Origin of the sequence: Blastococcus sp. URHD0036 (assembly GCF_000701365.1) — a bacterium.
In the GTDB taxonomy this organism is placed as follows: Bacteria; Actinomycetota; Actinomycetes; order Mycobacteriales; family Geodermatophilaceae; genus Trujillonella.
In genome coordinates this window covers 56681-113157 of record NZ_JNIK01000005.1, presented here as the reverse complement: position 1 = coordinate 113157, position 56477 = coordinate 56681, and the positions used below count along the sequence as shown (strand labels likewise).

The 56477-nt window shown below is 74.7% G+C and carries 59 protein-coding genes (2 of these 59 running past the window's edge); 12 read left to right on the top strand and 47 right to left on the bottom strand.

What is annotated here, in order from left to right; all coding sequences use genetic code 11:
• The 5 genes in view from carB to pyrR are tightly spaced (each overlapping or abutting the next) and all read right to left on the bottom strand, a layout consistent with a single transcriptional unit that may run on beyond the window.
• Positions 1-704, bottom strand: partial view of a carbamoyl-phosphate synthase large subunit gene (gene carB / locus N555_RS0105310; RefSeq protein WP_029430458.1) — the 5' portion only. Its footprint begins 2590 nt before the window's first position; the window shows 704 of its 3294 coding nt (coding positions 1-704); its start codon is at positions 702-704; its stop codon lies beyond the left edge, outside the window.
• Positions 704-1867, bottom strand: coding sequence for a glutamine-hydrolyzing carbamoyl-phosphate synthase small subunit (carA, locus tag N555_RS0105305; protein ID WP_034508907.1), 1164 nt, complete (start codon positions 1865-1867; stop codon positions 704-706). The genes carB and carA overlap by 1 nt, the downstream gene beginning before the upstream one ends.
• Positions 1864-3153, bottom strand: a complete 1290-nt coding sequence (locus tag N555_RS0105300; protein ID WP_029430456.1) for a dihydroorotase — start codon at positions 3151-3153, stop codon at positions 1864-1866. The genes carA and N555_RS0105300 overlap by 4 nt, the downstream gene beginning before the upstream one ends.
• Entirely contained in the window at positions 3150-4070 is a 921-nt protein-coding gene (locus N555_RS0105295; RefSeq protein ID WP_029430455.1) for an aspartate carbamoyltransferase catalytic subunit, read from the bottom strand. Before N555_RS0105295 ends, N555_RS0105300 begins: the two co-directional genes overlap by 4 nt.
• A complete protein-coding gene (gene pyrR / locus N555_RS0105290) occupies positions 4067-4666 on the bottom strand; it encodes a bifunctional pyr operon transcriptional regulator/uracil phosphoribosyltransferase PyrR (RefSeq protein ID WP_029430454.1) in 600 nt (199 codons plus the stop codon). Before pyrR ends, N555_RS0105295 begins: the two co-directional genes overlap by 4 nt.
• Before the next feature lie 281 nt (positions 4667-4947).
• Here pyrR and N555_RS0105285 point away from each other — a divergent pair, with 281 nt between their 5' ends.
• The 4 genes from N555_RS0105285 (at position 4948) to N555_RS27800 (ending at position 7882) form a co-directional block, all read left to right on the top strand.
• Entirely contained in the window at positions 4948-5493 is a 546-nt protein-coding gene (locus N555_RS0105285; RefSeq protein WP_081866003.1) for a transcriptional regulator BldD, read from the top strand.
• A gap of 132 nt (positions 5494-5625) precedes the next feature.
• Positions 5626-6600, top strand: coding sequence for an ABC transporter ATP-binding protein (locus tag N555_RS0105280; RefSeq protein ID WP_051683769.1), 975 nt, complete (start codon positions 5626-5628; stop codon positions 6598-6600).
• Positions 6597-7631, top strand: a complete 1035-nt coding sequence (locus tag N555_RS0105275) for an ABC transporter permease subunit (protein ID WP_029430451.1) — start codon at positions 6597-6599, stop codon at positions 7629-7631. The genes N555_RS0105280 and N555_RS0105275 overlap by 4 nt, the downstream gene beginning before the upstream one ends.
• Before the next feature lie 98 nt (positions 7632-7729).
• On the top strand, positions 7730-7882 hold the full coding sequence (locus tag N555_RS27800; RefSeq protein ID WP_156036201.1) for a hypothetical protein: 153 nt from the start codon (positions 7730-7732) through the stop codon (positions 7880-7882).
• A 37-nt stretch (positions 7883-7919) separates the two neighbouring features.
• On the opposite strand, the gene nusB is transcribed toward N555_RS27800, so the two are convergent.
• From nusB to N555_RS0105195, 15 genes are all read right to left on the bottom strand, one after another.
• Positions 7920-8324 carry a transcription antitermination factor NusB gene (nusB, locus tag N555_RS0105265; RefSeq protein ID WP_029430450.1) on the bottom strand — a complete coding sequence of 135 codons (405 nt, stop codon included), beginning with the start codon at positions 8322-8324 and terminating at the stop codon, positions 7920-7922.
• Positions 8325-8350: 26 nt separating this feature from the next.
• Positions 8351-8911, bottom strand: a complete 561-nt coding sequence (efp, locus tag N555_RS0105260; protein ID WP_029430449.1) for an elongation factor P — start codon at positions 8909-8911, stop codon at positions 8351-8353.
• Complete coding sequence (locus N555_RS0105255) at positions 8912-10018, bottom strand: M24 family metallopeptidase (protein WP_029430448.1); 1107 nt, start codon at positions 10016-10018, stop codon at positions 8912-8914.
• The gene (gene aroQ / locus N555_RS0105250) at positions 10015-10449 is read right to left on the bottom strand and encodes a type II 3-dehydroquinate dehydratase (protein WP_029430447.1); all 435 of its coding nucleotides are present in this window, start codon (positions 10447-10449) and stop codon (positions 10015-10017) included. The genes N555_RS0105255 and aroQ overlap by 4 nt, the downstream gene beginning before the upstream one ends.
• Positions 10446-11504, bottom strand: coding sequence for a 3-dehydroquinate synthase (gene aroB / locus N555_RS0105245; protein WP_029430446.1), 1059 nt, complete (start codon positions 11502-11504; stop codon positions 10446-10448). The genes aroQ and aroB overlap by 4 nt, the downstream gene beginning before the upstream one ends.
• Entirely contained in the window at positions 11501-12037 is a 537-nt protein-coding gene (locus N555_RS0105240) for a shikimate kinase (protein ID WP_231502600.1), read from the bottom strand. Before N555_RS0105240 ends, aroB begins: the two co-directional genes overlap by 4 nt.
• Before the next feature lie 8 nt (positions 12038-12045).
• Positions 12046-13224 carry a chorismate synthase gene (gene aroC / locus N555_RS0105235; protein WP_029430444.1) on the bottom strand — a complete coding sequence of 393 codons (1179 nt, stop codon included), beginning with the start codon at positions 13222-13224 and terminating at the stop codon, positions 12046-12048.
• A 36-nt stretch (positions 13225-13260) separates the two neighbouring features.
• Positions 13261-13926, bottom strand: a complete 666-nt coding sequence (locus N555_RS0105230; protein WP_029430443.1) for a prepilin peptidase — start codon at positions 13924-13926, stop codon at positions 13261-13263.
• A gap of 20 nt (positions 13927-13946) precedes the next feature.
• On the bottom strand, positions 13947-14756 hold the full coding sequence (locus tag N555_RS0105225) for a shikimate dehydrogenase (RefSeq protein WP_029430442.1): 810 nt from the start codon (positions 14754-14756) through the stop codon (positions 13947-13949).
• Positions 14756-16435 carry an endolytic transglycosylase MltG gene (gene mltG / locus N555_RS0105220; protein ID WP_029430441.1) on the bottom strand — a complete coding sequence of 560 codons (1680 nt, stop codon included), beginning with the start codon at positions 16433-16435 and terminating at the stop codon, positions 14756-14758. Before mltG ends, N555_RS0105225 begins: the two co-directional genes overlap by 1 nt.
• On the bottom strand, positions 16432-17094 hold the full coding sequence (gene ruvX, locus N555_RS0105215) for a Holliday junction resolvase RuvX (protein WP_156036199.1): 663 nt from the start codon (positions 17092-17094) through the stop codon (positions 16432-16434). Before ruvX ends, mltG begins: the two co-directional genes overlap by 4 nt.
• Positions 17095-17100: 6 nt before the next feature.
• Positions 17101-19785: an alanine--tRNA ligase gene (alaS, locus tag N555_RS0105210; RefSeq protein WP_029430439.1), complete on the bottom strand. Its 2685-nt coding sequence runs from the start codon at positions 19783-19785 to the stop codon at positions 17101-17103.
• 71 nt (positions 19786-19856) lie between these two features.
• Positions 19857-20144 (bottom strand): hypothetical protein, encoded by a 288-nt coding sequence (locus N555_RS0105205; RefSeq protein WP_029430438.1) that lies wholly within the window; start codon positions 20142-20144, stop codon positions 19857-19859.
• The gene (locus N555_RS0105200) at positions 20144-20569 is read right to left on the bottom strand and encodes a DUF948 domain-containing protein (protein WP_029430437.1); all 426 of its coding nucleotides are present in this window, start codon (positions 20567-20569) and stop codon (positions 20144-20146) included. The genes N555_RS0105205 and N555_RS0105200 overlap by 1 nt, the downstream gene beginning before the upstream one ends.
• A gap of 112 nt (positions 20570-20681) precedes the next feature.
• Positions 20682-22016, bottom strand: coding sequence for a replication-associated recombination protein A (locus N555_RS0105195; RefSeq protein WP_029430436.1), 1335 nt, complete (start codon positions 22014-22016; stop codon positions 20682-20684).
• Between the two features lie 36 nt (positions 22017-22052).
• On the opposite strand from N555_RS0105195, the gene N555_RS0105190 reads away from it, so the two are divergent.
• Together N555_RS0105190 and N555_RS0105185 are read left to right on the top strand one after the other, a co-directional pair.
• Positions 22053-22907, top strand: a complete 855-nt coding sequence (locus N555_RS0105190) for an aldo/keto reductase (RefSeq protein ID WP_029430435.1) — start codon at positions 22053-22055, stop codon at positions 22905-22907.
• A gap of 116 nt (positions 22908-23023) precedes the next feature.
• Complete coding sequence (locus tag N555_RS0105185) at positions 23024-24526, top strand: MFS transporter (protein ID WP_051683768.1); 1503 nt, start codon at positions 23024-23026, stop codon at positions 24524-24526.
• Here the strand turns inward: N555_RS0105185 and N555_RS0105180 are convergent.
• Positions 24486-25433, bottom strand: coding sequence for a hypothetical protein (locus N555_RS0105180; RefSeq protein ID WP_029430433.1), 948 nt, complete (start codon positions 25431-25433; stop codon positions 24486-24488). The two genes, N555_RS0105185 and N555_RS0105180, sit on opposite strands and share 41 nt — an antisense overlap.
• Positions 25430-26521: a pyridoxal-phosphate-dependent aminotransferase family protein gene (locus N555_RS0105175; protein ID WP_029430432.1), complete on the bottom strand. Its 1092-nt coding sequence runs from the start codon at positions 26519-26521 to the stop codon at positions 25430-25432. Before N555_RS0105175 ends, N555_RS0105180 begins: the two co-directional genes overlap by 4 nt.
• A 142-nt stretch (positions 26522-26663) precedes the next feature.
• Here N555_RS0105175 and N555_RS0105170 point away from each other — a divergent pair, with 142 nt between their 5' ends.
• From N555_RS0105170 to N555_RS0105160, 3 genes are read left to right on the top strand one after another with little or no spacing between them, the layout of a single operon-like run.
• On the top strand, positions 26664-27182 hold the full coding sequence (locus tag N555_RS0105170; protein ID WP_029430431.1) for a hemophore-related protein: 519 nt from the start codon (positions 26664-26666) through the stop codon (positions 27180-27182).
• A gap of 19 nt (positions 27183-27201) precedes the next feature.
• A complete protein-coding gene (locus tag N555_RS0105165) occupies positions 27202-27897 on the top strand; it encodes a response regulator transcription factor (RefSeq protein ID WP_029430430.1) in 696 nt (231 codons plus the stop codon).
• Positions 27890-29284 (top strand): sensor histidine kinase, encoded by a 1395-nt coding sequence (locus N555_RS0105160; RefSeq protein ID WP_029430429.1) that lies wholly within the window; start codon positions 27890-27892, stop codon positions 29282-29284. Before N555_RS0105165 ends, N555_RS0105160 begins: the two co-directional genes overlap by 8 nt.
• A gap of 47 nt (positions 29285-29331) precedes the next feature.
• On the opposite strand, the gene aspS is transcribed toward N555_RS0105160, so the two are convergent.
• Genes aspS through N555_RS0105140 form a run of 4 tightly spaced genes read right to left on the bottom strand, consistent with a single transcriptional unit; the run spans position 29332 to position 34082 of the window.
• Positions 29332-31110: an aspartate--tRNA ligase gene (gene aspS, locus N555_RS0105155; RefSeq protein ID WP_029430428.1), complete on the bottom strand. Its 1779-nt coding sequence runs from the start codon at positions 31108-31110 to the stop codon at positions 29332-29334.
• A 31-nt stretch (positions 31111-31141) separates the two neighbouring features.
• Positions 31142-32122 carry an aldo/keto reductase gene (locus N555_RS0105150; RefSeq protein WP_029430427.1) on the bottom strand — a complete coding sequence of 327 codons (981 nt, stop codon included), beginning with the start codon at positions 32120-32122 and terminating at the stop codon, positions 31142-31144.
• Between the two features lie 2 nt (positions 32123-32124).
• Positions 32125-33393: a histidine--tRNA ligase gene (gene hisS / locus N555_RS0105145; protein ID WP_029430426.1), complete on the bottom strand. Its 1269-nt coding sequence runs from the start codon at positions 33391-33393 to the stop codon at positions 32125-32127.
• Positions 33390-34082 carry an MBL fold metallo-hydrolase gene (locus N555_RS0105140; protein ID WP_029430425.1) on the bottom strand — a complete coding sequence of 231 codons (693 nt, stop codon included), beginning with the start codon at positions 34080-34082 and terminating at the stop codon, positions 33390-33392. The genes hisS and N555_RS0105140 overlap by 4 nt, the downstream gene beginning before the upstream one ends.
• 225 nt (positions 34083-34307) lie before the next feature.
• On the opposite strand from N555_RS0105140, the gene N555_RS0105135 reads away from it, so the two are divergent.
• Positions 34308-35147, top strand: a complete 840-nt coding sequence (locus tag N555_RS0105135) for a peptidylprolyl isomerase (protein WP_029430424.1) — start codon at positions 34308-34310, stop codon at positions 35145-35147.
• Positions 35144-35716, top strand: coding sequence for a DUF3105 domain-containing protein (locus tag N555_RS25620; RefSeq protein ID WP_051683767.1), 573 nt, complete (start codon positions 35144-35146; stop codon positions 35714-35716). The genes N555_RS0105135 and N555_RS25620 overlap by 4 nt, the downstream gene beginning before the upstream one ends.
• 78 nt (positions 35717-35794) lie before the next feature.
• On the opposite strand, the gene N555_RS0105125 is transcribed toward N555_RS25620, so the two are convergent.
• From N555_RS0105125 to N555_RS0105025, 21 genes are all read right to left on the bottom strand, one after another.
• On the bottom strand, positions 35795-38257 hold the full coding sequence (locus N555_RS0105125; RefSeq protein WP_304412904.1) for a RelA/SpoT family protein: 2463 nt from the start codon (positions 38255-38257) through the stop codon (positions 35795-35797).
• A gap of 113 nt (positions 38258-38370) precedes the next feature.
• The gene (locus tag N555_RS0105120; RefSeq protein WP_029430421.1) at positions 38371-38967 is read right to left on the bottom strand and encodes an adenine phosphoribosyltransferase; all 597 of its coding nucleotides are present in this window, start codon (positions 38965-38967) and stop codon (positions 38371-38373) included.
• Positions 38964-40379, bottom strand: coding sequence for a protein translocase subunit SecF (gene secF, locus N555_RS0105115; protein ID WP_051683766.1), 1416 nt, complete (start codon positions 40377-40379; stop codon positions 38964-38966). Before secF ends, N555_RS0105120 begins: the two co-directional genes overlap by 4 nt.
• The gene (gene secD / locus N555_RS0105110) at positions 40376-42055 is read right to left on the bottom strand and encodes a protein translocase subunit SecD (RefSeq protein ID WP_034508900.1); all 1680 of its coding nucleotides are present in this window, start codon (positions 42053-42055) and stop codon (positions 40376-40378) included. The genes secF and secD overlap by 4 nt, the downstream gene beginning before the upstream one ends.
• A gap of 12 nt (positions 42056-42067) precedes the next feature.
• On the bottom strand, positions 42068-42427 hold the full coding sequence (gene yajC, locus N555_RS0105105) for a preprotein translocase subunit YajC (protein ID WP_029430418.1): 360 nt from the start codon (positions 42425-42427) through the stop codon (positions 42068-42070).
• Positions 42428-42588: 161 nt separating this feature from the next.
• The gene (ruvB, locus tag N555_RS0105100; protein ID WP_029430417.1) at positions 42589-43713 is read right to left on the bottom strand and encodes a Holliday junction branch migration DNA helicase RuvB; all 1125 of its coding nucleotides are present in this window, start codon (positions 43711-43713) and stop codon (positions 42589-42591) included.
• Between the two features lie 79 nt (positions 43714-43792).
• Positions 43793-44431, bottom strand: coding sequence for a Holliday junction branch migration protein RuvA (ruvA, locus tag N555_RS0105095; RefSeq protein ID WP_029430416.1), 639 nt, complete (start codon positions 44429-44431; stop codon positions 43793-43795).
• 5 nt (positions 44432-44436) lie between these two features.
• Complete coding sequence (gene ruvC / locus N555_RS0105090; RefSeq protein ID WP_029430415.1) at positions 44437-44997, bottom strand: crossover junction endodeoxyribonuclease RuvC; 561 nt, start codon at positions 44995-44997, stop codon at positions 44437-44439.
• Positions 44998-45160: 163 nt separating this feature from the next.
• Positions 45161-45913, bottom strand: a complete 753-nt coding sequence (locus N555_RS0105085) for a YebC/PmpR family DNA-binding transcriptional regulator (RefSeq protein ID WP_029430414.1) — start codon at positions 45911-45913, stop codon at positions 45161-45163.
• Positions 45910-46551 carry a pyridoxal 5'-phosphate synthase glutaminase subunit PdxT gene (gene pdxT / locus N555_RS0105080; protein WP_034508895.1) on the bottom strand — a complete coding sequence of 214 codons (642 nt, stop codon included), beginning with the start codon at positions 46549-46551 and terminating at the stop codon, positions 45910-45912. The genes N555_RS0105085 and pdxT overlap by 4 nt, the downstream gene beginning before the upstream one ends.
• Entirely contained in the window at positions 46548-47456 is a 909-nt protein-coding gene (gene pdxS / locus N555_RS0105075; protein WP_029430413.1) for a pyridoxal 5'-phosphate synthase lyase subunit PdxS, read from the bottom strand. The genes pdxT and pdxS overlap by 4 nt, the downstream gene beginning before the upstream one ends.
• Positions 47457-47514: 58 nt before the next feature.
• Entirely contained in the window at positions 47515-48054 is a 540-nt protein-coding gene (locus N555_RS0105070) for a LemA family protein (protein ID WP_051683764.1), read from the bottom strand.
• Positions 48055-48065: 11 nt separating this feature from the next.
• Positions 48066-49280, bottom strand: a complete 1215-nt coding sequence (locus tag N555_RS0105065; protein WP_029430411.1) for a glycosyltransferase family 4 protein — start codon at positions 49278-49280, stop codon at positions 48066-48068.
• A gap of 13 nt (positions 49281-49293) precedes the next feature.
• Positions 49294-50211, bottom strand: a complete 918-nt coding sequence (locus N555_RS0105060) for a phosphatidylinositol mannoside acyltransferase (RefSeq protein WP_029430410.1) — start codon at positions 50209-50211, stop codon at positions 49294-49296.
• On the bottom strand, positions 50208-50843 hold the full coding sequence (gene pgsA / locus N555_RS0105055; RefSeq protein ID WP_029430409.1) for a phosphatidylinositol phosphate synthase: 636 nt from the start codon (positions 50841-50843) through the stop codon (positions 50208-50210). Before pgsA ends, N555_RS0105060 begins: the two co-directional genes overlap by 4 nt.
• Position 50844: 1 nt before the next feature.
• The gene (locus N555_RS0105050; protein ID WP_051683763.1) at positions 50845-51408 is read right to left on the bottom strand and encodes an HIT family protein; all 564 of its coding nucleotides are present in this window, start codon (positions 51406-51408) and stop codon (positions 50845-50847) included.
• Entirely contained in the window at positions 51405-53444 is a 2040-nt protein-coding gene (thrS, locus tag N555_RS0105045; RefSeq protein ID WP_029430407.1) for a threonine--tRNA ligase, read from the bottom strand. Before thrS ends, N555_RS0105050 begins: the two co-directional genes overlap by 4 nt.
• Before the next feature lie 97 nt (positions 53445-53541).
• The gene (locus tag N555_RS0105040; protein WP_029430406.1) at positions 53542-54654 is read right to left on the bottom strand and encodes a CapA family protein; all 1113 of its coding nucleotides are present in this window, start codon (positions 54652-54654) and stop codon (positions 53542-53544) included.
• A 9-nt stretch (positions 54655-54663) separates the two neighbouring features.
• A complete protein-coding gene (locus tag N555_RS0105035; RefSeq protein WP_231502597.1) occupies positions 54664-55239 on the bottom strand; it encodes an MOSC N-terminal beta barrel domain-containing protein in 576 nt (191 codons plus the stop codon).
• 10 nt (positions 55240-55249) lie between these two features.
• Positions 55250-55639: an HNH endonuclease gene (locus tag N555_RS0105030; RefSeq protein WP_029430404.1), complete on the bottom strand. Its 390-nt coding sequence runs from the start codon at positions 55637-55639 to the stop codon at positions 55250-55252.
• Between the two features lie 39 nt (positions 55640-55678).
• Positions 55679-56098 carry an acyl-CoA thioesterase domain-containing protein gene (locus N555_RS0105025; RefSeq protein ID WP_029430403.1) on the bottom strand — a complete coding sequence of 140 codons (420 nt, stop codon included), beginning with the start codon at positions 56096-56098 and terminating at the stop codon, positions 55679-55681.
• Positions 56099-56208: 110 nt separating this feature from the next.
• Between N555_RS0105025 and N555_RS0105020 the strand changes: the two genes are divergently transcribed.
• On the top strand, positions 56209-56477 hold the beginning of the coding sequence (locus N555_RS0105020) for a dihydrofolate reductase family protein (RefSeq protein WP_029430402.1). The gene runs 283 nt beyond the window's last position; only the first 269 of its 552 coding nucleotides appear in the window; it begins with the start codon at positions 56209-56211; its stop codon lies off the right edge, out of view.

The following is a 56477-nucleotide window of genomic DNA, read 5'->3' as shown; positions in this document are numbered from 1 at the left end:
TCGATCGAGCAGATGACCACCACGTTGTCGCTGCGGTCGCGCATCAGCTCGAGCTCGTACTCCTTCCAGCCCAGCACCGACTCCTCGATGAGGACGGTGTGCACCGGGGAGTCCGCCAGGCCGTGCCCGGCCATGCGGCGCAGCTGCGCCTCGTCGGTGGCGAAGCCCGAGCCCAGGCCGCCCATCGTGAAGGACGGCCGGATGACGACGGGGTAGCCGACCTCCTCGGCGGTGGCGATCGCCTCCTCGACGGTCGAGCAGACCGTGGAGCGAGGGGCGTCGGCGCCGATCGACCGCACGATGTCCTTGAACATCTGCCGGTCCTCGCCGCGGTTGATCGCGTCGACGTCGGCGCCGATCAGCTGGACGCCGTACTTCTCCAGGACGCCGTTCTCGAACAGGCCGATCGCGATGTTGAGCGCCGTCTGCCCGCCGAGGGTGGCCAGCAGCGCGTCGGGACGCTCCTTGGCGATGACCTTCTCGACGAACTCCGGCGTCAGGGGCTCGATGTAGGTGGCGTCGGCGACCTCGGGGTCGGTCATGATCGTCGCCGGGTTGCTGTTCACCAGGCTGACCCGCAGGCCCTCCGCGCGCAGCACGCGGCAGGCCTGGGTGCCGGAGTAGTCGAACTCGGCGGCCTGGCCGATGAGGATCGGCCCGGAGCCGATCACCATGACGTGCTGGATGTCGGTGCGCTTCGGCATCAGTTCTGCTCTCCCGTGCTGTGCTCCACGACAGGAGCCGGGGTCACGGCGGTCCCGCCGTTCCGGGTGGTCTCCATCAGGTCCACGAACCGCTGGAACAGCGGCGCCGCGTCGTGCGGGCCGGCCGCGGACTCCGGGTGGAACTGGACGCTGAACGCCGGCGCCTCGGTGAGCCGCAGGCCCTCGACCACGTCGTCGTTCAGGCCGACGTGGCTGACCTCCACCGGGCCGTAGGGCGTGTCGGTGGGCCGGTCGAGCGGGGCGTCGACGGCGAAGCCGTGGTTGTGGCTGGTCACCCGCACCGTGCCGCTGACCCGGTCGAGCACCGGCTGGTTGAGCCCGCGGTGGCCGAAGCGCAGCTTGTAGGTGCCCAGGCCCAGCGCCCGGCCGAGGATCTGGTTGCCGAAGCAGATGCCGAACAGCGGCCGGCCGGCGTCGAGGACGCCCTGGACCGCGCGGACGGCGTAGTCGGCCGCCGCCGGGTCGCCCGGGCCGTTGGAGAGGAAGACCCCGTCCGGGCCCGCCGCGAGCAGCTCCTCGGCGGTGGCCGTCGAGGGCAGGACGTGCGTCTCGACGCCGAGCTCGGCCAGGTGCCGCGGGGTGGCGGTCTTGATGCCCAGGTCGAGGGCGGCGATGGTGAACCGCTTCTCCCCCACCGCCGGCACGACGTAGGCCTCGCCGGTGCTGACCGTGGGCGCGAGGTCCGCGCCGGTCATGCTGTCGGCCGCCTGGACACGGGCCAGCAGCGCCTCGGCGTCCAGCTCGGTGCTGATGCCGGCCCGCATCGCCCCGCGCTCGCGCAGGTGCCGGGTGAGCGCGCGGGTGTCGATGCCGCTGATCCCGACGACGCCCTGGGCGACCAGTTCGTCGTCCAGGCTGCCGGTCGCGCGCCAGTTCGCCGGCCGCCGGGCCGGGTCGCGGACGACGAACCCGGCCACCCACATGCGGGAGCTCTCGTCGTCCTCGCCGTTCACGCCGGTGTTCCCGATGTGCGGGGCGGTCATGGTGACGATCTGACCGGCGTAGCTGGGGTCGGTCAGCGTCTCCTGGTAGCCGGTCATGCCGGTGGCGAACACCGCCTCGCCGACCGTCGTCCCCGTCGCGCCGTAGGTGTCGCCCCGGAACGTCCTGCCGTCCTCGAGCACGAGGATCGCGTCACTCACCGCTGTGCCTTTCCATCCAGAACGGTCGGGACGCCCCGCAGGAACGTCGCGACCACGCGGCCGGGGAGCTCCCGGCCGGCATACGGGCTGTTGCGGCTGCGGCTGGCCAGCGCGGCCGGGTCGACGACCGACCGGCCCGTGGGGTCCAGCAGCACCAGGTTGGCCGGCTCGCCCGGGGCGATCGGGCGGCCGTGCCCGGTCAGGCGGCCGATGGCGGCCGGGCGGACCGACATGCGGTCGGCGACGCCGGCCCAGTCGAGCAGGCCGGTCTCCACCATCGTGTCCTGCACGATCGCCAGCGCCTGCTCCAGCCCGAGCATGCCGGGCCGGGCCTGCGCCCACTCGCACTCCTTGTCCTCCACGGCGTGCGGCGCGTGGTCGGTGGCTACGCAGTCGATCGTCCCGTCGGCCAGCCCGGCGCGGACCGCCTCGACGTCGGCATCGGTGCGCAGCGGCGGGTTCACCTTGAACACGGGGTCGTAGCCCTCGGCGCAGGCGTCGGTGAGCAGCAGGTGGTGCGGGGTGACCTCCGCGGTGACGTCGACCCCGCGGGCCTTGGCCCAGCGCAGGATCTCCACCGACCCGGCGGTCGAGACGTGGCAGATGTGCAGCCGCGCGCCGACGTGCTGGGCCAGCAGCACGTCGCGGGCGATGATCGCCTCCTCCGCGGCGGCCGGCCAGCCGGTCAGGCCGAGCTTCGCCGAGCGGTCCCCCTCGTGCATCTGGGCGCCGACGGTGAGCCGCGGCTCCTCGGCGTGCTGGGCGACGACGCCGTCGAGGGCCTTCACGTACTCCAGCGCCCGCCGCATGAGGGCCGGGTCGCTGACGCAGATGCCGTCGTCGGAGAAGACCCGCACGCGGGCGGCGGAGTCGGCCATCGCGCCGAGCTCGGCCAGCCGCTCGCCCTTCAGGCCCACGGTCACCGCCCCGACCGGGACGACGTCCACCAGGCCGGCCTCCTGGCCCAGCCGCCACACCTGCTCGACGACGCCGGCGGTGTCGGCCACCGGGTCGGTGTTGGCCATGGCGTGGACGGCGGTGAAGCCACCGAGTGCCGCGGCCCGGCTGCCCGTCTCGACCGTCTCGGCGTCCTCGCGGCCGGGCTCGCGCAGATGGGTGTGCAGGTCGACCAGCCCGGGCAGGGCGACGAGCCCGGTCGCGTGGACGACCTCGGCGCCCGTCGCGGACAGGCTCTCGCCGACGGCGGCGATCCGGCCGTCCTTGATCAGCAGGTCGGCGGGGTCGCCGCCGAGGACGCGCGCCCCCTTGATCAGGTACGAGCTCATGCGGGAGCGCCTCCGAGCAGCAGGTACAGGACGGCCATGCGCACCGAGACGCCGTTGCCGACCTGCTCGACGATGGTGGAGCGCACCGAGTCGGCGACCTCCGCGGCGATCTCCATGCCGCGGTTCATCGGACCGGGGTGCATGACGATGGCGTCGTCGCCGAGGGCGGCCATCCGCCGGGCGTCGAGGCCGTAGCGGCGGCTGTACTCGCGGGCGCTCGGGAAGAACGAGGCGTTCATCCGCTCCGCCTGGACCCGCAGCATCATCACGACGTCGGCCTTGGGCAGGACGGCGTCCAGGTCGTAGGAGACCTCCGCCGGCCAGCTGCCCACGCCCACCGGCAGCAGGGTCGGCGGGGCGACGAGCGTGACCTCGGCGCCCAGCGTGTGCAGCAGCCGCACGTTGGACCGGGCCACCCGGCTGTGCAGCACGTCGCCGACGACCGCGACCCGCACACCCTCGAGCCGGCCCAGCCGGTGCCGGATCGTGTACGCGTCGAGCAGCGCCTGCGTGGGGTGCTCGTGGGTGCCGTCGCCGGCGTTGACCACGCTGCCGCGGACCCACGACGCCAACTGGTGCGGGGCACCGGAGGCACCGTGCCGGATGACGATGGCGTCGCTGCCCATCGCTTCCAGGGTCAGCGCGGTGTCCTTGAGGCTCTCGCCCTTGGAGACGCTGCTGCCCTTGGCCGAGAAGTTGATGACGTCGGCACTCAGTCGCTTGGCGGCGAGCTCGAAGCTGATCCGGGTGCGGGTGGAGTCCTCGTAGAAGAGGTTGACCACGGTGCGCCCGCGCAGCGTCGGCAGCTTCTTGACCTCGCGGCCGGACAGCGCCGCCTCGATCTGCGCCGCGGTGTCGAGCACGAGCGTGGCGTCGGCCAGGTCGAGGTCCGCGGCCTCCAGCAGGTGGCGCTTCACGGCCTCTCCTCCGGCTCGGTGACGCGGACCTCGTCGGCGCCGTCGGTCTCGGCCAGCCGCACCTTGACCGACTGGGTGCGCGAGGTCGGGACGTTCTTGCCGACGTAGTCCGCGCGGATCGGCAGCTCGCGGTGGCCGCGGTCGATGAGCACCGCCAGCTGCACCGCCCGCGGCCGGCCCAGGTCGCGCAGCGCGTCCAGGGCGGCGCGCACCGAGCGGCCGGAGAAGAGGACGTCGTCCACGAGCACCACCAGCCGGCCGTCGATGCCGCCGTCGGGCAGCACCGTGTCCTCCAGCGCCCGGACCCCGCGCAACCGCAGGTCGTCCCGGTACAGGGTGATGTCGACGGTGCCGACGTCGATCGCCGTCCCGGAGAACGCCTCGACGCGGGCGGCCAGCCGGCGGGCCAGCGGGGCGCCGCGGGTGGGGATGCCGACCAGGACCAGATCGGCGAGGCCGTTGCCGGCCTTCTCGATCAGCTGGTGGGCCATCCGGTCGACCACGCGGGCGACGTCGGCGGCGGAGAGCAGCGCTCCGGGCGCTGCGGGACCACGAGGGTCACGGCTGCTGGACGCAGCCGGGGGCGAGCCGGCCATCAGGCCTCCTTCCCCGCCTCACCGGACGGGTCGTTAAAGGAGTGGGTTGGACCGGCGACCACCGTACTGCACCCCTCGGTGTGACCCCGATCGCGCGGGAGGGGGCCGGCAGCGACCCCGGGAACCGCGTCCGGGCGCCGCGCGTCAATCTCCCCGGGACCGTCCCCGCTGGTCCAAGATGTGGTCCCGCAGGGAGAGCCCGCTGTTGCCGGGACCGACGTACCAGTACGGTGAGTGACGACAGCGCCCCACGAACGACGACGGACAGTGAGCGACACGGGATGAGCACCGACTACTCGCGGGCCCTGGGCGCCCGGCTCCGCGCTATCCGCAACCAGCAGGGTCTCTCCCTGCAGGGCGTGGAGGACAAGTCGCACGGTCGCTGGAAGGCGGTCGTCGTCGGCTCCTACGAGCGCGGCGACCGCGCCGTCACCGTGCAGCGGCTCTCCGAGCTCGCGGTGTTCTACGGCGTGCCGGTCTCCGAGCTGCTGCCCGACCCGCGGCCGAGCTCGGCGGTCGTCGGGACGACCAAGATCGTGCTGAACCTGGAGTCGCTGGGCTCGCTGCCCGCCGACGAGGCCGGCCCGCTCGCCCGCTACGCCTCGACGATCCAGGCGCAGCGCCACGACTACAACGGCAAGGTGCTCAGCATCCGGGCCGAGGACCTCAAGTCGCTGGCGATCATCTACGACATGAGCCCCGACGAGCTGACCAGCCGGCTCATCGAGTGGGGCGTCCTCTCCCCCGGCATGGAGGGCATCGCCGGCAACGGCGACGAGGACGAGGAGCTCAACCCCAATTGGGAGCGCCGCCGCGCGCCGCGCTGACGCCGCCCCCTTCCTGCGCGCTCCACGAAGGCCCCTGCCGATCTCGGCGGGGGCCTTCGTCGTCCTCGGGGTTCCGGCTCGCCCGCGTTCTGGCTTGCGGCCGCCGGCGGCCCGGCTGTGCCAGGGTGCCGCATGCCCGTCGTGCAGATGACCGCGGTGTCGAAGACCTACCGGCGACGCGGCCGGCCGGGACAGAAGGCGCTCGACGGCCTGGACCTCGTGGTCGACAGCGGCGGGGTGCACGGCTTCCTCGGGCCGAACGGCTCGGGCAAGACGACCTCCATCCGCGTGCTCCTCGGGCTGGTCGCCCCCGACGGCCGCCCCGACATCCGGCTGCTCGACCGGCCGGTCCCTGCCGGGCTGCCGGACGTGATCGGCGGGGTCGGCGCGCTGGTGGAGACCCCGCTGTTCTTCCCCGGCTTCTCCGGGCGGCTCAACCTCCAGCTGCTGGCCGAGGCGGCCGGCCTGCCCCGCACGCGCGTCGAGGAGTGCCTGGAGATCGTCGACCTCCGCGACCGCGCCGCCGACCGCTTCAAGGGCTACTCGCTGGGCATGAAGCAGCGGCTGGGCATCGCCGCCGCGCTGCTGAAGTCCCCGCGGCTGCTGATCCTCGACGAGCCGAGCAACGGGCTGGACCCCGCCGGGATCCGTGACGTGCGCGAGCTGATCCGCCGGCTCGGCCGCGACGGGCGGACGACGGTGCTGCTGTCGTCGCACCTGCTCGCCGAGATCCAGCAGGTCTGCGACTCGGTCTCCATCCTCGCCCGCGGACGCTGCGTCGCGACCGGCCCGGTCAGCGAGGTGCTGGCCCGCGGCTCCAGCGGCGCGGTCCGGATCCGGGTGCCCGACGCCGCCACGGCCGCCGCCGTGCTGGGCGCCGCCGACTTCGCGGTCTCCCCGCCCGAGGCCCCCGACGGCCGGACCCTGCTCGTCCACTCCGCCCCGGCGCCCGGCGACATCACCCGGGCCCTGGCGGAGCAGGGCATCTACCTGGAGGAGCTCACCCCCGTGGCCGCCGACCTCGAGAGCGCGTTCCTGGCGCTGACCGGTGATCCCGTGCCCACGCCGCCGTCCGCCGCCGGCCCGTCCGCCGGGACGCCGGCATGAGCGCCGTCGCCGAGCACCCGCACCCCGCTCCGCCGGAGCCCACCGAGCGGCGTCCGCGGGCCGCCGGCCTGCTGCGGGCCGAGCTGCACCGGTTCCGCTCCCGCCGCTTCATCCAGGTGCTCGTGGCCCTGACCGTCGTCGGGTTCGTCGTCGCGACGGTCATCGGGCTGCTGAACTTCGGCAGCCCCACGGACGCCGACTACGCCGACGCCCGCGCGGAGGCGGAGCGGGTTGTCTCGGAGCAGGCGGGTTTCCGCGAGCAGTGCCTCGCCGACCCGGGCATCCCGGACGACGTCACCCCCGAGGAGTGGTGCGGCCCCGAGCTGACCCTGGAGGAGATCGGTGGCCCGGAGGCGTTCCTCGACGAGGCCCCGTTCGACCTGGCCGAGTCCGCGACCGACGGCGCCCTGGCCGTCGCCGCGCTGGGGGCGGCGCTGGCCTTCCTGATCGGCGCCACCTGGATCGGGGCCGAGTGGTCGACCCGGTCGATCGTCGCGCTGCTCTTCTGGGTGCCCCGCCGGATGACGGTCGTGGGCACCAAGCTCGCCGTGCTCGGCGTCGCCGCCGTCGCCTTCGGGGTGCTCACCCAGGCGCTGTGGCTGGCGATGGCCGGCGTCTGGCGGGCCGCCGTCGGCACCGACGAGGCGCTGCCCGACGGGTTCTGGACCGCGGTGCTGCAGACCCAGGCGCGCGGGGTCCTGCTCACGGTGTTCGCCGCCCTGCTCGGCTTCGGCCTGGCCAACCTGGTGCGCAACACCGGCGCCGCGCTCGGCATCGCGTTCGTCTACGTGGTGGTCGTGGAGAACGCGGTCCGGGTCCTGCGTCCGCACTGGGACCCGTTCCTGCTGACCACCAACGCGGTGGGCCTGGTGCAGGACGGTGGCCTGACGCTCCAGTTCTTCGACGACACCGCGATCCAGCCCACCGAGTACCTCGTCGGTCACGTGCAGGCGACCCTGCTGCTCACCGCAGTCACGGTCGTCGTCATCGGCGTCGGCACCTGGCTGTTCGCCCGCCGCGACCTCTCCTGAGCCGCACACAGGCTTCTGCAAGCAGGCTGCAAGGGAACTGTCAGTGGGTACACCTAGCGTCCTCGGTGAGTCACAGCCCGCGACATCGAGGAGTTCCCGTGCCCGCTCCCCTGACCCCGCCGACCACCGACGACCGCGACCTCTACCTGGCCGCCTCCCGCCGCGCCGCGCTCCGCCGGGTGCACCGCCGGCAGTCCAGCGCGCGGATGGCCGCGATGCTCGCGGCCGCCGCCCCGCGGTCCGGCCGCTGAGGGTCAGCGGCGGAGGCCGTGGACACGGAACGGTGGCTTACGCGGGGACCTCGGCGTCGAGGATCGCCCCGAGCACGCCGTTGACGAACGAGGGCGAGTCGTCGGTGGAGAGCGTCCGCGCCAGCTCGACCGCCTCGTCGATGACGACCGCGTCGGGCACGTCGTCGGCCCACAGCAGCTCGAAGGTCGCCATGCGCAGGATCGCGCGGTCCACGTCGGGCAACCGCGGCAGCGTCCAGCCGCGCGCGTGGGTGTCGATCAGCCCGTCGATGCGGGCGCCGTGCTCCACCACACCCTCGACCAGCCGCACCGTGTGCTCGGCGACCGGCGGCTGCCCCTCGGCGATGCGGTCACGCAGCACGACCAGCGCGTCGATGCCCCGCAGATCGGCCTCGTAGAGGACGTCGACGGCGCGCTTGCGGGCCTTGCTGCGGGCAGCCATGCGAGGTCGGTCGGTCCGGGAGGGCGTCAGTTGACGCGGCCGAGGTACCGGCCGTCCCGGGTGTCGACCTTGAGCTTGTCGCCGGTGTTGATGAACAGCGGGACCTGGATCTGCGCGCCGGTCTCCAGGGTGGCCGGCTTCGTGCCGCCGGTGGAGCGGTCGCCCTGCAGGCCCGGGTCGGTGTGCTGCACCACGAGCTCGAGGGTCACCGGCAGCTCGACGTACAGCGGGGTCCCGTCGTGCACGGCGACGACGGCCTCGGTGTTCTCGAGCAGGTAGTCCGCGCCGCCGCCGACGGTCGCCTCCGGCACGTGGATCTGGTCGAAGGTGTCGCCGTCCATGAAGACGAAGTCGGTGCCGTCCTTGTACAGGTACGTCATGTTCCGCTTGTCGACGGTCGCGGTCTCGACCTTCGTGCCGGCGTTGAAGGTCTTGTCCACGACCTTGCCCGAGAGCACGTTCTTCAGCGTCGTCCGCACGAAGGCGCCGCCCTTGCCGGGCTTGACGTGCTGGAACTCGGTGACGGCCCAGAGCTGGCCGTCGAGGTTGAGGACCAGGCCGTTCTTCAGGTCGTTGGTGGTAGCCATCTAGAGAACCAGCAGTTCCTTGCTCGTGAGGGTCAACAACTCGGGCTCGTCGTCGGTGACGACCAGGGTGTCCTCGATCCGGACACCGCCGTGGCCGGGCAGGTACACACCCGGCTCCACCGTGACGGCCATGCCGGCGGTCAGCGTACCCGCGCCGAGCGGGCCGATGCCCGGCGCCTCGTGGATCTCCAGGCCCACGCCGTGCCCCAGGCCGTGCGAGAAGTGCTCGGCGTGGCCCGCGGCGGCGATCACGTCGCGGGCGGCGGCGTCCACGGCGACGACGTCGGCACCGACGGCGAGCGCGGCCCGGCCGGCCGCCTGCGCGGCCGCGACCAGCTCGTACACCTCGCGCTGCCAGTCGGCCGCCTGCCCCAGGACCAGCGTGCGGGTCATGTCGGAGTGGTAGCCGTCGACCGTGGCGCCGAAGTCCAGCTTCAGGAAGTCGCCCTCGCGCAGCACGGTGGCGTCGGGCCGGTGGTGCGGGATCGCGGAGTTGGCGCCGGCGGCCACGATGGTCTCGAACGACGGGCCCTCGGCGCCCAGGTACATCATCCGGGCGTCGAGCTCCCGGCCGACCTGCAGCTCCGTGCGACCGGGGCGCAGCGCTCCCTCGGCGGCCAGCTCGGCCAGGGCCGTGTCGGCCACGGCGCAGGCCCGCCGCAGGGCGTCCACCTCGTCGGCGTCCTTGACCGCGCGCAGCGCCTCGACCGCCCGGCGGACGCTCGTCAGCTCCGGCACGGTGCCGCCCGCGGCCGCGTCGGCCAGCACCTTCTCCAGGCCGGCGAGCCCGTCGACGGTGACGACGTGGCTCTCGAAGCCGATCCGGCCGGCGCCGCCCCGGACCGCGGCCCGGGCGAGCCCGGCCACCGTCGCGCGGTCGACCAGCACCTCGACGTCGGGCACCTGGGTCGCGGCCTGCGTGGTGTAGCGGCCGTCGGTGCCGAACAGGTCGGGGGCATCGGTCCGCAGCAGCAGCGCCCCGTTGGACCCGGTGAAGCCGGTCAGGTAGCGCACGTTCAGCAGCTCGGTGATGAGGACGGCGTCCAGCCCGCGCTCGGCGGCGATGGCGCGCAGTCGGTCCCGGCGGCCGGCGGTGTCCATGCTCATCGGGCGTCCCGGGCGGCGAGCCACCGCAGGGCGAGCACGTAGCCGTCGATGCCCAGACCGGCGATCACCCCGGAGGCGACCGGCGAGACGTAGGAGTGCCGGCGGAAGTCCTCCCGGGCGTGCACGTTGCTGATGTGCACCTCGACCACCGGCGCGGTGGCCGCGGCCAGGGCGTCCCGGAGCACCACCGAGGTGTGCGTCCAGCCGCCGGGGTTGACGACGATGGGGTCGCCGGCGTCGGTCGCCGCGTGCACCCAGCGCAGCAGCTCGCCCTCGTCGTCGGTCTGGCGCACCTGCACGTGCAGGCCGAGCTGGGCGGCGGAGGCCTCGAGCAGCTCCACCAGCTGGACGTGCGTCGTCGTCCCGTAGACCTCGGGCTCCCGGGTGCCGAGCCGGCCGAGGTTGGCGCCGTTGAGCACCTGGATCGTCACGCTGTCTCCTCACTGACGGCGGCCCAGGCCGCGTCGAGCCATGCCTGGTCGGGGTCGGTCAGGATGCGCGGGTTGCCCATGCCGTCGAGGACGACGAAGCGCAGCGACGCCCCCCGGGCCTTCTTGTCGATCCGCATGACGCCCTGCAGCGTCGCCCAGTCGCCGGCGTAGCGGACGGGCAGCCCGATCGCCTCGACCAGCGTCCGGTGTCGGTCGGCCTCGGCGCGGCTCAGCAGTCCGGCCTGCGCGCCGAGCTCGGCGGCGAACACCAGCCCGACGCCGACGGCCTCGCCGTGCCGCCAGCCGAAGTCCTCCACCCGCTCGATCGCATGGGCCAGGGTGTGCCCGTAGTTGAGGAACTCGCGGCGGCCGGTGTCGAACAGGTCCTCGCCCACGGCGTCGGCCTTGACCTGGACGGCGCGCTCGATCAGCTCGGCGGTGTCGCGCCGGCCGGTCGGATCGGCCTCGAGCAGCTCGAGGATGCGGCCGTCGGCGATGAAGCCGCACTTGACGACCTCCGCCAGCCCCGACACGAACTCCGCCTCCGGCAGCCCGGCGAGGACGTCGGTGTCGACCAGCACCCCGGCCGGGGGGTGGAACGCGCCGACGAGGTTCTTGCCGGCGCCGGTGTTGATGCCGGTCTTGCCCCCGACGGCGGCGTCGACCATGCCGAGCAGGCTGGTCGGCAGGTGCACCACGCGGACCCCGCGGGTCCAGGTGGCGGCGAGGAACCCGGCGAGGTCGGTGACCGCTCCCCCGCCGACCCCGACGACGGCGTCGGTGCGGGTCAGCCCGAGCCGGCCGAACTCCTCCCACGCGCCGGCGGCGACCTCCGCGGTCTTGGCGGCCTCGCCGTCCGGCACGACGACGGCCTCGGCGGCCACGCCGGCGGTCTGCAGCGTCTCGACCGCGGCGCCGGCCAGGGCGGCCAGCGGTGCCGAGTGCACGACGACGGCGCGGGCGGTCCCGGCGAGGAGCAGCGCGAGCTCGGTCTGCGCGCCGGGGCCGATGACGACCTCGTACGGCTTGTCCCCGGCGACCCCGACCCGCCTCACCGGGCCTCCCCCGGCGCGCCCGCGGAGGCGGGGAGGACGGCGAGCACCTCGGCGACGACCTCCGGCGACGGGCGGTCCCCGGTGGACACCGTGGCGGTGGCGACCTCGGCGTAGAGCGGGTCGCGCTCGGCGAGCATGGTGCGCAGCATCGCCCGCGGGTTGACCGCCAGCAGCGGGCGGTCGCGGTTGAACCCGGCACGCTTCGCGGCCGTGGCGAGGTCGACGTCCAGCCGGACGACGGCGCCGCCGGCCCGGCCGTGGGCGACCAGCAACGCGCGGGTGGCGGCGGAGAGCACCGCGCCGCCACCGAGTGCCAGGACGCCGTCGTGCTCGACCAGCGCGCGGGCCACCGCGGCCTCCTCCAGTTCCCGGAAGTACGCCTCGCCGCGGTCGACGAACAGGTCGGAGACGCGGCTGCCGGTGGCGGCCTCGACGTCGGCGTCGGTGTCGCGGAACCCGACGCCCAGCGCCGCAGCCACCGCCCGGCCCACCGTCGTCTTGCCCGAGGTGGGCGGCCCGACGAGGACCAGCACGGGCCCGCTCATCTGATCGGCAGGGCGTCGAGGTAGGCGCGGGCGTTGCGCCGGGTCTCGGCCACCGAGTCGCCGCCGAACTTCTCCAGGGCGGCGTCGGCCAGCACGAGGGCGACCATCGCCTCCATCACCACCGAGCCACGGGGCACGGCGCAGGCGTCGCTGCGCTGGTTGATGGCCACGGCGGCGTCCATGGTCGCGACGTCGACGGTGGCCAGCGCCCGCGGCACGGTGGAGATGGGCTTCATCGCCGCGCGCACCCGCAGCACGTCGCCGTTGGTCATGCCGCCCTCGATGCCGCCGGCGCGGTCGGACAGCCGCTGGATCCGGCCGTCGCTCAGGACGATCTCGTCGTGGGCCACCGAGCCGCGGCGGCGGGCGGTCTCCAGCCCGTCGCCGACCTCCACCGCCTTGACCGACTGCACGCCCATGAGCGCGCCGGCCAGCCGCGAGTCCAGCCGGCGGTCCCAGTGCACGTGGCTGCCCAGGCCCGGCGGCAGGCCGTGCACGACGACCTCGACGACCCCGCCGAGGGTGTCGCCGTTCTTGCGGACGTCGTCGATCTCGGCCGTCATCGCCTCGCTGGTGGCCGGGTCGGCGCAGCGGACCGGGTCCTCGTCGATGCGCGGGTTGTCCCCCGGCCCCGGGACGACGCCGTCGGGGACCACGACCGGTCCGATCGCGACGACGTGGCTGACCACCTCGACGTCGAGGGCCTGGCGCAGGAACGCCTTGGCGATCGCGCCGAGCGCCACCCGGGCCGCGGTCTCCCGGGCACTGGCCCGCTCGAGCACCGGCCGGGCGTCGTCGAAGCCGTACTTCTGCATCCCGGGCAGGTCGGCGTGGCCGGGGCGCGGACGGGTCAGCGGGGCGTTGCGGGCCTGACCGGCGAGCACCTCGGGGTCGACCGGGTCGGCGGCCATGACCGTGGACCACTTGGGCCACTCGGTGTTGCCGACCTGCACCGCGATCGGCCCACCCTGGGTGCGGCCGTGGCGGACGCCGCCGGTGAGGGAGACCTCGTCCTGCTCGAACGTCATCCGCGCGCCCCGGCCGTGGCCCAGGCGGCGGCGGGCGAGGTCGAGGTCGAGGTCGGAGGTCTGCACGGCGACGCCGGCCGGCAGCCCCTCCAGGATGGCGGTGAGCTGGGGGCCGTGCGACTCACCGGCGGTCAGCCAGCGCAACATGCGCGTGATTCTGCCAGTAGCCGGACGGCTGCCCGCTCAGCCGACCAGCGGCGGTGCGCCGAGTGCCAGCGCGAGGGCCGCGCCGACCAGCAGCGGGGGGCCGAAGGGGACGGCGGTCCGCCAGCCGGCCCGCCGGGTGGCGAGGAGCAGCAGCGACATCACCGCTCCGGTCAGCAGCCCCAGGAAGACCCCTGCCAGCAGGACGCCCCAGCCGGCCCAGCCCAGCAGCAGGCCGAGCAGCCCGAGCAGTTTCACGTCGCCGAAGCCGAGGCCTGCGGGCGAGGCGATCCGCGCCGCCGCGGCGAGCGCGAAGGCGACGCCCGCCGCGAGGACGCCGCGGGCGAGCGCCGGCCAGCTGCCGGTGGCGACCGCGTCGATGACCAGCGCCGTGAGGCACGCGGCGACCGCGGGCAGCAGCACCCGGTCGGGCAGCCGGTGCACCGCCAGGTCGACACCGGCGAGCACCAGGCCGGCTCCGGCCGCCCAGCCCAGCGCGACCGCGGCGGGGCGGACGCCGGTCAGCTCCAGCACCCCGGCCACCAGCGCCCCGAGGCCGACGACGGCGGCGAGGGTGGCGACCGGCCGGGGCCGCGCGTCCTCGTCCGCACGGGCGAGGCGGACGCCGCGCCGGGCCAGCCACGGTCCGACGGCCAGCGCGCAGACCGCGGCGACGGCCGCGACGATCGGCGGGTCGAGCGGCACGCCGAGGGTGCCGAGGGCGCTCAGTGCCCCGCTCCCGGGCGCGACTCCAGCGCCCGGCGCATGTCCTCGATCGGCGCCGGGTGCCCGGTCATGAGCTCCACCTGGGCGGTCGCCTGCCAGAAGAGGACCTCCAGGCCGCTGATCACCTGCCCGCCGGCGGCGCCGACCGCCCCGGCCAGCGGCGTGGGCCACGGCGCGTACAGCACGTCGAGCACGGTCTGCCCGGCCCGCCAGCCGAGGTCGACCAGCGCCGGCTGACCGTCGATCGGGACGGTGCTGACCACCACCGGCGCGGTCACGACCGCACCGGCCAGGCGGGAGACCGTGGCCGGGACGCCGAGGGCGTCGAGCACCCGGGTGACCTCACCCGCCCGGGCCGGCTCCCGGACGACGACGTCGACCCGCTCGGCCCCGAGGGACGCCAGCGCCACGGCCGCCGCGACCGCCGTCCCGCCCGCGCCCAGGATGGCGGCGTGCGGGACCTGCTCGGCACCACCGAGCTGCAGCGCCATGCCGATGCCGCCGACGTCGGTGTTCTCCGCCCGCCAGCCCCCGGCCCCGGTGCGCACCAGCGTGTTGGCCGCCCCGAGCAGCGCCGGCAGCCGGTCCACCTCGTCGGCGGCCCGGACGGCGGCCTGCTTGCACGGCATGGTGACCGAGAAGCCCCGCCACTCCGGCCCGAGCCCCGCGATGAGGTCGGCCACCTGGTCGGCGCCCACGTCGAGCGCGTCGTAGGTCCAGTCGGTGAGACCCAGTGCGGCGTAGGCCGCCCGGTGCAGCAGGGGGGAGAGCGAGTGCGTCACCGGGCGGCCTAGGACGGCCGCGCGCATCAGTTCGGGTTGTCCCGCAGCCACTGCTGGAACAGCGCCACGTTCGCCGCGTGCTCGTCGGCGGTCACCGCGAACCGGGTCTCCCCGGTGTCGAGGTTCACCGTGACGAAGTAGATCCACGGACCCGGGGTCGGATTGAGCACCGCGTTGAGCGCGTCCTCACCCGGGTTGCCGATCGCTCCGGGCGGCAGCCCGCGGGCGTAGTAGGTGTTGTAGGGCGAGGGGTTGGCGCGGTCCTCGGCGGTGGTGGTGACGCCGTCCTTGCCGCTGGCGTAGTTGACCGTGCTGTCCAGCTGCAGCGGCATGCCGATGGCGATCCGGTTGTCCAGCACCTGGGCCACCATGCCCATGTCCTCGGGCGACGCGGCCTCGGCCTGCACCAGGCTGGCCTCGGTGATCACCCGGAGGCGCTGGTCCTCGGGCACGCCGAGCTCGTCGAGCGTCTGCACGGTCCGGGCCACCATCGCCTGCAGCATCTGCTGCGGCGTGGTCGCGGGCTCGAAGTCGTAGGTGGCCGGGAACAGCCAGCCCTCGGCCAGGCCGTTCGCGTAGGCCGGCAGCCCGAGCGCGACCGGGTCGGCGGCGACGGCGTTCAGCTCCTCGATCGGCGTCTCGGTCTCCTCCGCCAGGCGCTGGAGCACCCGCGCCACCGTGAAGCCCTCGGGGATCGTGACCCGGGAGAACAGCCGGGTGGCCGGGTCGAGCAGGAGGTCGAGGGCGGCCGCGCCGCTCATCTGCTGGCGCATGCCGTACACGCCCGGCTGGATGCCCGTGGCGGCGGGACGGGTCTCCGCCGCGTCCACGAACGGCCCGACGGAGGCGATGACGTCGGCCTCCACCAGCGTCGACCCGATGTCGCTGAGGGTGTCGCCCTCCTCGACGCGGATGTCCACGCTGCCGGTGCCCTGGCCGGTGTAGTCCTCGTCGGCGGGGTTGACCAGGTCGATCAGCGCCTTGCCGCCGAAGACGATGCCGGCGACGAGGGCGGCGAGGACGACCAGCGACAGGACCACGGCGACCGGACGGCGGCGGCGCGGCTTGGCGTCGTCCCCCGCGGCGTGGTCGTCGTCGTGCGCGGAGTCGTGCTCCTCGTGGTGCTCGGCGGCGCGACGCGCGCGGCGGGACCGCCGCGGGTGGTCGTCGGCGACGACGACCTCGAGGCCACCGGTGTGGTCGTCGAAGAGGGACTCGGCGTCCTCCTCGGCGTGGGCGTCGACCGGCGGGGGCGGCGGAGTCCCGGCGACCGCGGGGTGGGCCACGGTCGGGGCGTCGTCGGGGTCCACGGGAGCGCCGTCGGTGCGGCGCTGCATCCGGGACCAGGTGCTCCGGGGACGCGGGGGCAGCGGCGCGCCGGGGCCGGCCGGCTCTCCCGGCGGCGGCGGGGGCGTGCCGTCGCCCAGCCCGGGCATGCGCCCGGTCGCGTCGTCCGAGGAGGAGTCGGCGGACGAGGAGGAGTGCCGGGCGTAGTCGGCGATCGGGAAGTCGGGCGCCTCGTGGCGGTCGATCACGCCGGCGCGGCGCCGGGGAGGCGCCGGGGCCGGAGGCGCCCACTCCGCCGGTGCGGGCCGGGCGGGGGCCTGCTGGCGGGGCAGGCCGGCGGCCCACGCGCTCAGCGACTGCCCGGCGGCGTCGGGCGCCGCGTGCTGGCCCCGCCCACCGGGCGGGGTCGGCAACGTCACGAGCGCGCCCGTTGGGCGTCGAGATAGGTCTGGAGGATCACCACGGCGGCCTCCTGGTCGATCACGGAGCGCTGCTGGCGGCTGTCCAGCCCGCGGGCCCGGAGGCTTCCGGCTGCGGTCACGGTGGAGAGCCTTTCGTCGACGAGATGCACGGGCACGTCCCCGATGCGCCCGGCCAGTGCCCGAGAGTAGGCACGCGCTTCCCGTGCGGAAGCCCCCGACGCACCTGACAGGTGCCTCGGCTCCCCCACGATCACCTCCGTCACCTCGTGTTCCACCACGAGGGCGGCGATCCGGTCCAGGTCGCTTTCGTCACGGGCGCGCTGGACGGTCTCCAGCGGGCTGGCGAGCAGGCCCGTCGGGTCGGAGAGGGCCACTCCGACGCGCACCGTGCCGACGTCCAGCCCGAGCCGCCGGCCCTGCCGGGAACGGCGCGGCGGGAGGGGCAGCCCGGCCGGCATGCCGGACAGGTCGATCTCGGTCGTCTCGTTGCGGACCGGCGGGAAGCCCGCGCCCCGCAGGTCGATCTCCGTGGTGGGGTGGTGGACCGGCTGCTCCTGCGTCGGCGGCCGGGGCCGCGCCGGCGGCACGGCCGGCCGCTGGACCTTCCGCTCGCCGACCGGGCCGGTCTCCTCCGGGTCCCAGCGCTGCTCGGGCATCTCAGCTCACCTCCGTGCGGCGGTCGCGACCGCCTGCTCGCCGGCCGCCAGGGCCGCGGGGATGCCGCCCGGATCGGTACCGCCACCCTGGGCGACGTCGGCCTTGCCACCGCCACGGCCGCCCACCACGGGCGCGGCCGTCTTGATCAGGTCCCCGGCCGAGAGGCCGAGCTGCTGCGCGGCGGGCGTGAGAGCCGCCACCAGGGCCACCTTGCCCCCCGACTCCGAGGCGAGCAAGACCACCGCGGGACGCTCGCCGAGCCGCCCGCGGACGTCGAGCGCGAGGGTGCGCAGGTCGCCGCCGCCGAGCCCCTCGGGAGCGCCGGTGACGACGGCGACGCCCTCGACGTCCGTCGCGCCCGCGGCGAGGGTGCCCGCCGCGGCGACCGACTGCTGCGCGCGCAGCTCCGCGAGCTCGCGGTCGGTCTCCCGCTGCCGGGCGAGGATGCCGCTGATCCGCTCGGGGAGGCCGTCGGCCGGGGCCTTGAGCAGCTCGCCCAGCTGGCGGACCAGGTCGCGCTCGCGGGCGAGGTAGCGGAAGCCCTCCAGCCCGACGGCGGCCTCGACGCGCCGGGAGCCCGAGCCGACCGACGACTCGCCGGTGAGGGCCAGGGTGCCGATCTGCGCGCTGCCGCGGACGTGGGTGCCACCGCACAGCTCGCGCGACCAGGGGCCGCCGATCTCCACGACGCGGACGTCCTCGGAGTAGGTCTCGCCGAACAGCGCGAGCGCACCGATGGCCTTGGCCTCGGGCAGGGTCATCCAGCTGGCGGTGACCGCGTGGTCGGCACGGACGGCGGCGTTGGCGACGTCCTCGATGTCGGTGCGCTGCTGGGCGCTCAGCGCGCCCTGCCAGGCGAAGTCCAGCCGCAGGTAGCCCGGCCGGTTGTAGGAGCCCGACTGCAGGGCCTGCGGGCCGAGCACCTGGCGCAGCGCGGCGTGCACGACGTGGGTCCCGGAGTGCGCCTGGCAGGCCGACAGCCGCCACTCGCGGTCCACCTCGGCCGTGAGCGTCACCCCGGCGCGCAGCTCGCCCTCGAGCACCCGCACCTGGTGGGCGACCAGGCCCTTGACCGGGCGCTGGACGTCGAGCACCTCCGCGCGGCCGCCGTCCCAGGTCAGCACGCCGGCGTCGGCCACCTGGCCACCGGACTCGGCGTAGAAGGGCGTCCGGTCCAGCACCACGCGGGTGACCTCGCCCGGGCCGGCGACCGTCTCCGCGCCGTCGTCGTCGGTCAGCTCGGAGACGACGGCCAGCACGCGCGAGTCGGTGCGCAGCGTCTCGTAGGCCAGCCAGTCGGTGGGCCCGTGGTCGGCCAGCAGCCGGCGGTAGGCGAGCACGTCGACCGCGCCGGTGCGCTTGGACCGGGCGTCGGCCCGGGCCCGGTCGCGCTGCTGCTGCATGAGCGCGCGGAAACCGGCCTCGTCGACGGTCACGCCCTGCTCGGCGGCCATCTCCAGGGTCACGTCGATCGGGAAGCCGTAGGTGTCGTGCAGCGAGAACGCCTGCTCGCCCGACAGCGACGGCGTCCCCTTCGCCTTGGCCTCGCGCACCGTCGTGTCGAACAGCGCGGTGCCGGAGGCCAGGGTGCGGCGGAACGCCTCCTCCTCGGCGTAGGCGACCGAGGAGATGCGGGCGAAGTCGGTGGCGAGCTCCGGGTAGCTGGCGCTCATCGCGTCGCGGGACACCGGCAGCAGCTCGGGCAGCGTGGCCTCGTCGACGCCGAGCAGCTTCATCGAGCGCACGGCGCGGCGCAACAGCCGGCGCAGGATGTAGCCGCGGCCCTCGTTGCCGGGCGTGACGCCGTCGCCGATGAGCATCAGCCCGCTGCGCACGTGGTCGGCGACCACCCGCAGTCGGACGTCGGCCTCGTGGTCCTTGCCGTAGGTGACCCCGGCGAGCTCGGCGGCCCGGCGCAGCACCGGGGCGACCTCGTCGATCTCGTACATGTTGTCGACGCCCTGCAGCAGGAAGGCCACCCGCTCCAGGCCCATGCCGGTGTCGATGTTCTTCTTCGGCAGCTCGCCGAGGATCGGGAAGTCCTTGCCCTCCCCGGCGCCCCGCTCGTACTGCATGAAGACGAGGTTCCAGATCTCCAGGAACCGGTCACCGGCGCGGTCGACGGCCGGGCCGCCGTCGGGCCCGTACTCCGGGCCGCGGTCGACGTAGATCTCCGAGCAGGGGCCGGCCGGGCCGGGCGCGCCGGTCGACCAGTAGTTGTCCTCCATGCCCAGCCGCTGGATGCGCTCGGGCGGCAGGCCGGCGATGCGCTCCCAGGCCTCGGCGGCCTCGTCGTCGTCCAGGTAGACGGTGACCCAGATCTTCTCCGGGTCGAAGCCCAGCCCGCCGTCCTCCACGCGGCCCGTGATCAGCTCCCAGGCGAGCTGGATGGCACCGTCCTTGAAGTAGTCGCCGAAGGAGAAGTTGCCGTTCATCTGGAAGAACGTGCCGTGCCGGGTGGTCTTGCCGACCTCCTCGATGTCGAGGGTCCGGACGCACTTCTGCACGCTGGTGGCACGCGGGAACGGCGCGGGCTCGCGGCCGGTCAGGTACGGGATGAACGGCACCATGCCGGCGACGGTGAACAGCAGCGACGGGTCCGGCGAGACCAGCGAGGCGCTGGGGACGACGGTGTGGCCCCGGGCGGCGAAGTGCTCCAGGAAACGACGGCGGATCTCGGCGGTCTGCATGTCCTACTCGGCTCTCGGGGTGCGGGGACGGCGTCGGGAGGCGCCGGGGGTGCTGGAGCCCCCGCCGGAGGTCAGCGGTCGGCGGGCGCCGCGCTGTGCCGGCCGGGGAACTCGGCGGCTCCGCGCTCGGGCAGCGGCGCGTCCAGACCGGTGCCCGCCCGCAGCTCGCCCTCCCGCGCCTCGGCGGCGGCACGGACGTCGGCGCCGAACTCGCCGATCGCGTCGGCCAGGTCGCGCAGCCCCTCGACCAGCGCGCCGGCGATGCCCTGCGGGGTCAGCTTCTCGGCGGCGGCCGACAGCTTGCGCACCACCAGGGCGCCGATGGTCACGCCCATCGCCAGCCAGAACAGCCGGCGCATCAGGCGGCCCGCCGGGCGGCACGGCGCGCGCGCCGGGCGTCCTTGTCCCGCTGCGCGGCCTCGGCGAGCGCCACGCCCTCGCGCCGCTTCTTCGCCGCACTCCGGACGCCGTAGCTGAAGGCGGCGACCTTGATCAGCGGGCTCCCGAGGGTCGCGGCCACGACGCTGGTCAGCGCGGCGACGTTGCTCGACACGTTGGCGGCGTTGCCGGTGATGTCGTCGACCCGCTCGAGGTTGGAGTTGACGTGGGTGACCGTGGTGGTCGCCTGCGCCAGGATCGGCGCGCTCTGCTCGCGGACCTGCCGGATGGTCAGCGTGGTCTCGTCCAGCGTGCGGCCCAGCTTGAGCAGCGGAACGGCCAGCAGCAGCACCAGCAGCACCAGCGCGAGGGCTGCGATCAGTCCGGCCCACTCTCCTGCGGACACGCGGCGTCTCCTGTTCGTCGTCCCGAGGCGTTCGCCGGGCTCCCCCGGCGTGGTCACAGTAGTCGGCCGGGCTCCGGGCGCCCCGGCTGACGGGACGGGTGGGACGGACCGGTCAGCGGGAGCGCCTGATGATGGCCCGGAGCTTGCCGAGCCGCGCCGCGATCGGCCCCTCGGCGCCGCGCTGGGTGGGCCGGTAGTAGTCGCGGCCGACCAGGGCGTCCGGCGGGTACTGCTGGGCGACGATGCCGTCGGGGGCGTCGTGCGGATACCGGTAGGTGCCGCCGTGCCCGAGCTTCTTCGCCCCGGCGTAGTGCGCGTCGCGCAGCCCCGGCGGGACCGGGCCGGCCAGCCCGGCGCGGACGTCGGCCACCGACTCCCCCATCGCCACCGTGACGGCGTTCGACTTCGGCGCCGTGGCCAGGTGGACGACGGCGTGCGCCAGCGGGAAGTGCCCCTCGGGCATGCCGATGAAGGCGACCGCGTCGGCCGCGGCGACGGCGGTCAGCAGCGCGGTCGGATCGGCCATGCCGATGTCCTCGCTGGCGGAGATGACCAGGCGGCGGGCGATGAACCGCGGGTCCTCCCCCGCCTCGACCATGCGGGCCAGGTAGTGCAGCGCCGCGTCGACGTCGCTGCCGCGGATCGACTTGATCAGCGCGCTCGCGACGTCGTAGTGCTGGTCGCCCTGCCGGTCGTAGCGCACGGCCGCCTGGGCGACGGCGGTCTCCAGCGTGGCGAGGTCGATCTCGGGGACACCCGCGGCGACCGCGGCACCGGCGCCGGACTCCAGCGCGGTCAGCGCCTTGCGCCCGTCGCCGCCGGCGATCCGCACCAGGTGGTCCTCGGCCTCGGGGCTGAGCGTCACGGCGCCGTCCAGCCCGCGGTCGCTGGTCAGCGCCCGGTGCAGCATCGTGCGGACGTCGTCGTCGGCCAGCGGCTGGAGCGCGAGCACCAGGCTCCGCGACAGCAGCGGGCTGACCACGGAGAAGAACGGGTTCTCGGTGGTGGCGGCGATCAGGCTGACGATCCGGTCCTCGACCGCGGACAGCAGCGAGTCCTGCTGGGTCTTGGAGAAGCGGTGGACCTCGTCGATGAACAGCACCGTCCGCCGGCCGGCGTAGGTCAGCTCGCGCTTGGCCGCGGTGATGACCGCGCGGACCTCCTTGACCCCGGAGTCCAGCGCCGACAACTGCACGAACTGCCGCTTGGTGGCCAGCGAGATGACGTGGGCGAGGGTGGTCTTGCCCGTGCCCGGCGGGCCGTAGAGGACCAGGGACATCGGTTCGTCGGCCTCGACCAGGCGGCGCAGCGGCGACCGGGGGCCGAGGAGGTGCTGCTGGCCGACCACCTCGTCCAGCGACCGCGGCCGCATCCGCACGGCGAGCGGCGCCCCGGGGTCGACCACGGCGCCGTCCGGCGGCTCCGGGTCGTCGAACAGCGAGCTCACGGGTACCGACGCTACCCGCGGGGCAGGACAGTCCCCATGCAGCAGAGACGACTCGGCGACCGGACCGTCAGTGCGATCGGACTCGGCGCGATGCCGCTGTCCACGAAGTCCGATCGGCCCTCGCCCGAGGAGGCCGAGGCGGTGGTCCACGCGGCCCTCGACGCCGGGGTGACACTGATCGACACCGCCGACGCCTACTCGCGGGACGAGTCGGAGTTCGGGCACAACGAGGAGCTGGTGGCGCGGGCGCTGCGCTCCTACGGCGGGAGCACCGACGGCGTGCTCGTCGCGACGAAGGGCGGGCACACCCGGTCCGGCACCGACTGGGGCCTGGACGGCTCTCCTGGCTACCTGCGGTCGGCCTGCGAGGGCTCGCTGCGCCGGCTGGGGGTCGACGCGATCGACCTGTACCAGTTCCACCGGCCGGACCCGGAGACGCCGTGGGAGGAGTCGATGGCGGGGTTGCGGGCGCTGTACGACGCCGGGCTGGTCCGGGCGGTGGGGATCTCGAACGCCGACATCGCGCAGATCGACGTGGCCCGGTCCGTGCTCGGCGGCGCGCTGGTCGCGGTGCAGAACCAGTTCTCCCCCGGCTGGCGGTTCTCCGCCGACGAGCTCGCCCACTGCGCCGACCACGGCCTGGCGTTCCTGCCCTGGAGCCCGTTCGGGGGCATCTCCGCCGCCGGGTCGCTCGACGCCACCGCGCCCGCCTTCGCCGAGGTGGCCGCCGAGCTCGGGGTCTCGGTGTACCGGGTGACGCTGGCCTGGCACCTGGCGCAGTCCGACGTCGTCCTGCCCATCCCCGGCGCGAGCCGCCCGGCGTCGATCGTCGACTCCGCGGCCGCGGCCGACCTCCGGCTGACCGAGGAGCAGCTCGCCCGCCTCGGCTGACGCTCCGCGCCCGACCTGCTGCACGTGGTCGACGCCACTGGGTGGAGCCGCTCCACCGCCGCCCGATGGTTGTACGATGCATCCACTTTCCGTGCCGCAGCGACGGAGGACCCCTCATGCCCCGACGGCCCGACGGCGGGACCCGCCGCGCCGGCCGCCGGGCACCCAGCGGCCTGGTCATCACCGTCCTCGCGCTGTGCGGCACGGTCGCCGCGCTGCAGCAGACCGTCGTCATCGCCGTCCTCCCGGACCTGCCGCGGCTGCTGGACACCTCGGTCGACGACGCCTCGTGGGTCATCACCACCACCCTGCTGGCCGGAGCGGTCGCGACGCCGACCGTGAGCCGGCTGGCCGACATGTACGGCAAGCGCCGGATGGTCATGGTGTGCCTCGCGCTGATGGTCGCCGGCTCGGTCATCGGCGGGCTGGCCGCGTCGCTGCCCCAGGTCCTGGTCGCCCGGGCGCTGCAGGGCGTGGGCACCGCCCTGATCCCCGTCGGGATCGCCGCGATGCGCGACGAGCTCCCGCGCGACCGGGTGCCCGTCGGGATCGCCCTGATGAGCGCGACGCTCGCGATCGGCGCCGGCGCCGGGCTCCCGCTGTCCGGGTTCCTGGTCGAGTACCTGGACTGGCACCTGCTCTTCTGGGTGCCGGCCGTGCTCGGCGCGCTCGTGCTCCTCGCCGTGCCGCTCGTGCTCTCCCCGTCGACGGTCCGCTCGACCCGCCGCTTCGACCTCCGGGGCGCCGTCCTGCTCTCCGGCGTCCTGACCGCGCTGCTGCTCGCCCTCTCCAAGGGCGGGCACTGGGGCTGGACGAGCGCGGCGACGCTGGGCTGCGCCGCGACCGGCCTCGCGCTGCTGGCGGTCTGGCTGCCGCTGCAACTGCGCACCGCGGCCCCGCTGGTCGACCTGCGCGTCGCCGCGCGGCCGCGGGTGCTGATGGTCAACGTCGCCTCGGTCTTCGTCGGCTTCGCGATGTTCGCCAACATGCTGGTCACCACGCAGCTCCTGCAGCTCCCGGAGAGCACCGGGGTCGGCCTCGGGCTGACGACGTTGCAGGCGGGCCTCGTCATGGCCCCGACCGCGGTCGTGTTCGGCGTGATGGCCCCGCTCGCCGCCACGGTGATCCGGCGGACCGGGCCCGGCATCGCCCTGCTCGCCGGCTGCCTGTGGATGGCGGCCGCCTACGCCGCGCGGACGTGGCTGTACGCCGAGGTGTGGCAGGTGCTCGTGGGCTCGCTCCTGGTCAGCGTCGGGACGTCGCTGGCCTACGCGGCGATGCCGACCCTCATCCTGCGGTCGGTGCCGGTCTCGGAGACGGCGTCGGCGAACGGGCTGAACACGCTGCTGCGGTCGGTCGGCACGTCGCTGGCGAGCGCCGTGACGGCCGCGGTGGTGGCTGCGGGCGCCGTCGTCGTCGGAGGTGTCGCGGTGCCCGACGGCGACGCACTGCTCGGGGTCTTCTGGATCGCCGCCGCCGCGTCGCTCGCGGCGGCGGTCGCGGCGCTGGCCGTCGTCCGGCTGCGCGCCGACGACGTCGACGAGGACGACGACTCCGACGAGGCGGCGGCCGCGCCGGCTATCCGGCCCGTCCCCCTGCCGGCGGCGCTGCCCCGCTGACCCGGCGCGCGGCCAGGGCCCCGGCGACGACGGCGGCGGTGACGCCCGCGACTCCCCAGGGCACCAGGTCCCGGGCGTCCGGCGACGAGGCCGCCTCGAACACCTGCCACGCCCCGGACAGCGAGTCGAACAAAGTGTCCGGCAGCCCGGCCCCCGGCCGCAGCAGGGGCTCCAGGTAGACGACCGCGGTCAGCGCGGGCCCGGCGAACCAGGCGAGCACGACCACGAGCGGCCACCAGAGCAGCCGCTGCGGCGGACGCACCCCGGCCACGACGAGCGCCAGCGCGAGCACGGCGGCACCGGACCAGGTCGCGACCCGGTCGAGGGTCGTCAGCGACTGCGGGCCGCTCACCGCGAAGACGACGGCGGACACCCAGGACGGCGCCAGGCCGGCGAGGAGTCCCAGCCCCACGGCCGGTCCGCCGGACCCCAGGAGGGCGCAGGCACCGGCCAGCCAGCCGGCCGCCGCCGCACCGCCCGCCACGGCCATGAGGCCGGTGAGCACCGCCGGGTCGGCCGCGAAGGTCCCGGCGGCCGCGTCCCGCACGACGGCCGAGGACTGCGCGAGCGTGACGACGACGGCGATCGCCACCCCGCCGGCGGTCGCGGCGAGACCCCACCGGCGACGGGCGGCGAGCCGGGTCAGCAGCCCGGCGGCGACCCCGCCGACGAGTCCGCCGACCACCAGCCCGCCGAGCCCTGACGGGTCCAGGGGCAGCGCGGTCGCGTTCCCGGCGTCGCCCCGGGCCGCCTGGGTCAGCAGCCACCCGAGGAACCCGCCGATCCACCACACGGCTGCCGCCAGCGGCAGCAGCGCGACCGCGGGCAGAGTGGTTCCGCGCCGCGCCCGCTCCGGGGTGTCCCCCGGCGGGGTCCCCGCCGCGACCGCCGGTGCGGGAGAGGTCACCGGCCGAGGACCTCGCGCAGCGCGGCCAGCACCAGGGTGACGCGGTCCGGTCGGGCGTTGGCGCCCATCAGGCCGATCCGCCACACGGTCGAGGCGTGGGCGCCGACGCCGCCGCCGATCTCCAGGTCGTACCGCTCGAGCAGCTCGGCGCGGACCTCCGCGGAGTCCACGCCCTCGGGCACCCGCACCGTGGTCAGCTCGGGCAGCCGGTGCCCCTCGGCGGCGAACAGCTCCAGGCCGAGCTCGGCCAGCCCCTCGTGCAGCTGCCGGCCGGCCTCGGCGTGCCGGGCGTGCACGGCGTCCAGGCCCTCGTCGAGGATCCGGCCGAGCGCCGCGTGCAGCGACACGACCATGCCGGTGGGCGCGGTGTGGTGGTAGGTCCGCCCGCCGCTGCCGGCGGCCTCACCGGCGTAGCCGCCGAGCATGCCGAGGTCCAGGTACCAGCTCTGCGGCTTCTCGATCCGCCGCTCCCAGGCCCGGTCGTTGATCGTGAACGGGGCCAGGCCCGGCGCGGTGCCCAGGCACTTCTGCGAGCCGGAGTAGGCGAGGTCGACGCCCCAGTCGTCCAGCCGCACCGGGATGCCGCCGAGGGAGGTCACGCAGTCGGCCAGCAGCAGCGCGTCGCCCTTGCCGGCGGCGAGCGGCTCGAGGTCGGAGCGGACGCCGGTCGAGGTCTCGGCGTGGACGGCGGCGATCAGCTTCGGCGCCGGATGGGCGGCCAGCACGCGCTCCGCGTCGACCGGCTGCCCCCACTCGTGGTCGACCCGCACGACCTCGGCCCCACAGCGGGAGGCGACGTCGACCATGCGCTCGCCGAACAGGCCGTTGACCGCCACGACGACGACGTCGCCCGGCCCCACGGTGTTGACGAAGGCCGCCTCCATGCCCGCCGAGCCGGTCGCCGACAGCGGGAGGGTGCGCCGGTTCGCCGTCCCGAACAGCTGCCGCAGCCGGTCCGACGTCTCGTCGAGGACGCCGAGGAAGACCGGGTCCAGGTGGCCCAGCAGCGGCTGCCCGAGGGCGACCGTGGCCTCCGGGTAGGGGTTGGAGGGGCCGGGTCCGAGCAGGGTGCGGGCGCGCAACGGCATGCCTGGCAACCTACCGAGCAGTCGCGCCGGACCGCCCCCGCCGCCGGGCGCGGCCTCAGAGTCTCCTCAGAGTCGGCTCACGGCCGCCTCACAGCCCGCGGACAGCCTCGGTCCCACACACCCCCCGACCGAGGAGACCACTGTGCACCTCCGTTCCCTGCTCACCGGCGCCGCCCTGGCCGTCGTCGTCGCCGCCGTCCCCGTCACCGTCGCGTCGGTCGCCTCCGCCGACGGCGGCCCGTCCGCGGCGCCGGGTGCCGCCTGCGCGGGCCCTGGCGTCCGCCTCGCCGTGGCCGACTTCCTCGCCGCCCACCCGGAGGTGACCGACGAGCTCGCCGCGCTGCGCGCCCTGCCGGCCGGCGAGCGCGCCGACGCGCGGCGGCAGTACCTCACCGACCACCCCGACGTCGCGGCGGCGCTGCGTGACCTCCGGGCCGACGTCCGCGACCGGTGGTGGGAGCTGGCCGGGGACCTCTCGGCCACGCTGCAGGACTCGCCCGCGCTGGCCGACCTCGCCGGAGAGCTGGCCGACGTCCCCGTCGGCGAGCGCGCCGAGGCGGCGCGGCAGTACCTGGCCGGCTCCCCCGAGGCGCGTCAGGAGCTGCGCGACGCGCGCCGCGAGGCCCGCGACCGGCTGCGGGACTGCCGGTCGGGCGGCTGAGCAGGAGATCATCCGCTCCGTGAGCGCACCCCAGGGCCAGCCGGACGTCCTCGTCGTCGACGACGACGAGGACATCCGGGTCTCGCTGTCCCGGGGCCTGCGGCTGTCCGGGCTGGCCGTGCGGACAGCCGCCGACGCGACGGAGGCCCTGGCGGCGGTCGCGGCGGCGCTGCCCGACGTCATCGTCCTGGACGTCGGGCTGCCCGGCCGGGACGGGATCGCGGTGCTCGAGCAGTTGCGCACCGACGGCGTCGGCGTGCCGGTGCTCGTGCTCAGCGCCCGCAGCGCCGTCGACGACCGCGTGCAGGGCCTCGCCGCCGGCGCCGACGACTACCTGGTCAAGCCCTTCGCCCTCGCCGAACTCGTCGCGCGGCTGCGGGCTCTGCTGCGCCGCATACCGGCCACCGCCCCGGCCGGGTCGTCGGTCGGGCCGCTGACCGTCGACCCCGGGCGCCGCCGCGCAACCGTGGACGGCGTGCCCGTGGAGCTCACCCGACGCGAGTTCGACCTGCTGGAGACGCTGGTCCGCAACGCCGGGCTGGTGCTCGCCCGGGAGCGGCTGCTCGAGCTCGTCTGGGGCTACGACTTCGCGGTCGACACCAACGTCGTCGACGTGTTCGTCAGCCAGCTCCGCCGCAAGCTGGAGGCCGGCGGAGCGCCGCGGCTGGTGCACACCGTCCGCGGCATCGGCTTCACCCTCGAGCACCGTGGCTGACCGGCGCGCCCGCTCGCTGCGGACGAGGGTCGCGGTCGCCGCGGGGCTGGGCGCCGTCGTGCTGGCCGTCGTCGTCGCGGCCGTCCTCTCCGCGCTGCTCACCCGACGCGAGGAGTCGGCGCTGGACCGGCGACTGGACGCCGTCACCGGCGCCGTGGCCGCGCGTGTCGCCGCGGGCGCCGATCCCGCCGACCTGCTCGACCCGGCCGCTCCGCTGCCGGGCAGCGCCCTCGGCGGGCTGGTGGTCACGGTCCGCGCGGCCGACGGCACCCGGACGGAGTCCGTGGACGGCGCGGCCGCCGACCTGCCCGCGCGGGACGGCGCGGCGGGCGGCTACCGCGTCCGCACGGCGGAGGTCCCCGGCGGCACGGTGACGGTGGGCCTGCCCTCCGGCGCGACCGACCGGGCCGTGGCGCGGGTCCGCCGCTCCGTCGTCCTGGGTGCCGCGCTCGCCGTCCCCGCCGCCGCCGGGCTGGCCTGGCTGCTGGCCGGGCCGGCGCTGCGGCCCCTGCGCGCCCTGCGCGACCGGACGGCCGCCCTCGGCGGGCGGCCGGGACCTGCCGAGCGCGCCGGGCTCCTCGCCGGGCCGGTGCTGCGGTCGGCCGAGACCGCGGAGGTGGCCGCCGCCCTGACCGGCCTGCTGGAGCGGGTGGACGCCGCCCGCGCCGACTCCGAGCGGGCGCTGGCCGCCGCCCGCGACTTCGCCGCCGCCGCCGAGCACGAGCTGCGGACCCCGCTGACCACGCTGCGCACCGACATCGAGGTGCTCGCCGCACACCCCGACCTGCCCGCGGCCGAGCGCGCCGAGGTCGTCCGCCAGCTGGCCGCGACCCGGGAGCGGCTGGAGGCGACGCTGGTCGCCCTGGGCCGGCTCGCGGCCGGCGAGCTCACCCACGCCGCCGACCCGGGCGGCGTCGAGCTGACCGACCTCGTGGCCACGGCGGTGGCCGCCGCGGCCCGCGCCGCCCCGGACGGCGTGGCGGTGACCGCCGACCTGCCGGCCGCCGAGGTCCGGGTGCCCGGCAGCGCCGCGTCGCTCCGGCTCGCCACGGACAACCTCCTCGCCAACGCGCTGCGCCACGGCGGCGGCCGCCGCGTCGTCGCCGCCGTCCGGGTCGCGGGCGACCGCGTGCTGCTCACCGTGGACGACGACGGGAGCGGGGTCCCCGCCGACGAGCGCGTCGCCGTGTTCGACAGGTTCCGGCGCGGGCGGACCGCCCGGGCACCGGGGTCGGGGCTCGGCCTCGCGCTGGTCGCCCAGCAGGCGTCCCTGCACGGCGGCACCGCCTCGCTCTCCGAGAGCCCGCTGGGCGGGACCCGCGCGGTACTCGACCTCCCGGTCGGACCGGCCGGGACGCCACAGACCGGGAGCATCCGCGACGCCTGAGGCCCGCGCTGCGGGCGGCCCCGCTCTCCCCGGTGCCCGCCCCGCGGTCAGCCCTTCGTCGGGTCCGTCGGGCCGGGAGCTCCGGGCTCGCCGGGCAGCGCGGGCTCCTCCGGCTTCGCGTCGATGCCCGCCTCCTTGCGCTGCGCGTCGCTGATCGGCGTCGGGGCGCTGGTCAGCGGGTCGAAGCCGGCGCCGGTCTTCGGGAAGGCGATGACCTCGCGGATCGAGTCGACGCCGGCCAGCAGCGCGGTCAGCCGGTCCCAGCCCAGGGCGGCACCGGCGTGCGGCGGCGGACCGTAGGCGAACGCCTCGAGGAAGAACCCGAACCGCTCGCGGGCCTCCTCGCGGGACATGCCGAGGGTCTCGAACACCCGCTCCTGCAGCGCGGCGTCGTGGATACGCACCGAGCCGCTCATCACCTCGTTGCCGTTGATCACCATGTCGTAGGCGTCGGAGAGGGCCGCGCCCTTGTCCTCGGCGAACCGGTCCCGCCACTCGGGCGTGGGCGAGGTGAACGGGTGGTGCATGAAGGTCCAGTCGCCGTCCTCGGTCTCCTCGAACATCGGGAAGTCGACGACGAACAGGAACGACCAGGTGCCGGGCTCGATGAGCTCCAGCCGCTTGGCGATCTCGTTGCGGGCGGCGCCGAGCAGCTCCTGCGAGGTGCGGCGGGCGCCGGCGGCGAAGAAGACGCAGTCGCCGGGCTTCGCGCCGACGGCCGCGACCAGTCCGTCGCGCTCGGCCTCGGAGATGTTCTTGGCGACCGGCCCGCCGAGGGTGCCGTCCTCGGCGATGGTCACGTAGGCCAGCCCCCGCGAGCCGCGGGAGCGGGCCCAGTCCTGCCAGGCGTCGAACGCCCGCCGCGGCTGCGAGCCGCCGCCGGGCATGACGACCGCGCCGACGTAGGGCGCCTGGAACACCCGGAACGGGGTGTCGGCGAAGTACGAGGTCAGCTCGGTGAGCTCGATGCCGAACCGCAGGTCGGGCTTGTCGGAGCCGAACCGGTCCATCGCCTCGCGGTAGGTCATCCGCGGGATCTCGGGGACGTCGTGGGAGGCCAGCTCCCGCCACAGCGAGCGGACGACGTCCTCGGCGATCGCCAGGACGTCGTCCCGGTCGACGAAGCTCATCTCGAAGTCCAGCTGGGTGAACTCCGGCTGCCGGTCGGCGCGGAAGTCCTCGTCCCGGAAGCAGCGGGCGATCTGGTAGTACCGCTCCAGCCCGCCGATCATCAGCAGCTGCTTGAACAGCTGCGGCGACTGCGGCAGCGCGTACCACTTGCCCGGCTGGAGCCGGACCGGGACGACGAAGTCGCGGGCGCCCTCGGGGGTGGAACGGGTCAGCGTCGGCGTCTCGACCTCGGTGAAGCCGTGCCCGGCCATGACCCCGCGGGCGACGCGGCTGATCTCGCTGCGCAGCCGCATGATCCGGGCGGGGTCCTGGCGGCGCAGGTCCAGGTAGCGGAACCGGTAGCGGACGTCGTCGCTGGCGGCCTGGTCGGTCTCGATCGGGAAGGGCAGCGGTGCGGCCGAGGAGAGGACGCGCAGCTCGCTGGCGACGACCTCGATCGCGCCGGTCGGCAGCTCGGGGTTCTCGTTCCCGGCCGGGCGCTCGCGCACCTCTCCGGTCACGAGCACGCAGTACTCGTTGCGCAGCGCGTGCGCCTCCTCCTCGCGCACGACGACCTGGACGTAGCCCGAGGCGTCGCGCAGGTCGAGGAAGACCACGCCGCCGTGGTCGCGGCGGCGGGCGACCCAGCCGGCGAGGGTGACCGTCGAGCCGGCGTCGGTACCGCGGAGGGTGCCGGCGTCATGGGTGCGGAGCACGGGGATCTCTTCCTTCGATGTGGGAGGGGGACTACCAGCGGTCGTGCACGTGCGCGCGGATGCGCTCGTCGTACACCCGCTCGAGGTCTTTCAGCTGGCCGTCGGTGAGGCGGGGCAGGTCGGCGGCGGTCACGTTCCCGCGCACCTGCTCGACGTTGCGCGCACCGGGGATGACGGAGGTGACGCCGGGCTGGTCGATCGCCCAGCGCAGCGCGAAGGCCGCCGTCGAGGTGTCGCCGGCGATCTCGGCGACCTCGCGGGCCGCGGCGACGCCGACCTCGAAGGGCACGCCGGCGAAGGTCTCGCCGACGTCGAAGGCCTCGCCCCGGCGGTTGAAGTTCCGGTGGTCGTCAGCCGGGAACGTCGTCGACTCGTCGTACTTGCCCGTGAGCAGCCCGCTGGCCAGCGGCACCCGGGCGAGGACGCCGACCTCAGCGGCCTGCGCGGCGGGCAGCAGCTCCTCCAGCGGCTTGCGCCGGAAGACGTTGAGGATCACCTGGATCGTGGCGACGCCCGGGTGCTGCAGCGCCGTGAGCCCCTCGGCCACGGTCTCCACCGAGACGCCGTACGCCGCGATCGAGCCGTCGGCCACGAACCCGTCGAGGGTGTCGTAGACGCGCTGGTCGGAGTACACGGCCGGCGGCGGGCAGTGCAGCTGGACGAGGTCCAGCGTCTCGACGCCGAGGTTCTTCCGCGACCGGTCGACCCAGGCGCGGAGGTTCTCCGGGGTGTACTCCTCGGCGGTGAACGGGTCGGCTCGGCGGCCGGCCTTCGTCGCGACGAACGGCCGGTCCGACCTCAGCACCAGCGCCCGGCGGATCCGCTCCTCCGAGCGGCCGTCCCCGTAGACGTCGGCGGTGTCGAGCAAGGTCACCCCGGCATCGAGCGCGGCCTCGAGGACCGCCTCGGCGGTCTCGTCGTCGACGTCGCCCCAGTCGCCGCCCAGCTGCCAGGTGCCGAGTCCGACGACGCCGACCTCGGCACCGGTCCGGCCCAGGGGCCGCTGTTCCATGCTCACTCCCCCACCGTCGCACGCTTGAGCGCCTCGAACAGATCGGCCACCGGGACGGGGTGCTGCTCCTGGGTCCGCAGGTCCTTGAGCTGGCCGACGCCCTCGGCGAGGTCGCGGTCGCCGATGACGACGGCGTGCGTGGCGCCGGACCGGTCGGCGGCCTTCATCGCGCCCTTGAGCCCGCGGTCGCCGTAGACGGTGTCGGCGGAGATCCCCGCCGCACGCAGCTGGCCGACCAGCCGGACGGCCAGGCGCTTGGCCTCCGCACCCAGGGGCACGACGAACGCCTGCACCCCGGTGGCGGTGGCGATGTCCAGCCCTTCCGCCTGCACCGCGAGCAGCGTCCGGTCGACCCCGACCGCGTAACCGATGCCGGAGACGTCCGGTCCGCCGAGCGCCGCGGACAGCCCGTCGTAGCGGCCACCGCCGCCGATCGCCGACTGGGCGCCGAGGCCGGAGTGCACGAACTCGAACGTCGTCTTCGTGTAGTAGTCCAGGCCGCGGACCAGCTTCGGCGCCTCGGTCCAGGTCACGCCGAGGTCGGTGAGGTGCTGGCGTACGGCGTCGTAGTGCGCCCTCGTGGAGTCCGACAGGTGGTCGACCATCAGCGGGGCGTCGTCGAGCTGGGCCTGCACCTCGGGCCGCTTGTCGTCGAGCACCCGCAGCGGGTTGATCTCCGCCCGGCGGCGGGTCTCCTCGTCCAGGTCCAGCTTCTCGAGGAACGCGACCAGCAGCTCGCGGTACTGCGGCCGGCAGGTGTCGTCGCCCAGCGAGGTGAGCAGCAGGTCGAAGTCGGTCAGCCCGAGGTCGCGGAACCCCTGCACGCCCAGCGCCACCACCTCGGCGTCCAGCGCCGGGTCGTCGACCCCGAGGGCCTCCATGTCGACCTGGGTGAAGTGCCGGTAGCGGCCGGCCTGCGGGCGCTCGTAGCGGAACGCCGAGCCGACGGTCCACAGCTTCACCGGCAGCGCACCGGTGTGCAGGCGGTGCTCGATGAAGGCCCGCATCAGCCCGGCGGTGAGCTCGGGACGCAGCGTCAGGGAGCGGCCGCCGCGGTCGTCGAAGGTGTACATCTCCTTCGTCACGACGTCGGTGGACTCCCCGACCCCGCGGGAGAAGACGGCGGTCTCCTCGAAGACCGGCGTCTCGACGTAGCCGTAGCCGGCCCGCCGCAGCGGTGCGGTCAGGGCGTCGCGGACGGCGAGGAACCGGGCGGAGTCCGGCGGGAGGGTGTCGAACGTCCCCTTCGGCGCGGTGAGGTGCGTGCTCACAGCCCGCGGCCCCTCGGCGCCGGCCCGGATGCGGCGGCCTCGGCCAGGTAGGGGTTTGTGGCCCGCTCGCGGCCGATCGTGGTGAGGCCACCGTGCCCGGGCAACACCACCGTCGCGTCGTCCATGGGGAGGACGACGTCGCGCAGCGAGGCCAGCATCGACGCCCACGAGCCGCCGGGCAGGTCGACGCGGCCCACCGAGCCCTCGAAGAGCACGTCACCGGCGAGCAGGCCGGGCGCCTCCCCCAGGTCCAGGGAGAACATCACCGAGCCCTCGGTGTGGCCCGGGGCGTGCCGGACGGTCAGCGTGACCCCGGCGAGCTCCAGGACGGCGCCGTCGTCCAGCGTCCGGACCTCCGACGGGTCGGGCAGCCGGGCGCCGCGGATCAGCGGCGCCAGGGCCGGCCCGTGCCAGGCCACCGGGTCGGCGAGCATGCCGGTGTCGGCCGGGTGGATGTAGGCGGGGATGTCGTACCCCTCGCACACCGGGACGACGGAGAAGGTGTGGTCGAGGTGGCCGTGGGTCAGCACGACCGCGACGGGCTTGAGGCCGTCCTCGGCGATGATCTGCGCCAGCGGTTCGACGGCCTCCATCCCGGGGTCGACGATCACGCACTCCTGGCCGCGACCGGTGGCGACGGCGTAGCAGTTGGTGCCGAAGGCGCCGGCCGGGAACGAGCGGATGAGCACCCGTGCAGGTTACGCGGAGGGTGATCACCGCTCCGCACGCCGCAGGACCGCGGTGGCACCGGACGGGCCGCCCCGCGGCTGACACGACCCGCGCTCCGGCAGGCATCCGGGCTTCCCCAGCCGGGCGGCCTAGACTCCCGGCCGACCAGCGGGGCCGCTGTCGGACGGGCCCAGTCCCTCGAGCCGGGCCCCGCAGCAGCCGCACGCCCCGAGGAGTTCTCCCCCGTGCCGAGCAACAAGCAGCGCCGGCAGGCCGCCCAGCGCCACCTGCAGCGGCAGCTGGAACGTCGCGCCGAACTGGCCCGCAAGCGGCGCCGCAACCTGCTCGTCGCCATCACCGCCGTCGCCGTCGTCCTGGTCGTCGGCGCCGTCCTGCTGGTGACCGGCCTCGGTGGGGACGACGACGAGAGCACCGCCACCGACCCGACCACGTCGGCGCCGACGGGAGCCGCCGAGTCGCCCGTCGCGCCGGTGGTGAACCCCGACGGCACCGTCACCTGCGACTTCGCTCCCGACGGTTCGGGCACCGACGTGGGCCTGCCGCCCGACGAGGCGGCCACCCCGGCGACCGGCACCACGGCCCTGGCGGTCACCACGTCGGCGGGCGACATGACCTTCACCCTCGACCGGGCGAAGGCCCCGTGCGCGTCCTCGAGCTTCGCCTACCTGGCCTCGGTCGGGTTCTTCGACGGCTCCCCGTGCCACCGCGAGGTCAACCAGCCGACCTTCGGCGTCCTGCAGTGCGGCGACCCGACCGGCACCGGTCAGGGCGGCCCCGGCTACCGGTTCTACGAGGAGACCCCCGAGGGGACGACCTACCCGCGGGGCACGATCGCGATGGCGAACAGCGGCGCGCCCGGCTCGACCGGCAGCCAGTTCTTCCTGTGCTTCGTCGACACCCAGCTGCCGCCGGACTACACCCCCGTCGGCACCGTGGACGAGGCGGGCCTGGCCGTCCTCGACCAGATCGCGGCGGCCGGCAACGACGGCTCGTTCGAGCCGAGCCCCGGCGGCGGCGCCCCGAACACCCCGGTGACGATCACCTCGATGACGGTCGTGCAGTGAGCCCGCGGCGCGCCGCCCTCCTCGCCGGCGCGGCGACCCTCGTGGCCGCCGGCTGCAGCACGAGCGTGGAGGGCGCCGCGTCCCCGGCGTCCGGAGCCGGCGCGCCGCTGGGAGACACCCGCGTCGCCGACTACGAGGTCGGTCAGCTGCACGAGCCCGGGGACGTCGAGTACGCGGAGAGCCCGCCGGTGGGCGGCCCGCACGCCGCCGCCTGGGCCGACTGCACCGGCAGCGTGTACGACGTCCCGATCCGGCCGGAGAACGCCGTCCACTCGCTGGAGCACGGCGCCGTGTGGGTCACCTACGACCCCGCCCTGGCGACCGCCGACGACGTCGCGGCCCTCGAGCAGCTCGTGGCCGGCGTCTCCCACCGCCTGCTGTCGCCGTACGAGGGCCTCGGCTCCGCGATCAGCATCCAGGCGTGGAACCACCAGCTGGCGGTGGACTCGGCCGACGACCCCCGCCTGGCCGCCTTCGCCGACCAGCTGACGCAGGACCCGGAGAACACCCCGGAGCCGGGTGCCACCTGCGAGAACCCGGCGTTCCTGGCCGATCCCGAGACCGCGTAGGGCTCACTGTCACCGCACAGCGCTCCTGTCGCCCTGCGCGGTGACGGCGGCGCTGCGGGGTGACGGTCCGTGCCGCGCTCAGGCGGTGACGCGCTCCACGTCGAAGACGCCGTCGACGTTGCGCACCGTCTGCAGCACCGCGCCCAGGTGCGCGGGGTCGGCCAGCTCGAAGGTGAACCGGCTGATCGCCACGCGGTCGCGGCTGGTCTGCACCGAGGCGGACAGGATGTTGACCCGCTCGTCGGCCAGCGCCTTGGTGACGTCGGAGAGCAGCCGGTGCCGGTCCAGCGCCTCGACCTGGATCGCCACCAGGAAGACCGAGCCCGGCGAGCTCGCCCACTCGACCTCGACCAGCCGCTCGGGCTTGCGCTGGAGGTCCTCGGCGTTGGTGCAGTCGGTGCGGTGCACGCTCACGCCGCCGCCGCGGGTGACGAAGCCCAGCACCTCGTCACCGGGCACCGGGGTGCAGCACTTGGCGAGCTTGGCCCACACGTCGGTCATGCCGTGGACGACGATGCCGGGGTCGCCGCCGGCGGCCCGCCGCGTGCGGGGGCGGCTGGTCGGGATCGCGGTCTCGGCGATGTCCTCGACCGCACCCTCGGTGCCGCCCAGCGCCGCGATCAGCTTCTCCACCACCGACGCCGCGGAGAGGTGGTTCTCCCCCACCGCCGCGTAGAGCGCGGTCACGTCGGCGTGGTTGAGGTCCTTCGCCAGGGTGGACAGCGCCTCGCCACCGAGCAGCCGCTGCAGCGGGAGGCCGGCCTTGCGCATCGCGCGGGTCAGGGCCTCCTTGCCGGCCTCGACGGCGTCCTCGCGGCGTTCCTTGGTGAACCACTGCCGGATCTTGGTGCGCGCGCGGGAGGAGCCGACGAACGCCAGCCAGTCCTTCGACGGCCCGGCGGTGGGCGACTTGGAGGTGAAGATCTCGACGACGTCGCCGTTGGTCAGCGTGCTGTCCAGCGAGACGAGCGCCCCGTTGACGCGGGCACCGATGCAGCGGTGGCCGACCTCGGTGTGCACCGCGTAGGCGAAGTCCACCGGCGTGGAGTCCCCGGGCAGGCTGACGACGTCGCCCTTGGGCGTGAAGACGAAGACCTCCTGCGGACCGAGGTCGTAGCGCAGGGTCTCCAGGAACTCGCCGGGCTCCTGCGCCTCGCGCTGCCAGTCCAGCAGCTGCCGCAGCCACAGCATGTCGTCGGGCGAGCCGGCCTTGGGGGTGGCGCCGAACTCCCCGGCGCTGGGCCGGCCGCCGACCCGCGCCTTCTCCTTGTACTTCCAGTGCGCGGCGATGCCGTACTCGGCGGTGCGGTGCATGTCGTGGGTGCGGATCTGCAGCTCCACCGGCTTGCCCTGCGGGCCGATCACGGTCGTGTGCAGCGACTGGTACATGTTGAACTTCGGCATCGCGACGAAGTCCTTGAAGCGGCCCGGTACCGGCTGCCAGTGCGCGTGCATGATGCCGAGCGCGGCGTAGCAGTCGCGGACGGAGTCGACCAGGATCCGGATGCCGACGAGGTCCCAGATGTCGGTGAAGTCCCGGCCGCGGACGATCATCTTCTGGTAGATCGAGTAGTAGTGCTTGGGCCGGCCGGTGACGACGGCCTCGATCCCGGCGGCCTTCAGCTGGTCGGTGACCGACGCGGTGACCTCGGCCAGGTAGGTGTCGCGCGACGGCGCCCGCTCGGCCACCAGCCGCACGATCTCGTCGTACCGCTTGGGGTACAGCGTGGCGAACGCGAGGTCCTCCAGCTCCCACTTGATCGTGTTCATGCCCAGCCGGTGGGCGAGCGGAGCGAGGATCTCCAGCGTCTCGCGGGCCTTCTTCTCCTGCTTCTCGGGCGGGAGGAAGCGCAGCGTGCGCATGTTGTGCAGCCGGTCGGCCAGCTTGATGACCAGCACCCGCGGGTCGCGGGACATCGCGACGATCATCTTGCGGATCGTCTCGGCCTGGGCCGCGTCCCCGAGCTTGACCTTGTCGATCTTCGTGACGCCGTCGACCAGGTGGGCGACCTCGGGGCCGAAGTCCTTCGTGATCGACTCGAGGGTGACCCCGGTGTCCTCCACCGTGTCGTGCAGGAGGGCGGCGACCAGGGTGGTCGTGTCCATCCCGAGCCCGGCGAGGATGGTCGAGACCGCCAGCGGGTGGGTGATGTACGGGTCGCCGCTCTTGCGCTTCTGGCTGGCGTGCGCGGCCTCGGCGACGTCGTAGGCGCGCTGCAGCACGGCGAGGTCGGCCTTGGGGTGGCTCTGCCGATGCAGGGCGGCGAGCGGTTCGAGGACCGGCCGGACGACGGTGCTGCGCTGGCCGGCGACGATCCGGCGGGCCAGCCGGTCGCGCACGCGGCGGCGCGGGGTGCCCGGGTCGTTCTCCGCGGGGGGCTCCGAGCCGACGTCGTCGGGCCGGCGCACCGCGGGGCGCGGCGGAAGCGGGGCCCGCTCCCCGGCCGGGGCACCGGGCGGTAGCGCCGCGAGCTCCGGTGCGGGCTCTGCGGCCTCCAGGCGCCCGGCAGCCAGGTTGGTGGCAGCTGCATCGGGGGCCACGACCACTCCCACGGGCTCGAGGAGGAGAGAACAGCTCCCATGTTAGCCGGGTGGGGGCGCGGAACCGCTCCTCCGGGCGGCGACCTGCCCCTCACGGAGGCGGGCCGGCACGGTCAGGTGGTCCAGAGGGCGTGCACCGTGTGCGGCGCGAGCACCTGACGGCCGCCCAGCTCCGCGAGCTCCACGACCACCGCCACCGCGCTGACGACACCGCCGAGCTGCTCCACCAGGCCGATCGTCGCGGCCAGCGTGCCGCCGGTCGCGAGCACGTCGTCCACGACCAGGACCCGCTGGCCCGCAGTGATCGAGTCGGTGTGCATCTCCAGCTCGGCGGAGCCGTACTCCAGGTCGTACGCCGCCGAGACCCGCGCCCGGGGCAGCTTCCCGGCCTTGCGCACCGGCACCACGCCGACGCCGGCATCGAAGGCGACGGCCGCCGCGAGCAGGAACCCGCGGGCCTCGACGCCCACGACGACGTCGAACCCCGGGTGCGCGCCGTCGAGGGACGACGCCATGGCCGCCACCCGCGGATCCACCGAGGCGGCCGACGCCAGCCCGTCGACGATCCGGCGGAACGCCGGGCCGTCAGCGAAGACCGGCGTCAGGTCACGGAAGACGATCCCCGGCGAGGGGAAGTCCGGCACGTCGACGGCGATGGAGGCGACGAGCTCGTCGAGGGGCACCTCGGCCCCGGGAGCACTGGTGGTCACCGGCGCTTCTTGCCCCCGCCGCTCCCCCGCCGGCCGTCCGGCCGCTGGGGCCGCGCGCCGGGCCGCGGCGCCGCGGTGGCACCGCTGCGCGGCGCCGAAGGGCGCACGGACGACGGCGACTCCACGACGACGTCGGCCTGGGCGGGACCGAGGTCCTCCACCCGCTCGGCCACCCCGACCGCGGACTGACGGCGCGCCGACGGCGAGCGCCGCGCGCTGGCGACCGGCCCGCGACCCGGACCCGTCCCCCGGCCCTCGCGGGCGGCGGAGGCGCGGCGGGCCATGACCCGCTTGCGCAGCGCGATCTGCTCCGGCTCCCGCTCCTTGAGGTCGGCCACGATCGGGGTCGCCAGGAAGATCGAGGAGTACGTGCCGGCCGCGAGCCCGACGAACAGCACCAGGGCGAGGTCCTCGAGCGTGCCGACGCCGAGCAGTCCGACGCCGACGAACAGCAGCCCGGCGACCGGCAGCAGGGCGATGACCGAGGTGTTGATCGACCGCATCAGCGTCTGGTTGACCGCCAGGTTGGCGGCCTCGCCCCACGTCATGCGCGCGCTCGTGGACAGGCCCTTGGTGTTCTCGTCGACCTTGTCGAAGACGACGACGGTGTCGTAGAGCGAGAAGCCCAGGATGGTGAGGAACCCGATGACCGTCGACGGCGTGACCTCGAAGCCGACGAGGGAGTAGACGCCCGCGGTCACGATGATGTCGTGCAGCAGGGCGACCATGGCCCCGATCGCCATCTTCGGCTGGAAGCGCACCGCCAGGAACAGGACGACGGCGGCGAGGAAGACCACCAGCGCGATCAGCGCCTGCTGGGTGATGTCCTCACCCCACTGCGCGCTGACCGAGTCGGCACTGATCCGCCCCGGGTCGACACCGGTGGCGTCGGCGACCGCAGCCGTGACCGCCGCTTCGCCGTCCCGGTCCAGGGCCGCGGTGCGCAGCAGGATCGTGTTGCCGCCCACGACCTGTGCCGAGGCCACGTCCGCGCCGGCGTCCTCGGCCGCCTCACGGACCTCGGTGAGCTGCTGCTCGGTGCCGTCAGGGATCTTGAGGCTCGTGCCGCCGGCGAACTCGATGCCGAAGTTGAAGCCGCGGAACACCATCGACGCGATGCAGATCAGCACCACGACCGCGGTGATCTTGTAGATCAGCCGGCTGCGCCCCACGACGTCCAGCCCGGCCTCGCCGTTGTACAGCCGGTGGGCCAGCGATGCGCGGCGCCGCGGCCGGCGCGGCCCGGTCCCGCTGCCGTCGTCCTCCCCGGCGGGCAGCAGGCCCGCGTCGGCCAGCGCCGCGTCGTCCGCCGCGGCCGCGGCGTCCTCGGCCGCCGCGGAGGCATCGGCCCGCTCGTCGGCCTCGGTGCCGACCGGGATCTCCTCGTCGGTCCGGTCGTGCTCGCGGCTCATGCCTTGCTCCCGTCGGTCGCCGTGGTGCCGGATCCGGCGCCCGCGCCGACCAGCTGCCGCCCGCCGCCGGCCTCCGGCCGGGGGACCCGCGGCCGGTCGATGTTGCGGCCCAGCCCGGAGAAACGGCTGTCGCCGAACTTCTTGTAGCGGGAGAGGACCGCCATCAGCGGATGGGTGAAGAGGAAGACGACCACGAGGTCGAGCACGGTGGACATGCCCAGGGTGAAGGCGAAGCCCTTCACGTCCCCGATCGCCAGCCAGTAGAGGATCGCCGCGGCCAGGAAGCTGACGGCGTCCGCCGACAGGATGGTGCGTCGGGCGCGGACCCAGGCACGCGGTACGGCCGAGCGCAGTGTGCGGCCCTCGCGGATCTCGTCCTTGATGCGTTCGAAGTACACGACGAACGAGTCGGCGGTGATGCCGATCGAGACGATGAACCCGGCGATGCCGGCGAGGCTGAGGGTGAACCCGATCTGCCGGCCGAGCAGCACCAGGCAGGCGTAGACCACCACCGCCGACAGCAGCAGGCTGGCGATCATCACCAGCCCGAGCAGCCGGTAGTAGACCAGCGCGTAGACGAACACGAGCGCGATGCCGATGGCACCGGCGATCAGGCCCGCGCGCAGCTGCTCGGCGCCCAGCTCGGTCGAGATCGACTGGGCGGTGGCCTGCTCGAAGGTGAGCGGCAGCGCGCCGTACTTGAGCTGGTTGGACAGCTCGGTGGCGCCCTCCTGGTCGAAGGACCCGGTGATCGTCGTCGGGTTGCTGGTGATGGCCGACTGGATCACCGGCGCGGACACCACCCGCTCGTCGAGGGTGAACGCCACCTGCTCCTGCTGGTGGGCCGCGGTGTACTCGGCCCACGTCTGCTCGCCGTCGCCGTTGAAGTCCAGCAGCACGATCCACTCGCCGGTGCTCGGCTCGGTGCCGGCGCGGGCGTCGTCGATCTCGGTGCCCTCGATGATCGCCGGGCCCAGCAGGTACTTCTGCGAGCCGTCGTCACTGCAGGCCGCCACGTAGGAGTCGGGAGCGGCCGGCAGGACCGGCGCGCCCTCGGTGTCGCAGCGCAGGGCGTTGAAGCCGGGCGCGGCCTCCTCGGGAGTGGCCGCCTGGACCGGCGCGGCCGGCTCGTCGCCGGTCGTCGCGCCCGCCGTGTCCGTGGGGGTCGCCCCGTCGGTCGGGGCCGCGGCGTCGGTGGGCGCGGCGGTGTCGGTCGGGGTCGCGGCGTCGGTGGGCGCGGCGGAGTCGGTCGGCGTGGACGCGACCGTCGGGTCCAGCGTCGCGCAGAGGCCCGTCGTGTCGGTCGCCGACGGGCAGATCACCGGCCGGAAGCGCAGCTGGGCGGTCTGGCCGAGCTCGCGGGCCTGGTCGCCGTCGTCACCGGGGACGGAGATGACGATGTTCGAGTCGCCCTCGGTGACCACCTCGGCCTCGGCGACGCCGAGCCCGTTGACCCGCTGCTCGATGATCTGGCGGGCCAGCTCGAGGTCCTCGGGGTCGGGCGCGCCGCCGCCCGGGGTCTGCGCGGTCAGGGTGACGGTCGTGCCGCCGCGCAGGTCCAGGCCCAGCTGCGGGGTCCGGCTGTCACCGGTGAAGAGGACGAGCGAGTAGAGCCCGGCGACGATCAGCAGGAAGACGCCGAAGTACCGGCGCGCGGGAGTCGTTCGGTTGGCCATCGGGTCCCCGGCTCAGCGGGTCGGGTCGGCGGGGCCGCCGTCGACGCTGCCGGGGGTGGAGTCACCCGGGATCGCGTCGTCCCCGGCGACGACGTCCCCCGACGCCGGGTCGGCGGCCGGCTTCCGGACCTCGAGGATCGCCTGGCGCACGAAGGTCATGACGACGCCCGGGGCGACCTCCACGTCGACCGTGGTGTCGGTCTTGCCGGCCACCGTGCCGTGGATGCCGCTGGTGGTCATGATCGGCGTCCCGGGCTGCAGCGCCTCCTGCATCGTCTGCTGCTGGGCGGCCACCCGCTTGCGCTGGCGGGCCGGCAGCACGATGAGCAGCACGAAGGCCAGCACGAGCAGGATCAGGGGAAAGAACTCCACGGCGGGGGTGCCTCTCTACCGCGCCGGGACCTGCGCGCGGTGGGTGCGGTCCGGGACGGGACCGCTCGGGTACGTCGGCTGCGGCGCGCACAGCGACCGACCGTGCAGCGCACGGAGGCCGGACCGTTGTGCAGTCGAGTTGCGCGCCAGCGACAGGCAGTCTAGGCGTCGAACAGCGGTTCGGTGTCCGGGCGCGGGGCCAGCGTGGCGGGAGTGCTCCCACCGAGTGGGAGCCCGCCGCGCGGCAGGGGCTGCCCGAGGTGCCGCCACGCCGCCTCCGTGGCGACGCGACCGCGCGGCGTGCGGGCCAGCAACCCGGCGCGGACCAGGAACGGCTCGCACACCTCCTCGACGGTGTGCGACTCCTCCCCCACGGCGACCGCGAGCGTGGAGACCCCGACCGGCCCGCCGCCGAAGCGCATGACCAGGGCCTCGAGCACGGCGCGGTCCAGCCGGTCCAGGCCCAGGTCGTCGACGTCGTAGAGCGCCAGGGCTGCACGCGCGACCGCCAGGGTCACCCGGCCGTCGCCCTCCACCTCGGCGTAGTCGCGCACCCGGCGCAGCAGCCGGTTGGCGATCCGGGGGGTGCCGCGGGACCGTCCGGCGATCTCCGCCGAACCGTCGTCGGTCAGCTCCACGCCGAGCAACTCGGCACTGCGGGCCAGGACCAGCTGCAGCTCGGCCGGCTCGTAGAACTCCATCTGGCCGACGAACCCGAAGCGGTCACGCAGCGGTCCGGTGAGCAGACCGGCCCGGGTGGTGGCCCCGACCAGCGTGAAGGGGTTGATGTCCAGCGGGATGGCCGTCGCACCGGGCCCCTTGCCGACGACGACGTCGACCCGGAAGTCCTCCATCGCCATGTACAGCAGTTCCTCGGCCGGCCGGGCGATGCGGTGGATCTCGTCGATGAACAGCACGTCGCCGGGACTGAGGTTGGAGAGCATGGCCGCGAGGTCGCCGGAGCGCTCGATGGCCGGCCCGCTGGTGATCTTCACCGAGGTGCCCAGCTCCGAGCCGATGATCAGCGCGAGGCTGGTCTTGCCCAGGCCGGGCGGTCCGGACAGCAGCACGTGGTCCGGTGGCCGGCCGCGGCGCTTGGCGCCCTCGAGGACCAGCGCCAGCTGGCGGGCCACCTTCGGCTGGCCGATGAAGTCGTGCAGCGAGTGCGGGCGCAGCGCCGACTCGACGACGCGCTCCTCGTCACCGGCCTGCGGCGACACGGCGAACTGGCGCCCGAGGTCGTCGTCCACGTCCCCGGTCAGCCCGCTGTCGAACGGCGAGGTCATGATCTCCGCCCCCCGCTCCCGCGCGGCGCTCCGCTCCTCGCTCGCTGGCGCTCGGTGCGATGCTCACGCCGCTGTGCGCTCATGAACGCCCCAGCAACTGGATGGCCTGCCGCAGCAGGACGGCGATCTCCACCCCACCCGCGGCCTGCTGCTCCTCGGCGACCGGCTCCAGCGCGCCGAGCGCCGTCTCGGCCTCCTTGCCGCTCCAGCCCAGACCGATGAGGGCCGTGGTCAGCTGGTTGCGCCACGGGGCGACCGGGGTCACCGGCCCGAGACCGGCCGGCAGCCCCGGCCCGTCGAGCTGCGTGTCTGAGGTCGTCACGCCCAGCCGGTCCCGGAGCTCCAGGATGAGCCGCTCGGCGCCCTTCTTGCCGATCCCGGGCACCTGCATGAGCGACTTGACGTCGGCCGTCGAGACGGCGCGGCGCACCTCGCGCGGCGGGTGGATGGCCAGCACCGCCTGCGCGAGCCGGGGCCCGACGCCGTTAGCGGTCTGCAGCAGCTCGAACAGCTGGCGCTCGTCGTCGTCGGCGAAGCCGTAGAGCGTGAGCGAGTCCTCGCGCACGATCAGGCTGGTCGACAGGCGGGCGCTCTCCCCCACCTGGAGCCGGGCGATCGTGCCCGGCGTGCACTGCACGGCCAGGCCGATGCCGCCGACCTCGACGACCGCGCCGTCCGGCGAGACCGCGGCCACCCGGCCGCTCACACTGGCGATCACTGCGTTCAGACCCCCTGCCACCGCGGCAACGTCCGCGGCTGGATGTTCGCACCGATGCCCCCGGCCAGGGCGGCCACCCGCAGCCGCTGCTGCGCCGGGCCCCGCCACACGTGGCAGACCGCGAGGGCCAGGGCGTCGGCGGCATCGGCCGGCTTGGGCGCCGTCACCAGGCCCAGGACCCGGGTCACCATCATGGTGACCTGCTCCTTGTCGGCCCGGCCGTTGCCGGAGATCGCCGCCTTGACCTCGCTCGGCGTGTGCCACGCGACGGGCCGGTCGGCCTGCGCCGCGGCGAGCGCGGCCACCCCGGCGGCCTGGGCGGTGCCGGTCGCGGTGCCCTTGTTGTTCTGCGTGAACACCCGCTCGATGGCCATGACGTCGGGCCGGTGCTCGCGCAGCAGCGCCGTCACCGCGGTGTGCAGCTCCAGCAGCCGCAGCTCCAGGTCCAGCTCGGGAGAGCTGCGGATCACCCCGACGCCCACGGCCTGCGGCCGCGCGCCGGGCCGGCCGTCGACGACCCCCCACCCGCAGCGGGTCAGCCCGGGGTCGATGCCCAGCACCCGCATGGAGCCTCCCGCCTCTGCCGAACTGGTGTTCGACCCGAGGCTATCCCGCGGGACCGACGACGAGTCGCGACACGCGCGGCTCAGCCGACTCTTCCCGTGGGTCGGCTTCCGCCCTCGGTCCGCTCCCCGCTCGCTGGCGCTCGCTGCGATGCTCCCGCCGGCGTCAGCCGACCTTCTCGAGCACCTCGTCCGAGACGTCGTAGTTCGCGTACACGTTCTGCACGTCGTCGCAGTCCTCGAGGGCGTCGATGAGCCGGAAGACCTTGCCCGCGGAGTCCTCGTCCAGCTCGACGCTCACGCTGGGCACGAAGGCCGCGTCCGCCGAGTCGTAGTCGATGCCGGCGTCCTGCAGCGCCGTGCGGACGGCGACCAGGTCGGTCGGCTCGCAGACGACCTCGAAGGAGTCGCCCTGGTCGCGGACCTCCTCGGCGCCGGCGTCCAGCACCGCCATGAGCACCGAGTCCTCGTCGGCACCGTCGGCCTTCGGCACGACGATGACGCCCTTGCGGGAGAACAGGTAGGACACCGACCCGGGGTCGGCCATGTTCCCGCCATTGCGGGTCATCGCCGTGCGGACCTCCATGGCCGACCGGTTCTTGTTGTCGGTGAGGCACTCGATGAGGACGGCGACCCCGCCGGGCGCGTAGCCCTCGTAGGTGATGCCCTGGTAGTCGACGCCGCCGGCCTCGGCACCGGACCCGCGCTTGACCGCGCGGTCGATGTTGTCGTTGGGCACCGAGCTCTTCTTCGCCTTCTGGATGGCGTCGAACAGCGTGGGGTTCCCCGAGGGGTCACCGCCGCCGGTGCGGGCGGCGACCTCGATGTTCTTGATCAGCTTCGCGAAGAGCTTGCCCCGCTTGGCGTCGATCCCGGCCTTCTTGTGCTTCGTGGTCGCCCACTTGGAATGGCCGCTCATGACGAACTCCTCTCCTCCCCGGCGACGGCGCCGGACCTGCGTCCCCGGGCCTCGCGCACGATCTCGACGAACAGCGCGTGCACCCGGCGGTCCCCGGTCAGTTCGGGGTGGAAGCTGGTGGCCAGGAGGGATCCCTGGCGAACCGCCACGATCTTACCGTCGCCCGCCCCGCCGACGACCCGGCCGAGCACCTCCACCTGCGGCCCGGCCTCCTCGACCCACGGCGCCCGGATGAACACGGCCGGGACCGTCGCCTCCCCGAGCCGGACGGTCGACTCGAAGGAGTCCACCTGCCGGCCGAAGGCGTTGCGTCGCACGGTCACGTCCAGGCCCCCGACGGTCTCCTGGTCGGCGGGGGCGTCGAGCAGCCGGTCGGCCAGCAGGACCATCCCGGCGCAGGAGCCGTAGACCGGCAGCCCGCTGCGCACCGCGGCCCGGAGCGGCTCCATCAGCCCGAAGCGGGCGGCGAGCTTGGCGATCGTCGTCGACTCCCCGCCCGGGAGCACCAGCCCGTCGACCGCCGCCAGCTCCTCCGGCCGGCGCACCGGGACCGCATCGGCGCCCTCCGCGGCGAGGGCGGCCAGGTGCTCCCGGACGTCGCCCTGCAGCGCGAGGACCCCGATGGTCGGCGTGCTCACCAGCCGCGGGTGGCGAACCGCTCGGACTCGGGCAGCGTGGCGACGTTGATGCCGACCATCGCCTCGCCGAGGCCGCGGGAGACCTTGGCGATCACGTCGGGGTCGTCGGCGAACGTCGTGGCCTGCACGATCGCCGCCGCCCGCTGCGCCGGGTCGCCGGACTTGAAGATGCCCGAGCCGACGAACACGCCCTCGGCGCCCAGCTGCATCATCATCGCGGCGTCGGCCGGCGTCGCGATGCCGCCGGCGGTGAACAGGACGACGGGCAGCTTCCCGGCGCGGGCGACCTCGACGACGAGGTCGTGCGGGGCGCGCAGCTCCTTGGCCGCGACGAACAGCTCGGTCTCGTCGAGCGTGCTCAGCCGCCGGATGCCGGCGCGGATCGCCCGCATGTGCCGCACGGCCTCGACGACGTTGCCGGTGCCGGCCTCGCCCTTGGACCGGATCATCGCCGCGCCCTCGGCGATCCGGCGGAGGGCCTCGCCCAGGTCGGTGGCGCCGCAGACGAACGGCACGGTGAACGCGTGCTTGTCGATGTGGTGCGCCTCGTCGGCCGGGCTGAGCACCTCGGACTCGTCGATGTAGTCCACGCCCAGGCTCTGCAGCACCTGCGCCTCGACGAAGTGCCCGATCCGCGCCTTCGCCATCACCGGGATCGAGACGGCGGCGATGATGCCGTCGATCATGTCGGGGTCGCTCATGCGCGAGATGCCGCCCTCGGCGCGGATGTCGGCCGGAACCCGCTCCAGCGCCATGACGGCGACGGCGCCCGCGTCCTCGGCGATGCGGGCCTGCTCGGGCGTGACGACGTCCATGATCACGCCGCCCTTGAGCTGCTCGGCCATGCCGCGCTGGACGGCGGCCGTGCCGGTGGCGCGGGGGGTGGTCGGGTCGGGGACGGTCACGATGGCCTCGCAGGTGTCGACAGCGGGCCCGGACGGCCCGCTGCATCGTACGAGCCGGTCAGTGCCGCCCGGACCCTGCGGTGCCCGCGAGCTCCCCGAAGCTGTCGTCGATGTCGAAGTAGCGCGGTAGCGGCCGGCGGGCGTGCAGCCGCAGCAGCCGGGTCAGCCGCCGCCCACGCAGCTCCGCGGTGTCCCGCACGGCGTCGTTGTAGAACCGGCGGGCCAGCGCCACCCGCTGGGCGGTGCCGGTCAGGTCCTCGGCCAGCGCCGGCGCCATGCGCGGCAGCTCGCGTACCAGGCCGCGCAGCTCCCGGCCCAGCACGTTCTCGGCCAGCTCACGGTCCGGCGTCCAGGGCAGGCTGGCGCCGGCCGCCGCCCGCGCCAGGCCCGCGGCCCGCGCCGGTTCCAGCGGGACGCCGCCCTCGCGGGCCACCTCGGCGGCCAGCGCGGCGCGGCGGCGCAGCTGGCTCTCCAGCGCCGTCCGCGCCCGGTCCACCCGGGCCTCCAGGCGGCGGAGCCGGGTCAGCGTCCACGCCGTCCACACGAGGAGGAAGAGGACGACGACGCCTACGGCGATCGTCCAGACGGGGAGGCCCACGACGGATCAGGCTAGCGCCGCACCCGCCGCCGCAGGGACGCTCTGCTCGGCACGTCCGCACCGGGGAGACCGGCCACCTCGGCGTGGTCCTCCGACGCGGTCACCACGCCGCCCCCCGGCGGCACCACGGTCTCGTAGACGGCCAGCACCCGTCGGGCGACCACCGACCAGTCGTAGGCCCAGGCCGCCTCCCGCCCACGGGCGGAGAGGTCCGCCCGGCGGTCGGGGTCGTCGAGCAGGCCGGCCAGCGCGTCGGCCAGGGCCCCGGCGTCGCCCCGGCGGACGAGCACCCCCACCTCGCCGTCCTCCAGGACGGCGGCGAAGGCGTCCAGGTCGCTGGCCACGATCGGCGCCCCCGCGGCGAGCGCCTCGATGAGGATGATCCCGAAGGACTCCCCGAGCAGGTTCGGCGCGCAGTAGACGTCGACCGAGCGCAGGAACGCCGCCTTGTCCGCCTCCGCGAGCTCGCCGAGCAGCTCGACGTGCTCGCCCAGCTCCGGCGGGATGGAGGCCCGCAGCGCGGCGGGGTCGCCGCGGCCGGCGATCAGCAGCCGGGCGGTGGGGTGCCGACGGAGCACCCCGGGCAGGGCCTCCAGCAGGACCGGCAGGCCCTTGCGCGGCTCGTCGAAGCGGCCCAGGAAACCGATGGTGGGTCCGCCGCTCCCCCGCTCCAGCCCGGCCAGCTGCGGACCGTCGGCGAAGGAGGCGACGTGCACGCCGTTCGGGATGACCACCGCGTCGCCGCCGAGGTGCTCCACCTGCAGCCGGCGGGCGAAGTCGGAGACGGCGATGCGCCCGCTGATCCGCTCCAGCCACGGCCGGATGACCGGCCCCCAGGCGCTCAGGAACTTGGACCGCACCGTGGCCGCGTGGAACGTCGCCACGATGGGGCCCTTGGCGATCATGAGGACGAGCAGGCCGATGGACGGCGGGGCGGGGTCGTGCACGTGGACGACGTCGAAGTGGCCCTCGCGCAGCCAGCGGCGCACCCGGGCCGCGGAGATCGGGCCGAACTGCACGCTGGCCATCGACCCGTTGTAGGGGATCGGCACGGTGCGCCCCGCGAAGGTCACGTGCTCGGCCGGCAGGGACGCCTCGTGCTCCGCCGGGGTCAGGATCTCCACGTGATGGCCCAGGCCGCGCAGCGTGTCGGCGAGGTCGCGCACGTGGTACTGGACGCCGCCCGGGCGGTCCCACTTGTACGGGCAGACGATGCCTATGCGCATGGGCCGGCTCGCATCAGGCCCGTGCCCCGGCCGGGTCCGGCGGCACGTCGGGCCAGATCCGGCCGAGCACGTGCCAGTCCTCCGGGTGCCGGGCGATCGTGGCCGCGAAGGCGTCGGCGACGCCCTGGGTGGCGGCGACGACGCGGTCGCGCAACCGGCCGGGACCGGCCACCGGCACCTCGGGGCACCACCGCAGCCGCCAGCCGCGCTCGGTGAACGAGCACGTCATGGGCAGCAGCGCGGCCCCGGTCTGCGCCGCGAGCAGCGCCGGGCCGCCGGGCATCGTGGTGGGGCGGCCGGCGAAGGTGACCGGGATGCCGCTGCCGGCGAGGTCGCGGTCGCAGAGCAGGGCGACCGAGCCGCCGCCGTCCAGCCACTCGCGGAGCACGGTCGCGCTGGGCCGCGGCCCGCCGGTCAGGGGGACCACCCGCATCCCCAGCGACTCCCGGAAGGCGAGGAAGCGGTCGTAGAGCGACTCCGGCTTCAGCCGCTCGGCGACGGTGAGGAACGGGCCGCCGAGCAGGTCGACGTACCAGAGGGCACCGGCGTCCCAGTTCCCGCTGTGCGGCAGCGCCGCGACGACCGGCCGGCCCTCGGCCAGGACGCGGTCGACGTGCTCGCGGTCGAACACCTCGGTGCCGGCGACGATCCGCTCGGGCGAGATGCGGGGCAGCCGGAAGGTCTCCTGCCAGTAGCGGCCGTAGCTGCGCATCGCCCGCATCGTGAGGGCGTCGAGCTCCTGCTCGCCGAGCGCGCCGCCGGTGATCACCCGCAGGTTGGCGCGCAGCTGCCGGACGCCCTTCCCCTCCCGCCGCGCCACCGCGGCGAACGCGGCGTCGAACCCGCCGCGGGCCAGCGGCTCGGGCAGCGCCTTCACCGCGCCCCATCCGGCGGCGTACCCGAGGTCGGTCAGCCGGGCGGTCGCGCTCACGGCGCCGCCGGCGCGCTCGGCAGCGGCCGGCCGCTCGCCTGACGGTGGACCTCGACCCCCCGCTGCACCACCGTGACCAGGCTGCCGGCGAGCAGCACCCACAGTCCGACGTGGACGGCGTAGGGCACCCCGAGGCCGTACAGGCCGGTGCCGGTCAGCACGAGGATCAGCCGCTCGGTGCGCTCCACGATCCCGACGTCGCAGCGCAGCCCCACGCCCTCCGCGCGGGCCTTGACGTAGGAGGTCAGCACGCCGAGCACGAGGCAGAGCAGCGCCACCAGGGCCAGGAGGCGGTTGTCGCCTTCGCCGGTGAACCACCAGACGAGCGCGCCGAAGATCGCCGCGTCGACCACCCGGTCGAGGCTGGAGTCGAGCACCGCGCCGAACAGCGATCCGCCGCCGCGGGCCCGCGCCAGGGCACCGTCGAGCATGTCCAGCAGCACGAAGACGGTGACGGTGAACGCGCCCCAGAAGAGGTGACCGGTCGCGATGAGGCCCACCGAGCCGGCGACCGCACCGAGCGTGCCGGCGACGGTCACCGCGTCGGCGGTGACCCCGGCCCGCAGCAGGGTCGCCACCACGGGCGCCCAGAACCGCCCGACGGCCGCCCGGACGCCGGCGGTCCCGAGCACGTCAGGCCTCCCCGGTCGCGGCGGCCGGCCAGGAGGCGGCCAGCAGGTCGCGGGTCTCCCGCAGCACCTGGGGCAGGACCCGGGTCAGCCCGATGACCGGCATGAAGTTGGTGTCCCCGCCCCACCTCGGCACGGCGTGCTGGTGCAGGTGGTCGGCGATCCCGGCGCCGGCGACCGACCCCTGGTTCATCCCGATGTTGAACCCGTGGGCACCGCTCACCGACCGCACGACGCGCATCGCCGTCTGGGTGAACGACCCCAGCTCGGCGACCTCCGCAGGCGTCAGGTCCGTGTAGTCCGGCACGTGCCGGTACGGGACGACCATGAGGTGCCCGGCGTTGTACGGGTAGAGGTTGAGGACGGCGTAGACCGAGTGCCCCCGGGCGACGATCAGGCCCTCCTCGTCGTCCATCCCCGGGATGAGGCAGAACGGGCAGTCGTGCTCGGTGGTCGGCTTGCCCGCGCCCCGGATGTAGGCCATCCGGTACGGGGTCCACAGGTGCTCGAAGACGGTGGTGGGTCCACCGTCCCCGCCGGCTCCCGGGACGAGGTCCTCCGGGCTCATCCGGCGACCTGCAGCGCCTCGGCGGTGGGGTCGGTGTTGGCCCGCGAGGCCACCCAGGCCGCGATGGCGGCGACCGCCTGGTCGACGGGCACGCCGTTGTGCTGGCTGCCGTCGCGGAAGCGGAAGGAGACCGCGCCGGCCTCGGCGTCGGTGCCGCCGGCGATCAGCACGAACGGCACCTTCTGCTTGCTGGCGGTCCGGATCTTCTTCTGCATGCGGTCGTCGGAGTCGTCGACCTCGACCCGGATGCCCTTCGCCTTCAGCTTGAGCGCAACGTCGGTCAGGTAGCCCACCTGCTCGTCGGTCACCGGGATGCCGGTCACCTGGACCGGGGCGAGCCACGCGGGGAAGGCGCCGGCGTAGTGCTCGGTGAGCACGCCGAAGAACCGCTCGATCGACCCGAACTTGGCGGAGTGGATCATCACCGGCTGCGCGCGGTCGCCGCCGGGGGTCGTGTACTCCAGGCCGAAGCGGGCCGGCTGGTTGAAGTCGTACTGGATGGTCGACATCTGCCAGGTGCGGCCGATGGCGTCGCGCGCCTGCACCGAGATCTTCGGGCCGTAGAACGCCGCGCCGCCCGGGTCGGGCACCAGCTCGAGGCCGGTCTCGCGGGCGGCGTCCTCCAGCACGGAGGTGGCCAGCGCCCACTCCTCGTCGGACCCGATGAACTTGCCCTGCTTGGCCGGGTCGTCGCCGCGGGTCGACAGCTCGAGGTAGTAGTCGTCGAGGCCGAAGTCGCGCAGCAGGCCGAGGACGAAGGCCAGCAGGTGCCGGATCTCCCCCGGCGCCTGCTCGGGGGTGACGTAGCTGTGCGAGTCGTCCTGGGTCAGCCCGCGCACCCGGGTCAGGCCGTGGACGACGCCGGACTTCTCGTACCGGTACACGGACCCGAACTCGAAGAAGCGCAGCGGCAGCTCGCGGTAGGACCGCCCGCGCGACCGGAAGATCAGGTTGTGCATCGGGCAGTTCATGGCCTTGAGGTAGTACTCGCTGTTCTCCAGTTCCATCGGCGGGAACATGGTGTCGGCGTAGTACGGCAGGTGCCCGGAGGTCTCGAACAGTCCGCCCTTGCTGATGTGCGGGCTGCCGACGTAGTCGAAGCCCTCCTCGATGTGGCGGGCGCGGACGTAGTCCTCCATCTCGCGCTTGACCACCCCGCCCTTGGGGTGGAAGACGGCGAGGCCGGAGCCGATCTCGTCGGGGAAGCTGAACAGGTCCAGCTCCACGCCGAGCCGCCGGTGGTCGCGGCGCTCGGCCTCGGCCAGCTGCTCCAGGTACGCCTTGTGCGCGTCCCTGCTCTCCCAGGCGGTGCCGTAGACGCGCTGCAACTGCGGGTTCTTCTCGCTCCCCCGCCAGTACGCGGCGGCGCTGCGGGTCAGGGAGAACGCCGGGATGTTGCTGGTGCGCGGCAGGTGCGGGCCGCGGCAGAGGTCGGTCCAGACCCGGTCGCCGGTGCGGGCGTCGAGGTTGTCGTACATGGTCAGCTGCGCGCCGCCCACCTCGACGTCCGCGCCCTCGGCCGCCTCTCCGGCGCCGCCCTTGAGCCCGATCAGCTCCAGCTTGTAGGGCTCGTGCGCGAGCTCGGCCTGGGCGTCGGCGTCGCTGATCTCCCGGCGGGCGAAGTTCTGCCCGGCGCGGACGATCTCGGTCATCCGCTTCTCGAGCGCCTGCAGGTCCTCGGGGGTGAAGGGCCGCTCCGGGTCGAAGTCGTAGTAGAAGCCGTTCTCCACCGGCGGGCCGATGCCCAGCCGGGTGCCGGGGAAGAGGTCCTGCACGGCCTGGGCGAGCACGTGCGCGGTCGAGTGCCGGATCACCGCCCGGCCGTCGGGGCTGGCCGCCGGGACGGGCTCGACCTCGGCGTCGGCCTCCGGGGTCCAGGCGAGGTCCTTGAGGTCCCCGGTGGCCAGCTCGCGGACGACGACTGCGCCGTCGGGGCCCTTGAGCGGCACCCCGGCGTCCTTGAGCGCCTGCTGGGCCGTCGTCCCGGCCGGCACCCGGATCGGGGCGACGGCGACGGGGGTGGGCACGGCGGACACGGGGACTCCTACGAGGTTCCGGGCAGCGCCCGGCCGGGTGGCCGGGACACCAGCAGGGTATCCACCGGCGCACGTCCGTTCCGGCACGCGTGGCGGGTCAGGCCGGGACGATCCGCAGTCCGTCGGCCACGGCCCCCCGCGCGTCCAGCACGGTGGCCACCCGCGCGAAGGTGCCGGGGTCGGCGGGCGCGAGGCGGACGGCGTCCGTGCCGATGTCGATCGCGACCGGCACCGCCTCGGCCAGGGTCACGGCGAACCGGCCGTCGTCGCCGCGGGTGAAGGTGAAGCGGGCGATCATCGAGTCCTCGGTGTCCGGGACCGGGGTGTCGTGCTCGGCCAGGGAGTTCCCGAGTCCGTAGGCGACCCACTCGCCGTCGACGCGGGCCATCGGCTGCACCACGTGCGCGTGGTGACCGAGGACCAGGTCGACGTCCGGGGAGGCCAGCAGCGCGGCGACGGCCTGCTCCTGGGCCGCGGTCGGCTCGTGGTCGTACTCGGCGCAGCAGTGCAGGCTGGCCACCACGATGTCCGCCCCGGCCGCCCGCGCCCGGGCCGCCGCCTCGAGGACCGGGGTCATGTCCGGGACGTCGACCAGGTCGACCGACCACTCCCGCCCTGCGGGCAGCGGGATCCCGTTGAGGGAGAACGTGGCCGCGACCTGCCCGACGGTCACCCCGCCGACCTCCACCAGCGTCGGCGTGGTGCTCTCGGCGGCGCTGCGGTAGGTGCCGGTGTGCGCGATGCCGGCGGCGTCCAGGACGTCGAGGGTGCGGACCAGCCCCTCGGTCCCGGCGTCCAGCGAGTGGTTGGACGCCGTGGAGCAGAGGTCGTAGCCCGCGCCGGCCAGCGCCTCGACGATCTCCGGCTGGACGGCGAAGCTCGGGTAGCCCGAGTAGGGCCCGCCGCGCGGGGCGACCGGGGTCTCCAGGTGGCAGACGGCGAGGTCCGCGGCGGAGACGATCGGCGCGATCGGGGCGAACACCGGCGCGAAGTCGTAGCCGCCGCCGGGCAGCTGCGCCCCCTCGGTGAGCGTCGTGTCCTGGTGCACCAGGACGTCCCCGGTGGCCACCAGGGTGATCTGCTCCGGCGGTGGGGCGGCCGACGACGGACCGGCCGGCGCCTCCTCGGCGGCCGGCGGTGCGGGGTCGGCCGCTCCGCCGCAGCCGGCCAGCAGCAGCCCGGCGAGCACAGCGGAACGGCGCCGGGGCACGCACCGACGCTAGTGGTGCGCCGCCTGCTCGGGATCGCCCAGCGACACCGCGTCGCCCACCGCGACGGCGCCGGGGCGGACCACCTCGGCGTAGACGCCCAGGCAGTGCTTCGGCAGGCGGGTCAGCCGCAGGACCGCCTCCCCCACGTGCAGCTCCCGGCCCACCCACGTCCGCTCGTCGCCCTCGTCGAGGGTCAGCTGCAAGTTGGCCCGCGGGTCCTCCGCCGAGCAGCCGACCGGGACCTCCCCGGCGGCCGCGCGGTCCAGCGACTGCCGGCTGACGAGGTGGACGGGCGCCGCGTCGACCCGCGGTCCCTCGTCGGAGGCCGCCAGCCGCACCGGGCGGCCGAGCACCGCGGTGAGCGTCGCCGTGTCGGCCTCGACGTCCCCGGTGGCGAGCACCTCGCCCAGCCGCGGCGTCTGCTTGACCGTCACCCGCTCGCCCGTCGCGGCGTCGACGACGGTGTGCGCCCGGTCCCCGACCAGGCCGCCGGCCTCGACCCGGGCCGCGGGCACCGGCCGGCCGCCCAGCGACTTCACCGGGTACACGACCACCCGCTCCACGACCCCGACCACCGTGCCCACGGGCACGACGCTACGCACCGGCCGCCCGCGGTGCGCGCCTGTTCAGCCGCCGGAGCTGGGCGTCGAGGTAGGGACGCGCCCGGCGCTGGCCGCCCCGCTCGGCGATGGCGGCGGCGAGACCGGTGAGTGTCCGCTCGAGCCGCGGCTCGTCCGGGGACCAGCCGCGCCGGCGGCACTCCTCGAGCCACTCGACCGGGGCGACGTGCCCGCGGGCGGCGTTGCAGCGGCGGCAGGCGGCCACCTCGTTCTCCGCCCAGGAGGGGCCGCCCTTGACCCGGGGGACGACGTGTTCGGTGCTGGCCGGCACCAGGCCGCCCAGCGCCCGTCCGCACCAGATGCAGGTCGCCCCGTCCCGGTCCAGCGCGGCGGTCAGCCGGGCGGCGCGGTCGGGCTGGGGCACTCCCCCATGGTCCGCCGGACCGCTGCCCCGCGCAGCCGGTCAGTCGGTGGTGGCGGTCACCGGGACGGCGACGGCCTCGAGCGCGGCCCGCTGCCGGTCCGAGAACGGCCGCGACGCGCTGCGGTCGCCCATGACCCGTGCGACCACGACCTGTGCCTCCGCCGCCACCCGGCCGCCCTGGTGCAGCCGGACGGCGAACTCCAGGGAGCTGCGGCCGACGCGGACGACGTCCACCTCGAACTCCGCCGGCGCGACGAACACCTCGTGCCGGTAGTCGAACGCGATCCGCACGACACCGAGCTCGCGCGGGGTCAGCACGTCGTCCCCCAGGTCGCGGAGCAGCTGCTCCCAGGCGTCGGTGACCGACTCGACCACGAGGTAGTACGGCGCGTGCGCCCCCGGCCGGTCCGCGCCGTCGGAGCCGGGGCGGTGGCCGACGAGGCGGCTGTAGACGGGCACGACCAGGCACGCTATCCACCGATGAGTCGGGGACCCGGTCCGGGTCTCCCCTCCGACATCACCACGGTGGCGCCGCCAGGGCGCCCCTCACACAGAGCAGGAGCAGGGACATGGGCGCGATCAGGGTGCACGAGTTCACCAGCGTCGACGGCGTGGTGGACGCCCCCATGTGGACGATGGACTACGGCTTCCCCGACGACCTGGCCGCCTCGATCGGTGCGCTCACCGCGCCGGCGACCGGCATCCTGCTCGGCCGCACCACGTTCGAGATGTTCGCTCCGGCGTGGTCGACCCGGACCGTCGAGGAGGACCCGGGCGCGCCGTTCTTCAACGACACCCCCAAGCACGTCGTCTCCTCGACGCTGACCGACGCGGAGTC

Coding starts and splice junctions, on each gene's coding strand:
- N555_RS0105300 (WP_029430456.1), bottom strand. CDS start 3,153: ATGAGCTCGTACCTGATCAAGGGGGCGCGCGTCCTCGGCGGCGACCCC.
- ruvC (WP_029430415.1), bottom strand. CDS start 44,997: ATGCGGGTGCTGGGCATCGACCCCGGGCTGACCCGCTGCGGGTGGGGG.
- N555_RS0105190 (WP_029430435.1), top strand. CDS start 22,053: ATGCAGCAGAGACGACTCGGCGACCGGACCGTCAGTGCGATCGGACTC.
- N555_RS0105275 (WP_029430451.1), top strand. CDS start 6,597: ATGAGCGCCGTCGCCGAGCACCCGCACCCCGCTCCGCCGGAGCCCACC.
- secD (WP_034508900.1), bottom strand. CDS start 42,055: ATGGCCAACCGAACGACTCCCGCGCGCCGGTACTTCGGCGTCTTCCTG.
- nusB (WP_029430450.1), bottom strand. CDS start 8,324: ATGGCTGCCCGCAGCAAGGCCCGCAAGCGCGCCGTCGACGTCCTCTAC.
- aroC (WP_029430444.1), bottom strand. CDS start 13,224: ATGTTGCGCTGGCTGACCGCCGGTGAGTCGCACGGCCCCCAGCTCACC.
- N555_RS0105255 (WP_029430448.1), bottom strand. CDS start 10,018: ATGAGCATGGACACCGCCGGCCGCCGGGACCGACTGCGCGCCATCGCC.
- N555_RS0105065 (WP_029430411.1), bottom strand. CDS start 49,280: ATGCGCATAGGCATCGTCTGCCCGTACAAGTGGGACCGCCCGGGCGGC.
- ruvX (WP_156036199.1), bottom strand. CDS start 17,094: ATGCCCGAGCAGCGCTGGGACCCGGAGGAGACCGGCCCGGTCGGCGAG.
- N555_RS0105205 (WP_029430438.1), bottom strand. CDS start 20,144: ATGCGCCGGCTGTTCTGGCTGGCGATGGGCGTGACCATCGGCGCCCTG.
- alaS (WP_029430439.1), bottom strand. CDS start 19,785: ATGCAGACCGCCGAGATCCGCCGTCGTTTCCTGGAGCACTTCGCCGCC.
- N555_RS0105280 (WP_051683769.1), top strand. CDS start 5,626: ATGCCCGTCGTGCAGATGACCGCGGTGTCGAAGACCTACCGGCGACGC.
- efp (WP_029430449.1), bottom strand. CDS start 8,911: ATGGCTACCACCAACGACCTGAAGAACGGCCTGGTCCTCAACCTCGAC.
- ruvB (WP_029430417.1), bottom strand. CDS start 43,713: ATGACCTCGCCGTTCGACAGCGGGCTGACCGGGGACGTGGACGACGAC.
- N555_RS0105150 (WP_029430427.1), bottom strand. CDS start 32,122: ATGGAACAGCGGCCCCTGGGCCGGACCGGTGCCGAGGTCGGCGTCGTC.
- secF (WP_051683766.1), bottom strand. CDS start 40,379: ATGAGCCGCGAGCACGACCGGACCGACGAGGAGATCCCGGTCGGCACC.
- N555_RS0105285 (WP_081866003.1), top strand. CDS start 4,948: ATGAGCACCGACTACTCGCGGGCCCTGGGCGCCCGGCTCCGCGCTATC.
- N555_RS0105185 (WP_051683768.1), top strand. CDS start 23,024: ATGCCCCGACGGCCCGACGGCGGGACCCGCCGCGCCGGCCGCCGGGCA.
- N555_RS0105225 (WP_029430442.1), bottom strand. CDS start 14,756: ATGCGCGCGGCCGTCCTAGGCCGCCCGGTGACGCACTCGCTCTCCCCC.
- N555_RS0105085 (WP_029430414.1), bottom strand. CDS start 45,913: ATGAGCGGCCATTCCAAGTGGGCGACCACGAAGCACAAGAAGGCCGGG.
- N555_RS0105050 (WP_051683763.1), bottom strand. CDS start 51,408: ATGAGCCCGGAGGACCTCGTCCCGGGAGCCGGCGGGGACGGTGGACCC.
- pyrR (WP_029430454.1), bottom strand. CDS start 4,666: ATGGCCGGCTCGCCCCCGGCTGCGTCCAGCAGCCGTGACCCTCGTGGT.
- N555_RS0105175 (WP_029430432.1), bottom strand. CDS start 26,521: ATGCCGTTGCGCGCCCGCACCCTGCTCGGACCCGGCCCCTCCAACCCC.